Genomic DNA, 57671 nt, shown 5'->3' on the forward strand with positions numbered 1-57671 from the left:
ATGCAAAAAACCAAAATTGCCTTTGCTATCAGCATGTTTGCTTTATTAACCGCTTGCCAAAAACCTGCTGAACAAGCCCCAGCAACCGATACAACTGCAAGTACACCTGCGACCGCACCAGCATCTGCCCCTGTTGCATCAAGCACAGCAAGCTCGGCATCTGCGACAGCAGGTACAGCAGACTTGTCAAAAGAAACCGCAGAATACAAAGCATTTGTTGAAGGTCAAATTGACCAAATGCTGGTGGATACTGAAAAATTCGTGGCTTTCTTAAAAGAAGGCAAACTAGAAGAAGCAAAAGCGATTTACCCACACGCACGTATGTATTTTGAGCGTAGTGAGCCGATTGCCGAGAGTTTTGGCGACCTTGACCCACGCATTGACAACCGTGAAGCCGACCTAGAAAAAGACGAAGTTTGGACAGGGTTTCACACCATTGAAAAAATCTTATGGACGCAAAACACCACCAAAGGCACAGAAGAGTTAGCGGATAAATTAATCGCTGATATTAAAGAGTTGCGTGCAAAAATCCCAACCGCTGACGTTACGCCAGAGTTGATGGTGCAAGGTTCTGTGGACTTGTTAAACGAAGTTTCAACAACCAAAATCACAGGCGAAGAAGAGATTTTTTCAAAAACTGACCTTTACGATTTTAAAGCCAACATTGAAGGTGCGGAAAAGATTTTCCAAATTTTAACACCAAAAATTCAAGAAAAAAATCCAGAATTGGTGAAAGAATTAACCCAAAAATTCGCCGATGTGAATGCTTTACTTGATAAACAAAAAGTGGGTGAAAAAGATTACAAACCTTATGACAAATTGACCCAAGAAGAAATCAAAGCCCTTGCTGAAGCCGTAAACAAACTCGGTGAACCATTGGCACAAATGGGTATTGTTATGCAGTAATGTTAATTAAAATTTAATTTTAATTAAGGTTTTATAATAAATGAAATAAGCATTAATGACAAATTTTTTGTTGTTAATGCTTTTTTTGTTTTAAATTTTGTTAAATTTATTTTCTCTAGGAGAAAACCATGTCAAATCTTACCAATTTAACCAAAAACCGCCGTCAATTTTTACAAAATATGGGTGTTATCGGTGTTGCAGGGGCGACCATTGGTTTAACAGGTTGTGAAAAATCTGCCAATTCATCAACCGCACAAAATCAAAATGGCGGTACAGCCAAAGACTCAAGCCCAAATGTCAATCCAAAACACGCAGGCGATAACGCCAGTTCTACCAAAAACTGCTTTGCCGATTTGCAGTACAAATTTTATGATGAACACCAGTCGGGTATTTTGACCCCTGCTCAACGTCATATTTATTTTTTGGTGGTGGATTTACATACCGAAGATTTAGAAGTAGTTAAACAAATGTTTAAAGATTGGACGGATTATTCTGCCAAATTGATGAAAGGCGAAAATATCAAAGAGTATGACAAAAATCCACACGTTCCGCCAACGGATACAGGCGAGGCGGATAGCCTGTCAGCGTATGGTCTGACTTTGACATTTGGCGTTAGTCCGTCTTTTTTCAAAAAATTGGGGCTTGAGAAAAAACAACCGACTGATTTTAGCGATTTGCCAAACTTTCCACGAGACCAAATTCGTCCAGAGTTGTCAGGTGGTGATATTTGTATCCAAGCCTGTGCCGATGATCCGCAAGTCGCTTTTCATGCGGTGCGACAGCTTGTACGTCAAGCTCGCTCAAACATTACGATGAAATGGAGTCAGTCGGGTTATAACGCTTATAATAGCGGTAGTGAAACGCCTAGAAATTTGTTTGGTTTTAAAGACGGCACAGCGAACAAATCCACGCTTGAAGACCAAGACAAATGGCTATGGGCGGATAGCAAACAGCAACCTTGGCTTGAGGGCGGTACTTATCTGGTCGTTCGTGTGATTCAGATGTTTTTGGAAACGTGGGACAGAACGTCTTTAAGAGGGCAAGAGGACACCTTTGGTCGTCATCGTGATACAGGGGCGAGTATTGGTAAAAAAGGCGAGTTTGATGAGTTTGATGTGCATGAAAAAGATGAAAAAGGCAATTTGGTGATTGCTGAAACCACGCATATGGGGCTTGCAAAACGTACAGGCTTGCAGATTTTACGCCGTTCGTTTTCGTACAGTTCGGGCATTGACCCAAAAACAGGGCAGTTTAATACTGGTCTTTTGTTTATTTCTTTCCAAAAATCGCCCATGCAGTTTAGCGTGATTCAAAACGCTTTTGGCAAGGTGGATAAAATGACGGAGTACACCACGCATATCGGTAGTGGTTTGTTTGTGTGCTTTGGTGGGGTGAAAGAAGGCGAATATTTGGGGCAGAAGTTATTTGAAAGTTAAAAAATAAGGTATTGTTAATTAGAGATATATATCAAGAAAACCGTTCGTGGTGAGCTTGTCGAACCATAACGGTTTTCCTACACTTCGACAAGCTCAGTGCGAACGGAAAACCTTAAAAATATATCTAATTTTAACAATGCCAAAAATAAAAAAGGAAAAATTATGCTCACGTTATTTTCACAATTGACCGACTTAGGCATTACCCAATTTGCTCTGTTTTTAAGCTCGGCTATCGTGTTTATCCTAACGCCCGCTATAGACACAGTTTTTGTCATTAACACCACCTTGTCGCAAGGCAAAAAAGCAGGTATTTTGTCGGTGCTTGGCGTGGCGACAGGCGTTTTGATGCATACATTTTTTGCGTCTATGGGGCTTGTCATGATTTTGGGTGTAAAAGTCGCCATGTCAAAATGAGAAAGTAAGTTATGGAAAAAATAAAATCTTTAATTATCAATGGTTTATTTGTTGGTACGATGTTTGCAAGTTTGCCAACATTTGCCGATACCAATAATACCGCAAGTGCAACCGCTCAAACGGCTAGTACGCAAGCAGTCAGCACGCAAAAGGTGAATTTTAGCCCGATTTTTATTGGCTTATCAGACGTAATGGGTGCGGTAAAAGCAAGCGACAGCGAAAAATCGAAAAATTTGTTAAATAATGTTTATCAAGATTATCAACAATTAACGTTAAAGCCAAGCGAAGATGACACGTTAAAAAAACAAGTGGAAACCGCTTTTCAAACGGCGTTAGCCAATCCGACAAGTGAAAATTTGTCCGCTTTATCAACGGATTTGTACGCTTTTGAAAAAGAGCAAAATCCTGTGGATTACACCGCAAAACGCAAGGTTTTTGCCAAAAAAATCGTCCCTGCGTATGATAAATTTGAACAAGTTTTGCAAATGGCAAACCCAAATAATGTTGAAGAACTTCGCACCGCTTACAACGAATTTAACAAAACTTGGCTCGCCCACGAGCGTGTCGTGCGTAACACAAGCATGGGGCATTACGGCAAAATTGAAACGGCAATGGCGTTAATACGTGTGGCGATTGAAACCACGCCGTTAAACGTGGAGCAAATAAAAACGCAATCAGTGGCGTTAAAACAGGCGATTGACAGCTACAACACAGGCGAAACGGTGGCGGTGGCAAAGGTAGAAGGGGCGACTTTGGCGGGCGGAATTGCTCTGTTAAAAGACGGCTTGGATGCTTTTAAAACAGGAGACAACGCCACAGGGCAAGCCAAATTGGGTGAATTTATCGCCATGTGGACGAGCATTGAGGGCGATGTTTCTACCAGAAATCCACAATTGTACAGCAAAGTGGAGAGCCAAATTCCGATTATCATGGCGACAGGGAGCAAGCCTGAACAACAAGCAAATTTGCAAACAATTATTGATGAATTAGCCAAAATCAACCCAACCGCTCAATATACAGCGATTGATTCTATGCTGATTTTACTGCGTGAGGGCTTGGAGGCGTTGCTGATTGTCATGGCACTTATCACGGCATTAAACGTGGCAAAACAAACTCGTGGCAAAAAATACGTTTATCTGGGTGTATTGACAGGCTTGCTTGCGAGTGTGGCAGGGGCGATTGCCTTGCAACAGCTATTCCCTGCGATGACATCAGGGGCGAACCGTGAAATGCTTGAGGGCGTAGTCGGTATCGTGGCGGTGGTGATGATGATAGGCATTGGGGCGTGGCTACATAGCAAATCATCGGTGAAAAGCTGGAATGCCTACATCAAAAAACACATGGGCGAGGCGATGACGACAGGCAGTTTTATCAGTCTGTTTGGCTTGGCTTTTGTGTCTGTATTTCGTGAAGGGGCGGAGACGATTTTGTTTTATGTCGGTATTTTGCCAAACATTAGTATGGCAAATTTCTTGCTCGGCATTGGCATGGCGTTGGCATTGCTTGCGGTGGTGGCGTTTATTATGTTAAAAACGTCTGTAAAATTGCCGATTCCGCTATTGTTCAAGATTTTGACATGGATTATTTATTTCTTAGGCTTTAAGATTTTGGGCGTGAGTTTGTCCGCCTTGCAATTGACCAATCATTTAAGCCGTACGGTCATTCCAAGTTTGCCTGCGATTGAGTGGGCGGGTTTTTATCCGACGGTGCAGACGATTTCGGCACAAGTGGTGTATTTGCTGGTCGTTGTCGCTATGATTGTGTGGAGTAAAAAGCAGGAAAAGTTAGTGTAAAATTATTTGTAAAAAAATAAAAAAACACTTGCAAACTTCAAAAAAATCCGTATAATATGCCGTCATTGGATCGTTAGCTCAGTTGGTAGAGCAGCGGACTTTTAATCCGTTGGTCCCGCGTTCGAGTCGCGGACGATCCACCATACACAAAAAGTCCTTTATTTTAATAAAGGGCTTTTTTATGTTAAAAAACTTTTACAAAAAAAACCGAATTTAGCAACATTCGGTTTTTTTGATAAGAGCAACTCAAAAATCAATCATCAACTTTTTTGCCTTGCTTGTTGATATAAAAATAATCATCGCCAATTGCCACTTCTGCTTTACCATCTTCAAAAGTATCAGCGTCATCATATTTTAATGGAATAACAACTTTACCGTTTTTATTGACAAAGCCGTATTTGTAAATGTCGTTATCATTTTCATCCTGACCTGTGATTTTGCCAACAATTGCCAAATCGCCTTCAAAATACTCGGCATAGTCATAAATAAACGGTACAATGGTTTTGTTTTTGGTGTCAATCATGCCATATTTGCCATTTTTTTTGGCAGGAATGATTTTGTCATCATAAAACCATTTGGCGGTTTCTTCATAATCAAATGGAATGACGGTTTTGTTATTTTTGTCAATAAAGCCGTATTTGCCATCTTTGGCGACTGATGCCAAGCCTTCGCTAAAACCGAACGCATCATCGTATTGTGGCTCAATGGCAAATTTGCCAGTCGGTGCAAGATAGCCCCATTTTCCATTTTTTTTGGCAACGGCGTAACCTTCGCTAAAGGCATGATTTTCATCGTTGTCGGACACATCAAAAGCGATTTTGCCATCAGGTTTGATAAAATAGGTTTTGTCGCCTTTTTTGACCAAGCCAAAACCTTCGGCAAAGGCATATGCTTCGTTATAGACGGTAGGGATGACCAATTTGCCTTTTTTATCAACATAGCCATAACGCACTTTTTCAGAGTCCTCATTGTCTTTGTATACTACAGATAAGCCGTCTTCAAATTCGCAATCATAGTCAAATTCAATGTCTTTTGGCAGGTTATAGCCGTTTTCTAATTCGCAGGCGAATGCCGAGCCGATACTGGCTGATAGGACGATACTGCTTAACAAAATTTTGGAAAATTTCATGTAATATCCTTACAATTATTGGTAAAAACAAGGCTTTAAAATAAGCGAATTTTTGTCAATTGTCAAGCAAATTGTTAAGCTGTTTGTGATTGTTGTCTCCACAAGCCTTCCAGATTATAAAATTCACGAGCCTGTGGCATCATTACATGAACGACCACCGCCCCCAAATCAATCAACACCCAATCAGACGTGCCTTGACCTTCCACACCGATTGGCAAAAACCCTGCTTGTTTTGCTTCAAAGGCGACATTGTCGGCAACGGCTTTTAGATGACGGTTTGACGTGCCTTCGGCAATGACAATGCGTTCCATGATATCGCTTAATTCGGCAACATCAAGTACGGTGATGTTTTTGGCTTTCATGTCTTCAAGGGCATTATTTACAGTTTCTAAACATTTTGTTAATTGTTCATCATCAAAAATAGGACGAGTTATCGTCATAATATAAATTCCTATTGTGTTAATAAAAAAGAAAAATTTGTTAAATATCTGAATTATCAGAAGTTTTTGGATTTTGTTCCGCATTGACCGTTTCGGCAAGTGAACGATTTTTGACAAAAATTACTTTATGATTGTTATCATTTGGATAACGTTCTTGCAGTTCAAAATAACGGGGATAGGCTCGCAAAAAGTCGCTAAATTTGTTAAAGTTAAATAGCCTTGCATCAAAGTCAGGTTCAACTTTTAAAATATAATTTTTAACAGGGGCGATATTTGCCCAACCTTGGTCGTCCGCCATGCTCGCAATCGCCACACGTACCAGCGTTACCGCCACGTCAATGGGTTTCATTTGGTTTGAACCGCCAAATAACATATCGGCAGAATCATAAAAATCCACCGATTCGGCATTTTTTGTGTCTTCAAAAAATTCCAAATAAGTAAAGCGGTCGCAGGCTTGTACAAAGGGTTTTGGCGTGTTGCTCCGCCCAAATCCGTACACGAGTAAACCTTGCTCACGAATACGCTGGGCAAGCCTTGTAAAATCGCTGTCCGATGATACCAAACAAAAGCCGTCAAATCGCCCTGTATAAAGCAAGTCCATCGCATCAATGATAAGGCTTGCATCGGTGGCATTTTTGCCTGTGGTGTAGTTAAACTGCTGAATCGGCTGAATAGAGTGGCTAAGCAGTACGTTTTTCCAACTGTTTAACTGCGGACGAGTCCAATCGCCATACGCACGGCGAACACTGGCCTTGCCAAGCGTTGCAATCTCAGAAAGCAGTTTGTCAAGATGGGTAACAGACGCATTGTCTGCGTCAATCAGTACCGCAAGTTGTGCTTCTTTACCGTGAAATGTATTTAAATTGATGGGTGCTAACATTTAATATCCAGTCGTTTTAACGGTCAATCACCGCAAAATATGGGTGTATTTTAGCACAAAATCATGATATTAGTTTGATATTTTTTTAAGTTTTATTGAATGTTTATTTGTTAAAAATCTGTGAATTTGCTTTTTTTAAGTCCTTTATTTATAATCATTTTTTTATTTCATACAACGTCAAAAAGCGATTTTTCAGAGTTAAAATGTCAAATCATCAACCAACCATCAACCCTCAAAACCAACATCAGACAAGCGACAATCCCAGTTTTTTGTTAAAACTCACCATCGGGCTGATTGGTTCGTTTGCGTTTTTGCAAGTGTATTCTATCCAAGCGATTTTACCGATTATCATGCAAGATTTTTTGGCAAGTGAAACCCAAGCAGGCATGACCGTTGGGGCAACCGTGCTTGCGATTGCCATCATTTCGCCGTTTATGGGTATGTTGTCTGATGCGATTGGGCGAAAAAATGTGATTTTGGCAGGTCTTGTGGCGTTGGGCGTGCCGACTGTGTTGTTGGGATTTGCCCAAAATTTGACGACTTTGACATTTTTTCGGTTTTTGCAAGGGCTTGCTGTGCCTGCGATTACGGTGGTGTTGATTGCGTATGTGGGTGAAGAGTTTCGTGGTAAAACTGTTGCCAAACTAATGTCTTTTTATGTGTCAGGAACGGTACTTGGCGGTTTTATGGGACGGTTTTTGATGGGGCATTTTGAGCCGTGGATTGGCTGGCGAGCGGGCTATTGGGTGATGGGGGCATTGACCTTGATTGGGGCGACTTTGGTGTGGTGGCAATTGCCAAAATCCAAAAATTTTATTGCCAATCCCAATTTTTCGTCATCTATCGCCATATTAAAGCAACACGCCAAAAATCGCTATGTGGTAACGGCGTGTTTACTCGGCTTTTGTGTGCTATTTTCGTTGGTCGGCTGTTTTACCTTTATCAATTTGCATTTATCCGAATCACCTTATCAATTAAGCAGTGCAGGCTTGGCAAACATTTTTTCGGTATATCTAATCGGTATGGTTATAACACCGATTGCCAGTAATTTGATTGCCCAATTTGGGGCGGCTCGCATGGTGCGAGTGGCGATTGTTTTGTCTATGATTGGCGTGTTAATTACGCTATCTGCACCGCTGTGGCTGATTGTGGTTGGCTTGACGGTGATGTCCAGTGGCGTATTTATCACCCAATCGGCGACCATCACTTATATCGCTGTCAATGTTAAACAAGGGCGTTCGCTTGCGTCTGGACTGTATTATATGTTTTATTATTTGGGCGGAACGGTCGGTGCGTGGGTGTGCGGACTGGCGTATATGCAAGGAAAATGGAAAACAACAGTTTGGACTTTGCTGATTTTGCAAATTTTGGCACTTGCCATTGCGGTATTTGGTATGGTAAAAACCATCAAAAAATTAGGGTGAACATACAGTCAATATCTGGTAGTGCAAGGTGCAGGTCTAAACGCTGTTATGCGGTTTAAAAAATAACAAGTGCGGAGCATGAATGGTAAAAAATAGCCCTGCTCACAGACCAGCAATTGTAAATGTTTCCGATTTATTTTCAACCTCTCGGTGGACATGAGCCTACAAGGTCTGATATTCGCCCTGTATGTTCAAAAAAGGGCTATTTTTGTTAAATTAATCTAACAAATCAACTTGCCAATTAGCGGATTGCAAATATACATTCACTTGGCGTAATTTTACCGAGATATCATCAGCTTGTTTTTGCAAACCGCTAATATCAACGGCTTTTTGCCATTTAATTTCACGAAAGCTGTAACGGTCGCCTTCGGTTTTTGCGTTGTCAATCGCAGATTGTAGTAGGCGATGACGCTCAGTAAGCTCGTCACGCTCGTTTAATACGGTGAGCATGGTTTTGCCATTGTCCAAAACTACCACCGCATTGGTGCGGTGAATACGCCCAATCAACGCATATAATTCGCCAATGATTTGGCTGGATTGGATTAACAGTTCTGTGGGATTTTCGCTTGGTTCATCGCCATCTTGGACTTTGACGTTTTCGCCAATGCGTTGTTTTAAACTGGCAAGTTTTTTTTGTAAATCGGCTCTTAGTAGTAAGGCTTCGGCAAGTTTCATTGTTTATCCTTTTTTAATGTTTTTTTAAATTTTATTTACATAAACCCAAATTTTACTTTTTCGGCTTCTTTTTCTTTAAACGCCACGTTATCCATATTGGTAAGTTCAGCTAAAGAATGTGGTTTATCTACAATAATATCTTTATCAATAGATTTTAGATAAGCATTGGATTTTTCCACCGATAATTCTTTAAACTTATGTTCGGCAATCAAGCGACCTTTACGCAACAACGCACTGTCAATTTTGGAAATATCTGAATTAAAGGTACAGATAAATTGACATTCTAACACATCAGATAACATACCGTCTGCAATATTTAAAATAGACGATACCACATCGGTGTTGGCGTTGTCAATGGTGCGTTCGGCGATGTAGTTTTCGCAGTCTTCTAGCACCAGTACCGAATTTTTGTTGTCCACCAATAACGACATAAATTCTGGATTGGTTAAATACGCAATCATATTGGTCGGCACAAAGACAAATTTTTTGTTTGGCACTTGGCTGGTGAGCCATTTGATGTAGTTGGTTTTGCCAGAGCCTGCCACACCGTGTAGTAGTACCACGCCTTTGTGTTCGTTGGTTAAGCTGTCTTTGATATGTTGATGGACGTTGGCAAATTCGTCATCGTACATGGTTTCAATGTTGATGGGGTGCGGCTTGATACGGTGGGTTTTAAAGGTAAAACCGTGCGTTTCTTTTAACAAAATAGACACTTTGGCTTCGCTTGACACATATTTTTGCAAATATTCATCAAAAACATGACGTACGTTGTCTGGCGATTTTGGATTGGTGGATTCGTAATAGACGCTGACGACTTTTAACAAGCCTGATTCAAAAATATATTCGTCATAGTCATTGGATAAATCTTCACTGGTTAATAAAAAAATCTCATATTTTGGGTGAAAAAAACAGGCTTCACGTTCGTAAAGCCGATTGTTTTTTTGTGAATAGGCAACGGTGTTAAAGTCGGTACAACGTTCAAAGTCTTTTAATTTTTCCTTTAAAATCACCATTTCGGCATCGCCAACATAAATCCCAGGAAACAAATCGTCAAGCAAGGATTCAAAGGGGTTGTATTTGCTGTTATAGCGTTTGACATCATCAACTAATTCAATCGGATAGGGCGAATTGTTGCCATCTGATGTCAAAATTTTGCGTGGGGTATAATATTTTGATTGTAAAATTTTCATAAATTTCCTAAAGGTTTAAGTTTTTAGGCGTTGCACGATTTCTGGCAAATCACCATAAAATGAACCAATGCCAATGCACTTGTAGCCATGATTGGCAAGGGAAATGGTGGACACAGGAAATACAGGCAAATCTTTTAAGCCATATTCACGGTATAATAATCGGGCATAATAGGTTGTTAAAAAGTCATGCCCACCGTCAGATAAATAAATATAAGCATCATTGCCTGCGGTTTCTAAAGTGATTTCCGCCATTCTACGCAAGGTATTGTCCAGTTTTCGCACTTTTTCTTTGGCAACGATAAAACCTTTTTTATCAATTTCCATAATCGGCTTAATGTCAAATAAATTGGCAAAAAAACTGGCAGGTGCGGACAGTTTACCAGCTTTGGTAATATAAGTTAAGTCGCTTAAGGTAAATAAAAATGAGCTGTGGTCTCGGATATAGTCCAATCTGCGAGTGATTTCGGCAAAACTTTTTTCTTGCTTGAACCAACTGTCCGCTTCATAACTCATGGTGGCTTCGGTTAAGTTCAGATTTAATGTATCATAAACAAAAATATTCATTTTACCATCAAAACGCTTACGGCAGGCTTGTACCATGTTATAAGTTTCGCTAAATTTTGATGACAATGTGCAAACAAACAAACTTTGATAACCTTCATTATATAGACTTTCAAACATTTGCATAATTTCAGCTTCCGAAGGTGGCGAAGTTTTTGCCAAGGAGTTGGGCGATGTTTGCATGATTTGGGTAAGTTTAGTGGGATTGATATTTTTGCTGTCCAAAAAATCCACATTGTTAATTTTTACGTGCATGGGCAAAATGTGCATATGATGCGAAAATTTTAAATTTGCCAAACCTGAAGAAGATGTGCTGATAATAGCGTGTTTCATCGTGTACTACTCCTTAAAGAATAAAAAATCAACCACATAAAAATGTAAAAAAATCAAAGAATACAACAAGTTCTGTAGTTTAGCCAAAATCATAACACTATGCAATATATTTTATAGATATTTTATGACTGATGATTTTTCTTTATCGGACAAATAAAGGTTTATCATTGGTTAGATAATTGTTAAAATGGTGGGTTGTTTAAGAACTTGTATTCACAACATTGCACAGTAAACTTTTACAGGTTTTTAATAAATATTTATTTGCTTTTGCATGAAAAATGGCTAAATCTTGCGGCTCGATGTCAAAAACTTGTTTGATAGAATAACTATCAAACTGCGTTTTTTCCTTGAAAAGCTGGCGATTTATTGCATTTTTCATTGCAAAAACGTTGTGAATACAGGTTCTAAAACTATAAAAATGTATAGGATTTTAGTCATGTCAATGCAAAAACAGCCAGTCAAACAAAAAACCATTGTCGTCAAAATCGGCTCATCACTTTTAACTAACAATGGACGTGGGCTTGACCGCACCGCCATTTATGAATGGGCAAAACAAATCGCCAAATTGCAAAATCAAGGGCATAAAATGCTACTGGTGTCGTCTGGAGCAGTTGCCGAAGGTGTGGTACGCATGAACCTTGATGAACGCCCAAAAAAGCTAGAAGCCTTGCAAGCCTGTGCGTCTGTGGGGCAGATGGGTTTGATTGAAACATGGTGGCAAGCGTGCATTGTTTATGGCGTGCAAACATCTCAACTTCTCTTAACCCATGATGATTTGGCAAATCGCAAACGTTATCTGAACACCGCCAACACCTTACAACAGCTTTTGGACTGGCGAGTGTTGCCTGTGATTAACGAAAATGACACGGTGAGCGTGGACGAGATAAAATTTGGCGATAATGACAGTCTTGGGGCGATGGTGGCAAGCATGGTGCAAGCCGATTTGTACGTCATTTTGACCGACCAAGATGGCGTATTTACCGACAATCCACGCACTAATCCTGACGCAACGCTTATCAAGTCTGAGCGAGCAATGGCGGATTATCTCTTTGACATTGCAGGTGATGGCGGAAAACTTGGGCGTGGCGGTATGCTCACCAAAATCCGTGCGGCACGCCTGTCGGCAATGGGTGGCTGTCCGACTGTTATTGTCAATGGTAATTTTGATGATGTCATCACTCGGGTGGTGGCAGGCGAGCCGTTAGGAACGCTTTTGACGACTAATGATGAAGATAAAAAAATCGCCAAAAAACAATGGCTTGCCGCTCATATTCGCATGGCAGGGCGGTTAATCCTTGATGATGGGGCAGTTGATGCGATTGTCAAAAACAACAAAAGTCTGCTCCCTGTTGGCGTGGTGGAAGTGCAGGGCGATTTTGATGAAGGCGATGTGGTGGAATGCCTGGATAAAACTGGCGTGCGTGTGGCGGTGGGGCAGGTGAGTTTTTCATCAAGCATTGCCAAACAAATTGCCAAAAAACACAGCCATGAAGTCGCCCATATTCTAGGCGAAAAAGCGGAACAGGTGATTTTGCATAGGGATTATATGGCGGTGTTGTGATGGTTTTCTTATCATAGCTTTTACAACAATTTTTCTTTATAATACGCCCAATTAATTGATAAAAATAAAAGAGTTTAACCATGACCCAAAACTTCCCAACCCTAAAAAACGACCGATTACTCAAAGCTATTCGCTTTGAACCTGTGGATACCACGCCTGTGTGGATGATGCGACAAGCAGGGCGTTACCTACCAGAATACAAGGCAACACGAGCCGAAGCAGGCGATTTTTTGAGCCTATGCAAAGACACCGACCGAGCCACTGAAGTTACCCTACAGCCGTTTCGCCGATTTGACCTAGATGCCGCCATTTTGTTTAGCGATATTTTGACTGTGCCAGATGCACTGGGCTTGGGCTTGTATTTTGAAACAGGCGAAGGTCCAAAATTCAAAAAAACCGTGCGAACGCTTGCCGATGTGCAAGCCTTGCCAAAGGTAAACATGGCAACCGAGCTTGATTATGTCATGAAAGCGGTAACGAGCATTCGTCATGCATTGGGTGGGCAAGCCCCGTTATTTGGCTTTTCCGGCAGTGCGTGGACGCTTGCCACTTATATGGTGGAAGGTGGAAGTTCCAAAGAATTTCGCCACACCAAAGCCATGATGTACAGCGACCCACAAACCTTGCATTTGCTGTTGGATAAACTTGCCGATGCGGTGATTGATTATTTAATCGCTCAAATTGAAGCAGGGGCGGACTTGGTGCAAGTGTTTGACAGTTGGGGTGGGGCGTTGGCTCATCGTCAATTTGTCGAATTTTCAAGCAATTATAATAAAAAAGTGGTTGCAGGTGTCAAAGCCAAATATCCAAACGTGCCTGTGGTGGTGTTTACTAAAGGCGGTGGTTTGTGGCTTGATGTACAGGCACAAAATGGAGCAGATATGCTTGGGCTAGATTGGACGATGTCTTTGCAAACCGCTCGCCAAGTGCTAAAAGACAACCAAAAACAAGTCGCCTTGCAAGGTAATCTTGACCCTGCAACCTTGTACGCAAGCCCTGGCGACATTCGCAAACACACGCATTTAATGTTAAGTGATGCGTACGCTTTGGGCGATAAAACAGGCTATGTGGCAAATCTTGGGCATGGCATTCAGCAATGGGTGAACCCAGACCACGCCAAAGCCTTTATTGATGCGGTGCATGAGTTTCAACTATAACAGGGAAAAAACATGAAAATTAAAGTTGCAATTGTAGGCGGAACAGGCTACACAGGCGTTGAGTTAATCCGCCTACTAAGCCAACACCCAAACGCCCAAATTGAATACCTAACATCACGCACCGAAGCAGGCAAACGAGTGGAGGAATTTTTTCCAAGTTTGCGTGGCGTGGTAAGGGATTTAGCCTTTACCGATTTGGACGAAAACAACTTGGCAAAATGCGATGTCGTATTTTTTGCCACACCGCATGGCGTTGCCATGAAACACGCCAAATTTTTGACTGAAAATAACACCAAAGTGATTGATTTAGCAGCCGATTTTCGTTTGCAAAGTTTAACTGATTTTGAAAAATGGTATCAATTAGAACACACTTGTTCGGATTTGTTAAAAACTTCGGTTTATGGTTTAGCCGAAATTAACCGAGAAAAAATTGCCAAAGCCGATATTATCGGCAACCCAGGCTGTTATCCAACCACGGCAATTTTGGGACTTGCACCGATTATTCACGCCCAAAACCAAGCCAATCAAGCCTTGATTGACCCTTATATCATCATTGATGCCAAATCGGGGATTTCTGGGGCAGGTCGTCAAGGTAAACTAAATTTAATTTTTAGTGAAACTTCAGAAAATTTTTCAGCATATGGCGTGGCAGGGCATAGACATTTACCAGAAATTGAGCAGGGCGTTAGCGAAATTTTGCAAGGAAAAAACGTGCAAAATCACGAAATCCGCTTTGTTCCGCACCTTGTGCCGATGATTCGTGGTATGTTTAGCACCATTCATTTGCGTTTGACGGACGCAGGGCAAGCCAAAGATTTGCAAAAAATCTATGATGATTTTTATGCCAATGAAGCCTTTATTGACGTGTTGCCAAAAGGCGTGTACCCAGACACTCGCAGTGTGCGTGGTAGCAATCGCTTACGCATTGCGGTGCAAACGTTTGACAATAGTCCAATCGCCACGATTTTGGTGGTGCAAGACAACCTTGTTAAGGGGGCATCAGGTCAGGCGGTACAAAATATGAACATTATGTTTGGGCTTGATGAAACGTTGGGATTAAATGTCGTGCCTGTTTCGCCCTAATTTTTGCCAAAATTTTGCAAAATTGCTTTAAAAAAAGATAAATCAACCAATTAAAATGATAAATAAAGCTGTTTTCGTCGGTATTATTGGTTATAATGCACAGTTAATTTTCATATTGGCTTTGAGTAACTTTATGGTTTCCCCTAACGATAACAACCCTAACGATAATAATAACATTGACAAAATTGCTAAGCCGTCCAAATCTCAATATTTGAGCCAACATACAGCAGGTGTGTTGACTGCTTTTGGCGTGAGCGTGCTGATTGTGGCGATAATCGGACTGATTTTTGGTTTAAAAATTGGCTATAGCCGAGGGTTAAGTCATGCAACGGCACAAATCAAGCAAGCGGCAGATGGTGAAGAGATTTCGGCTCGCAATGTCAAGGCGTTAAAGCTAAAAGTAGATACCTTGCAAAATCAAGTGCAAACGGCTCAACAAGAGCGAGATATTAGCCTTGCTAATTTAGAGGATTTGCGTGATGAAATGGCGAATTTAAGAGTAACTAATTTGCAATTAGAGCAAGGCAATGACTTTTTGACGGAGTCGCTTGCCAAAAAAGGTGGTATGCCGTTACAAGTCATTGCATCAAAAATCGTCCCTTTGCCCGAAAATGCCTATGAATATCGCTTTGATATTGGCATGGTGGATACGAGTAATAGTGCAAAAAATTTGACACCAAAGTTAACTCTGCTTGATGATGTTAATATGGTAGAAGTACCAATTCAACCACGACAGTATGATATCAATGGTGTGGCACGGATTCGTGGGCGTTTTGTGATGCCTAACAACTTTACGCCAAAACAGGTGAAGCTAGAATTATCCGCAGGTGGACAAACTGCTGAAGAGATTTATGATTGGCAATTTGGCAAACCTGTCGCCGATATGCCGTATTCGCTAGAAGAATCGCCAGAGTCCGATAAACGTCCGATTTCGGTGATTGAAGAAGAAGCGAAGAAAAAACAAGACGAAAACGCCCAACGATAATTTGATGTTAATTTTTTAAATATTGTTTAACAGTATATTTATGATAAGTTATGAATGATTTGATTTTATCCACGATTGTTATGTCAATGGAAGATGAAAACGAGTTTGGCGAGGATACGCTATTAGCCGACCCAGAAACCGAAGAAGCGTTAGAAATTCCCAGACGCTATGCGGTGATTTTGTACAATGATGATTATACGCCGATGGATTTTGTGGTGATGGTGTTGCAAAATCACTTTCAATTGCCTTTGGAAAAAGCGATAGATGTGATGTTAAATGTGCATCACGAGGGCTATGGCGTGGCTGGCGTGTTTTCAAAGGATATTGCCGAAACAAAATCTGATGCGGTTAATCAAGAGGCGAGAAATGCAGGTTTCCCTTTATTAACCAAAGCCGAGCCAGTGTAGGTGAGGAATTACTTAATTAATGTAGATAAAAAAAACCAAACAAATTAATGTTTGGGTTTTTTGTTTGATTGAAAATTCAATTATTGTGGGAAAGTAAATGTTTTTGGTGTTGGTAAAACGATACCACCAGAGTTTTGGAAACCCTTATATGTACCATCTGTGGACATACCTCGCAAGGTAATTGTACCATTTGGTGTATAGCTTTCAAATTCAACAACAAAAGTTCGTCTATCTAGCCAGTATGAATTAGTAGGTTCATAACTACCAGTAGTATAATAGTCATCTAGCATATCTGTGTTAAATTTTGCGGTTAGATAGGCAGGTTTACCATTAGATGCAGGGGTGAATTTTAAATCTGTAACAACAGGTACGGTTTTGTTGTTATCTTTTACGACATTAGCCTTATTCGCCCAACCATTTACAACATCAGCGGTAGAACGATATGAAGTTTCATTACCAACGGTAAACGTATTTGGATTAATTATAGTCAGTCTATCACCATCACTATTGGTTGCAGCAAAATTCCAAGTGCCATTGCTAGATTTAGGGTCTGATAAGGTGTGTGTTTCACCACTAATATCTGACAAGACATAAGTAGTACCTCTACAGTCAGCATTGCTAAATAAGACATGTACCAACTTTGTTGTCGTGATTGTATTATTGCTCGTTTTTTCAAATTGCGCAAACCATTGTCTTGATTTGCCACGAGTATCGCTTGGGTCATCATTAGCCATACAAGCACCTTGCCAATAACCAACCATGCTATTCACAGCTTTTTCAACTTCTTGGTTATTCGTTGGTGGTACGACAACATTGTTAAACGCCAATTTTGAAACACGAGTATAAGTCAAACCTTCTGTTGTAAACGTATTGTTATTTACCCAAGTCACGCTACCATAAACGTTTTCTTTTTCGCCTTTGTCATTAGTTTCAACGTCTAAAAAATGGATAACTTGTTGGTTTTTAGCATTGGTTGTTTGGGCGATGACTTGTGGGGTTGATAGCTCTTGGTCTTGGCTACTGTCATCATAACCATCTGTATAACTGCCTGTACAATCCGTATTTTGGTATTTTCTAGTCAGAGCCTTACCAACCAAGACTAATGTATTTGGTGATTTGCCTTTGGCTAATTGGAATACTTCTTGACTGCCTTCATCACAGCTTTGTTGCCAATAACCAACAAAATTATCTGCCAATTTTGACAACTCTGGGGCGTTGCTAACAGTTTGTGATTGAGCAGTTTGAGCAAAATGGTCAATTGCTTTTTTTTCATTTACAACAAATTGATTGGTATTTAATTTTGGTTTTAAAGCTGTTTCAAAAAGCGTATCATTCGTTTCTTGTAATAAAGGCTTAAAGTCAGTTGATACAAAACGCTTAGCAAGGGTTTCATCAATCTGAATACCATTGTCTAACTTGTTATCTTTATCGATACTTTGCAAAAGTTGCAATGTACGGATAGTTTGATTGCGATCAGTCGTCAAATCCGCAGGCGTAATGACCGATTTTGGCATAGTAGAACCAAGTGTCAATTCGCCTAGCTTAAAGCTCACTGCACCAGCACCTACCGTATAAGTAAACTGACCTTTGGCATCGGTTTTTCCGATAGATTTGCCATTTTGGATAACTTCCAATCCTTCAACCGCACTATCCAAAAATGTACCTGTCGCTGTTTTGGGTGTTTTATTACCTGCTTTGTTACTGCTAGAATCACCGCCACACGCAGTTAAAGCCAAAGTTGTCGCCACTGCTAAAGCAGATAGCTTGATAACGTGATTTTTATCCATGATAAACTCCATCTTAAAGTGTTAGGATTTACGTAAAAATGACTTGTCATATGGGCTAGGCGAAACCATTACCCACAAAGTTATGTAAATAAAAGTAACAAAAATGTTAATTCATACCACATAACTTAACAAAATATAAAATTTTGTTGCGTTTATTTTATATCATTATCTGTAAGAACCTCAAGCGTTATTTACACTTTGTTTAAAATAAAACTCCAACCACTCATAAGGAGTAAAGGTTTGAGTTTTGCCAGTAATATCATCTTTTTTAGTTAAAGATGAATGGGGTTTAACGGTATTATAGAAATTAAGAAATCTTGTTAATTCTTGCTTTCTATGTTCACTACCTGTAAATTCACATTGTTCATGCCACATTTCCATGAGCGTACGTATTACTCGTTCTGCTTTACCATTGGTTTGTGGTTTGGCAACTTTGGTGAATTTCTGATTGATGTTGTTATCATAACAGGCTTTGACAAATTCATGGTCTTTTGTGCCTTTATATTCTGTGCCATTGTCAGAATAAATCACCTCAATCGTATAAGGGCAAGGTTTAATAACTTGTTCTGTCAGAAACTTAGCCGCACTAAAAGCTGTTTTGTCTGGCATAATACAAGCATACAGTTCACGAGAATAATCATCAATGGCAACAAACAGATATTCTCTAGGGCTGTTGCTATTTTGTCCTTTGAGCAGTGGTAGGCGTTTTGTATCTACGTGTACCATCTCACCAGGATAGGATTTATTATAACGCTTGGCTTGTTTTTTGAGTTTGTCTTGTATACTCTTTTCAACTTTAGCTAAGCGTTTAATGCCAAATTTCGCTTGTTTAAAGCGATTATTGACACTGGTTTGTGGTTTTAGTAACTTCACTCTAGCAAGTTTCAATACCTTGTAGATTGTTGGTCTTGATACTTTGTATTCTTCAGCAAGTGATGTTACGCTTTGTTTGTTTTGATGATAGGCTATCCAAATAGCTTCTCTTTCAAACGGTAGCAGTCTGGTGTTTTTATGTATGTTCATTTGCAGTATTTTATCCTAAATACTGTAAATAACGCTAGGATATCTTACACATTATCAAAAAAAACAATAATTTTTGTTAAAAATCTGTAAAATTTTACTGCATAATGTTGTGAATACAGGTTCTTACTTTTTTGGCTGACTTGATTTTGTTATATTGAACCTTATTTAAAATAAGACGAAATACAATAAAAAGGAACAATTCGCATGATAAGTCTGCAACTACAAAAAACCTTGCAAAAAGTCGTTACCACCGCCACCAAACAATTTCACGAATATATTACCTTAGAGCATTTATTATTGACTTTGATTGAAGACAATGATTCAGTCATTGAGACGTTGGTCGCTTGCAAAGCCGACCTTGATAAAATGCAAAAAGATTTGACCCAATATATCAACGAAAACACCCCCACCGTTAATAATCCCAACACCCCACCCAAACAAACTCGTGGCTTTGATAGAACGTTGCAACGGGCGATTTTTCATGTTCAAGCCAGTGGTCAAGGCAGAATGGTAGAAGGTTCGGATTTGCTGGTTTCTATGTTTTCTGAATCGGACGCTTATGCGGTATATTTGCTGAAAAAACAAGGCATTACCCGTTTAGAATTGACCCAATATTTATCCCACGCCAACAAGCCCACCACGCCAGAAGATGACGAAGACGACGAACCACGAGGTCGCAACGCTCGCACAAGAATGCGTAAAACGGCACTGGATAGCTATACGGTCAATCTCAATGAAAAAGCCAGACAAGGCAACACCGACCCTTTGATTGGCAGACAATTAGAAATTGAACGTACTGCACAGATTTTGTGTCGCAGACGCAAAAACAATCCGTTATTGGTGGGCGACCCTGGTGTCGGCAAAACGTCGATTGCCGAAGGTTTGGCTTGGCTGATTGTCCATGAAAAAGCCCCAAAACCGCTCCACGGCTGTGAAGTGTATAGCCTTGACATTGGTTCGTTAATCGCTGGGACGAAGTTTCGTGGCGACTTTGAAAAACGTATCAAAGAGTTGCTTGATGAATTAAAACAAAAACCGAACGCTATTTTATTTATTGATGAAATTCACATGATTATTGGGGCTGGCTCGTCCATGAACAGCACGATGGACGTGTCAAACTTGTTAAAACCTGCATTGGCAAGCGGTGAATTGCGTTGTATTGGTTCAACGACATTTGTTGAGTACCGTCAAGTCTTTGAAAAAGACCATGCCTTGACACGCCGTTTTCAAAAAATTGATGTCAATGAACCGAGCATTGACGACACCATCAATATTTTGCGTGGTTTAAAATCGCATTACGAGGACTTTCATCATGTCAGTTATACTGATGAGGCGTTGCAAAGTGCGGTGAATCTGTCAGTCAAGCACATTCACGAGCGTTTTTTGCCTGATAAAGCCATTGATGTGATTGATGAAGCTGGGGCATTTACCCGTTTACAACAAACAGCAGATGACGAAAATCAACAAAATCCTGTGATTGATGTGGTAAATATTGAACAAATCGTGGCAAAAGTTGCCCGTATTCCACAAAAATCTGTCAGTCATGATGACAAAGAAAACTTAAAAAACCTTGAAATTAATCTAAAACATCTTGTGTTTGGACAAGACGAAGCGATTAAAACTTTAGCCGATTCCATCAAACTGTCTCGAGCAGGGTTAAAGCCTGATGACAAGCCGATTGGTTCATTTATGTTTGCAGGACCGACAGGCGTTGGTAAGACCGAAGTGAGCCGTCAGCTTGCTAATTTGTTGGGCATTGAACTGATTCGTTTTGATATGTCAGAATATATGGAAGCCCACACCGCATCACGCTTAATTGGGGCACCACCGGGTTATGTTGGCTTTGACCAAGGCGGACTTTTGACCGAAAAAATCAATCAATTTCCGCATTGTGTCTTATTACTTGATGAAATTGAAAAAGCCCACCCCGATGTGTTTAATTTGTTATTACAAGTCATGGATCATGCGTCTTTGACTGATAATAACGGCAGAACGGCAAGTTTTAAACAGGTGATTTTGATTATGACCACCAATGTCGGAGCGGACAGCATTAGCCGTAACAGTATGGGTTTTACCACACAAGACCACAGCCGTGATAATGGCGAAGCAATGAAGTGGGTGTTTACCCCAGAGTTTCGCAATCGCCTTGATGCAATCATTCATTTTAATCCGTTAAATCAAGAAGTTATCGTTTCTGTTGTGGATAAATTCTTAACAGAATTGCAAGCCCAGCTTGATGATAAACAAGTCATTTTGGAAATCAATGATGAGGTGCGAGAATACCTTGCCAACAAAGGCTATGATAGACTGATGGGGGCAAGACCGATGAACCGACTGATTCAAGACGAGGTCAAAAAACCATTGGCGGAGATGATTTTGTTTGGTGACTTGGAGAATGGCGGAACGGTGGCGGTGACGATGGAAAACAACAGCATTCAGCTAAATGTTACCAAAAAAAATCGCAAAAAAACCAATCCACAAACCGAAACCATTTAACATTATAAAAAAGAGAAAAACCATGACTCAACCAAAAAAACGCATTGCTATTTTAGGGGCGACAGGCTCAATTGGCGATAGCACTTTATCCGTTATCGCCCAAAATTTAGACCGTTATGAAGTCGTGGGGTTGTCTGGTTTTTCTCGTTTGGATAAATTATTAAGCCTTTGCCAAACGTTTTTGCCAAAATTTGTCTGCGTGCCTGATGACAAAGTGGATTTTTTTCATCAGCAATTACAACAGCTTGGCTTACATTGCCAAATTTTAAGCGGAAAAGATGGACTAGACACCTTAGCCAGTCATGATGATGTGGATATGCTCGTGGCTTCCATTGTTGGCTCGCCAGGGCTATCTTCAACCTTATCAGCGGTCAAAGCGGGCAAAACCGTACTACTTGCCAATAAAGAAGCCTTGGTGATGGCAGGAGAGTTGATGATAAATGAAGTTGCCAAATCTGGTGCGACTTTGTTGCCGTTAGACAGCGAACACAATGCGATTTTTCAATGTTTGCCGACCGATATCCAACAAAATCCCACTGCGATTCATGATAAAAAGCACGGCATCAAAAAGTTGTGGCTGACGGCATCTGGCGGTTCGTTTTTGGATAAAACTTTTGAACAAATGCAAAATGCCAGTGTCGCCCAAGCGGTCAAGCACCCAAATTGGTCAATGGGACAAAAAATCTCGGTGGACTCTTCTACTATGATGAACAAAGGGCTAGAGCTGATTGAAGCCAGTTATTTATTCAATATGCCTGTGGTGGACATTGATGTTGTTATGCACCCACAAAGTATTGTTCATTCTATGGTGGAATATGTGGACGGTTCGTTTTTGGCACAGCTAGGTTCGCCTGATATGCGAACACCGATTGCTCATGCGTTGGCGTATCCTGAACGGATAAATAGTGGCGTTGAACGGTTGGATTTATTTAGCCTAAGCAATTTGACTTTTTTAAAACCTGATTTGACAAAATTTAAATGTTTAGCATTGGCGTATCAAGCCATGCAAGCGGGCAGTTATGCGTGTATTGCGTTAAATGCGAGTAATGAAGTGGCGGTGCAAGCGTTTTTAGACGAAAAAATTCGTTTAACGGATATTGCGGATATGAATGAACAAGTGTTAAATCAAATTCAAAGCCAAAAAATTGCTTCATTAGAAGACATTTTAGCAGTTGATAATCAAGCTCGGCAGTTGGCAAGTCGGTTATTACCATGATGACATTTATAAACGTGTGAATTTTGAGAGTTAAGCCTAAAAGGTGATGTATGAGTTTTATCTTAATTGTATTGTCAGCTATCATTGTGCTAGGGCCTTTGGTCGCCTTGCACGAATGGGGGCATTATATCGTGGCTCGGTTATGCGGTGTCAAAGTTTTGACTTATTCCATCGGTTTTGGTCCAAAAATTGTCAGTTGGACAAGTAAAAAAACTGAAATTAATTACGCTATTTCCGCCATTCCACTCGGTGGTTATGTCAAAATGTTGGACGAGCGAGAAGGCAAAGTCGCCGAAAACGAACGCCACCTTGCCTTTAACAATCAACACCCACTCAAAAAAATTGCCATTGTGGCGGCAGGTCCTGTGATGAATTTAATCATTGCTATTGGACTGTTTTGGTTGTTACTCATGACCCCAAGCATACAATTGTCCACAAAAATCGGCTCAATTTTGCCAAATACGCCAGCAAGTGAAACAACTTTGCAAATTGGCGATGAAATCACTGCCATTGATAACAAAGCGGTCAGCAGTTGGCAAACCATCAACTACGCCTTAGCCGATAGAATGGGCGAGACAGGCAAAATTGATGTTACCGTGCAAAACGCCAATGGCACATTTAACCATGCCTTATCCGTCAATCAATTTATGCAAGAAAAAAATGGCAAACCTGTGGACAGCCTAGAAAGTCTCGGTGTATTGCCGTGGCAACCGACCATTGTGCCGATTGTAGGTGATATCAGCCCAAATAGCCCTGCCATGCGACAAGGCTTAAAAACAGAGGATAAAATTTTGTCGGTCAATGACAGGGCGATAAGTGATTGGATAAGTTTTACCAAAATCATTCGTGAAAATCCTGAAAATATGCTCAATGTCAAAGTATTGCGAGATGGTAAAACGGTTGAATTACAAATTATTCCGCAACTTATCAAAGACACGATGGGCTATAAACAAGGACAAATTGGGGCAGGAGTGCAAAAAAGCGAAATCAAAATTCCCCAAGAATACCAAAAAACGGTGGTGTATGAGCCTATTCCAGCATTAGGGCAAGCGGTGTATCGCACGTATGATTTGAGTGCCATGACCCTAAAATCTATGGGAAAAATGCTAACAGGCTTGATTGGTATTGACAACATTTCAGGACCGATTACCATTGCCAAAGTTGCCAATCACAGCTTTAGTATCGGTTGGGAAGCGGTTCTAAACTTTATGGCGATGATTAGTTTAAGCCTTGCGGTGCTAAATTTGTTACCCATTCCTGTGCTTGATGGTGGGCATTTGGTGTATTATGCCATTGAGCTGATTCGTGGCAAACCCTTACCAGAGCAGGTGCAACTTGTTGGTTTAAACATTGGTATGCTGATTATGGGGGCATTTATGCTGTTGGCGATTGGCAATGATATCAGTCGGCTGTTTTGATTTTTTAATACAATTTTATAAAACCAAAAAAACGGCTAGATTTAGCCGTTTTTTTATGTCATACAATCAATCATTTAATTGACGGTTTGGTAAGATATCTTTTATCATATCACGCAGTTGGTGCAATGACACAACGGTGCTTTCCCAGTCTAGGCAACCATCAGTGATAGATTTGCCATATTCAAGTTTTGATAAATCTGCGGTCAAATCTTGGCGACCGCCTTTAAGATGACTTTCTACCATCATACCAATGATTGAGCGGTTGCCATTGACGATTTGTTCACCGATATTGTGAATCACCATCGGTTGCAAATAGGGGTCTTTGTTTGAATTGGCATGGCTAGAATCCACCATGATTTTGCCTGTGACTTTGCCTTTGGCAAGCTCGTTTTCAGCTTGAGCCACAGCGGCTGCATCATAGTTTGGTTTGCCATTTCCGCCACGCAATACCACGTGCGAATAAGGGTTGCCTTTGGATTTGATGATTGACACTTTGCCATCAGCCGACAAGCCCAAAAAGCTGTGTCCAGATTTGACCGCTTGCATGGCGTTGACCGCAACCGTCATACCGCCGTCTGTGCCGTTTTTAAAACCAACAGGGCATGACAAGCCTGATGACATTTCACGGTGGGTTTGGCTTTCGGTGGTTCTTGCACCGATGGCAGACCAACTAATTAAGTCTTGGATATATTGTGGGGTGTTTGGGTCAAGTGCTTCGGTTGCACAAGGCAAGCCTTTTTCGTTTAAATCAATTAACAATTGACGAGCGATTTTTAAGCCTTTGTTAATATCAAAGCTGTCGTTCATGTCTGGGTCGTTGATAAGCCCTTTCCAACCAACGGTAGTACGTGGTTTTTCAAAGTACACACGCATGACAATATAAATACTGTCTTCAATCTCTTTGGCAAGTACGGCAAGTTTATCGGCATATTCGTGGGCGGCTTTGATATCATGGATTGAGCAAGGTCCAATCACCATCAGCAAGCGTTTGTCTTTGCCATCTAAAATATTTTTGATGGTTTCACGTCCTTTTAACACCGTTTGGTAGGCTTTATCCGTCAAAGGTAGCTCAGTTTTTAGCTCGGCTGGGGTTGCCAGTGGCAAAATTGCGTCAAGGTTCACGTTATCAATATCTGCGGTATCAGTTTGGGAAAAAGTAGTCATAGCGTTCACATTTTATCATTGACAATAAAAGTTAAAAAAGAACACTCACTATAAACTAAAAATGTGTTTTTGTCATTAATTGATTGTAAATTGTTGCTTACTTTTAGTTTAATTTAGCATAACCTTATGTTAATATTTTAGCATGAAAGTATAAATCATAAAAGTACTAGAACCTGTTCACAATTAATTCGCAAATCAATTTTTGTGAAATTTTATACACAAACCTATGCTTTTTCTGCTAAAAATAAATGGCTAAATCTTGTTTTTCTTCGTCAAAAACTTGCCTAATAGAATGACTATCAGCCTGTGTTTTTTCCTTGAAAAACCTGCGATTTATCTCATTTTTAGTTAGAAAAATTAATTGTGAACAGGTTCTAACAAAAATTGGTAAAAAATATGACAACACAAACCATCAATTTGGTAAAAACCCAACTGAAACCACTCACCATCGGTATTGTTGCAGGCGAAATTTCTGGCGATGCCTTGGGTGCGGATTTTATGCATCAAATGAACAATTTGCGAGATGATATCACATGGGTCGGCGTGGGCGGTAGCAAAATGCAGGCGTTGGGGCTAAAGTCTATCATTGATATGTCAAGGCTGTCGGTGATGGGCTTGGTGGAAGTGATTTCGCATTTGTCGGATTTGTTCGCCGCCAGAGATGAGATTTTACAAACTTTTTTTGATAAAAAAATTGACATTTTTGTTGGCATTGACGCACCTGATTTTAATTTAAGACTGGGAAAAAAACTCAAACCCACAGGCGTTTTTTGTGTGCAATACGTCAGTCCATCTATTTGGGCGTGGCGAGAAGGGCGGATTCACAATATCAAACAGTCTACTGATTTGGTGCTGTGTCTGTTTCCGTTTGAGTTGGACGTTTACCAAAAACATCATCATCCTGCGGTGTGTGTCGGACACCCATTGTTAAAAACCATTGACAAAAAATTATTGCATACCGATGTGTTAGATTTGCGGTTGAATTTGATTTGGGAAAATCCATATTTGCACCAATTTTTTGCGTCCTTTGGCAAAGGCAAAAAAGACGACATGAGCCATTTAATCGCCGTTATGCCGGGTTCTAGGCGGAGTGAAATTGCCAGTATTTTACCCAATATGTTAGAAAGTATGCACAAATTATTGCTGATGGATAATCAACTTTGTTTTATTATTCCAACGATTAATCAAAATTTTAAAACCATGGTTGAACAATATTTGCAAAATGAACCAAATCAGTTACAAGAACGTGTGGTCGTCTGTTGTGATGAAAATATTGCCAACTTTAGTCAGCAAATTATGGCAATATCAGATTTGATTTTGTTGGCATCAGGCACAGCGACCCTTGAAGCGATGTTGTTAAACCGTCCGATGGTGGTAACTTATACCATGAAACCGTTGACATATTGGCTTGCCAAACGTTTGGTAAAAATTGATTATGTGGCATTGCCCAATATTTTGGCAAACAAGCAAATCGTGCCAGAATTAATCCAAGATGAAGCGACAGCGGATAATATTTGCCGAACGGTACAACAAAATTTGACCCCGCAAAAATATCAACAACAGTTACACGAGTTAAGCCAAACCACACAAACGTTGCGACAGCAGAGCAATGTTAACCCTGCGGTCGCTGTGATAAATGCGTGGTTTGGATTTTAAATGCAATTTTGATTATTTTAACATATTAATAGGGTTAATCGGCGAGCCACGATAGCGGATTTGAAATTCAACGGCAGGCTGATTAACCGCATTGACATGGGCGACTGTGCCGATAGTTTGCCCTGCTTGTACGATTTGTTTTTCTTTGACGGCAAAGTTTGCCAAATGGGCGTAAGCGGTGATGTAGTCATTGTTGTGCTGAATCATCACCAAATTGCCATACTCTGGCAAACCATTGCCCACATAGATTACAGTGCCTGCTTGGCTGGCAGAAACGGCTGAACCACGTGGAGCTGCATACCATACGCCACGAGTGCCAGCCGTTTCATCATAACCACGAATCAAACGACCATTAACAGGTGGCAACCATTTTGTACTACTGGTATAGCTTGGCACGGTGTTAAAGTTTTGTGTGTGAGTGGCAGTTGATGGGGTAGCAACCGTAACAGGGCGAGAGGTCGCACGAGTTTGTACTTGTTGTCTTTGTTGTGTGGCAGTCAATTGCAAGCGTTGCCCGGGGTGAATGGTATAATTGCTGTCCAAGCGGTTTAACATACCGATTTGACGATAATTTAAACCATAACGGTTGGCGATTTTGCTGACTGTATCACCACGTTGAACCGTGTGATACATGGGGATATTGCGGTAATTGGTGCTTGATGTTTTGACTGTTGCAGGTTTTGATGAACAAGCAACTAAAAGCAAACTTGCGGTAACAATACCAGTGGTTAAAGTAAAAGATTTTGACAAAATAGACATAAACATTCCCAAAGATATCAGTTAAAAGGTCAGTTTTTAAAGATTGGCGGTAATTTAACCACAATCACAACAAAAAGTCATGGATAAAACGCAAAATAAAACAGATAAAGCGTGATTTTTGTGAAAATACAACAAAGTGTAACATTACAATAAGAAATTTTGCTAAATTTTATGCAAATAACACATTCATTGTGAAGCGTTTTTTATAAATTTTAACAAAATTTTAGTTTTTTGTTTGCTCAAAAAAATCTCATCAAAGCGATATAAAAACATTACAAATTCACAACATTTCTATTATAATAACTCAATTTTTTTATCACTGGGGCAATCTTTTATTGGGATAACTATGAACGACACAACGCACAACAACGCAGACACAGGCTGGTTTCCAAAATGGCAAAAATACGATGGACATCTTGACCATCATCCTGTTGGTATTCATGAATATTTGCCAATTGACAAAAGTATATTATTGGGCTTGCAACACGCTTTTGCCATGTTTGGGGCAACAGTTTTAGCACCTTTATTAATGGGATTTGATGCCAATTTGGCAATTTTAATGGCAGGCATTAGCACGATTTTGTTTTTCTTTTTGACAGGTGGACGAGTGCCGAGTTATTTAGGCTCAAGTTTTGCCTTTATCGCCCCTGTCATTACTGCCACCGCTTATGCAGGGTCTGGGGCAAATTTAAATTTATCGGTTGCCTTAGGCGGTATCATGGCGTGCGGTGCGATTTATGCGATGATTGGCTTATTGGTGATGAAAACAGGTGTGGCATGGATTGAAAAATTGATGCCACCGATTGTTACAGGGGCGATTGTGATGATTATTGGGCTAAATCTTGCCCCTGTTACCATCAAAGGCGTATCTGGCAATCAGTTTGACAGTTGGGTCGCCTTGATGACGGTGCTGTGTATCAGTGGTGTGGCGGTGTTTGCTCGGGGCATGGTTCGAAGACTTTTGTTGTTAATTGGCTTAGTTTTGGCGTATGTTGCTTATTTTGTGTTAGCCAATGTGATGGGATTTGGTACACCGATTGATTTTGCACCGATTGCCAATGCACCTTTGTTTGGTTTGCCAAATTTTTATCACCCAACGTTTGACATGAATGCCATTATTTTAATCGCCCCTGTAGCGTTTATTTTAGTTGCCGAAAATTTGGGGCATATCAAGGCAGTGGAAGCAATGACAGGTCAAAGCGTGTCGCCTTATATGGGGCGAGCGTTTTTTGCTGATGGGGCGTGTACCATGTTGTCAGCTGGCTGTGGCGGAACTGGCGTTACCACTTATGCCGAAAATATTGGCGTGATGGCGGTAACAAAAGTGTATTCTACCACCATTTTTGTGGTGGCAGGTTTGGTTGCGGTATTATTGGGTTTATCACCAAAATTTGGGGCGATTATTCACAGTATTCCGTCAGCCTTGCTTGGCGGTGCGTCTATTGTGGTGTTTGGTCTTATCACCATTGCAGGTGTCAAAATTTGGCAAGATAACAAAATTGATTTTAGCCAAAATAGCAATCTGATTATCGGTGCGGTAACGCTGATTATGGGGGCAGGAGATTTTAGCTTGCATATTGGACAGTTTAATTTGGGCGGTATTGGCACAGCGACTTTGACCGCCATTGTGTTAAATTTGGTGTTAAATCGTGCTAAATAATCTAAAACCAAAATATAAAGCTATTTTATAAGTTGGGTAGGGCTTGCGATACCCAATAAATGCTTGTTAAATGTTGGGTATCATGCTTTTATAAAAAAGGATTTGCCACTTCGGTAACGTTGGCTTGTTGTTCTTGGGCAATTTGGGCGTGGTCAATCTGACTTGCCCCATTTTTTTGCAAAAAATCCACCATTTCGGCAAATTGTTGTTGCAACTGTTTGGCTAATTCAAGGCTTTGTTTGTCAATGGTAAAACTGGCATTGCCATACATATTGACTTGGTCGCCTTGATTTTCAAAGGTGATTTCACCAACATCGGTGCTGATACTGACAGATTGGCTGTCGTTTTGAAAGGGTGCAAAATTACTCATGATTGTTCCTTATTAATTTTTTTTAAATAAGTTGTTAAAATTTAATGGTCATTTTGTTGGATTTAATTTGATAGTTAAGTGTGGGAAAGCTGTCCACGCCAGTGCGTTCGTATAGCTGTTGCAAACTTAAAATATCCGTTTGTTGACTGGCATCGTTGGGCGTGATAAAGGCAACCGCTTGATTTTGGCTTGGAAAATACACCGCCTTATAAAAATGGCTTGGCACAAGGATACGATTGTTAATTTTGTTGATTCTAGGGCTTAGGTAACTAACCCCTGTAACCACGTAGGCTTGACCGTATTGATTGGTGAGTTCTCTGACCTTTTGTTCAATTTTTACCCAATTTTTTTGGTTATTGTCTGGGTGCTGTGGGGCGATATTGGCAAGGCTAAAACTGTCAAACTGTGAATTTTTGTTTGACATATCGGCATTTGGGGCAAGGTGTCCACGGTCGTAACCTGAATTTCTATAGTCCGCCAACTCACTACGCAACGCTGTTGGCAAGCGTGATTCTGCATGAAAATTATTTTCTCGTGGCAACTGTTTAGCATAGGTCAAACGTTGACGTGTCAAATATTCTGTTACCCAAATCGGCGTGCGAGAAATGCCCGAATACATCACCGCAAAGCCATCAAAACAAAGCGGATAGCTGTCTTTGACAAAGTTGGCAGGCAGGGTCGGCTGTGTGCTTTGCAAAAACTGTTGTTGGCATTGTTCAAAGCCTTTTAGCGTGGTTTGGCTTGGGGTTGTGGTGGATTGGGTTGGGGTTGTTTGGTTGCCACTGCTACCGCCTGTGCAAGCGGTCAAAAAAATTGGCAAACTTAACAGACTAAAAGCAAAAATACGCATGATATTTCTCGTTGTTTTTGTGGGTTTTGGTTGTTGGTTTACATTGAAAACTTTATCAATATTATATATCATGTGTCGAAATTTTTTACAAATTTTTATACGTTTAGGGTATCGCTGTTGTAGGTAAGTCTTGCCATGTTAAAAAAACTTCCGTTATGGATAAAAGTGGGCGGTGGCGTGTTGGCATACAGTGCAGGCTGTGTTAATAGCACGGCTTTGGTGGGGTTTACCCATCTGTCGGCATCGCACGTAACGGGTAATGTGTCTCTTTTTGCCACAGCCATCGCCCACAAAGACATCAAAATGCTGTTGATGGTGTGTGCGGTGTTGTTGTCATTTTTGTTTGGCTCGGTCATTAGTGGCTATGTCGTGGGCAGTACCAATCTTAAAGCAGGACGGCGTTATGGCACAGCTTTGAGCATTGAAGCGGTATTGTTAATTATCAGTTTGATGCTGTTTACCCAACATTCGTTTTTGGGGCATTTTTTTGCGACCATGGCGTGCGGATTGCAAAATTCTATGGTGGCGACTTATCGTGGAGCAGGGATTCGCACCACTCATTTGACAGGGTTAACGTCTGATATGGGGGCATCAATTGGCAACTGGTTGGCTGGGCGTGGTACAGACAAAAAAATGGTCATGTTTCAGGCGATGATTTGGTATTGTTTTTGTGGTGGTGGCGTTACAGGGGCGATTTTGTATGTCAAAATCGGCTATTTGGCGTTGATTTTACCGATTGTGATTGTGATTTCGTCCGCTATGTTATACCATTGGATTTTTTTAAAATGGGAAAAATTTCATCATGAACAACCCAACCTTTAAACGATTTTAAAAATCAACGCTCAGCAATCATACATTGTTTGGGCGTTTGTTTTTTGTTTACCGATGTGATACAAGCCCAGCGACCGTCTTGTTTTTCACTGCTGATACGGTACATAATCAAGGTTTGACCGTTAAGCCAACGGTTGGGAAATTCAATGTTTTCTACAGTGGCTTGGATAATACAAGGACTGGTGGTGGCGATTTTGTCCGATGTTGTCAAAATAGTTAAACGAATATTATGATGATTGGCGTTAAACGGTGTGTTAATTGGGCATTGCCCTGTCGCTTGATAAATACTTTCCACACGGTTTTGCACATTTTGTACGATGTCTAGGGTTTCAAATAATACTTCGTTGGCTTTTTGTTTGGCAAAAATCGGCAAAAACTGCACTTGAATAACCATCAATGCAAAGGCAAAAAAGCCAAACGCCAACCCCATGCCCACAGGGCTGACTTGCCCTTCATAACGCAGATGATTTAATTGGCGTTCCACATCGTTTGGGTACATCTCAATCGCATCGGCAATCTCTCGGCGAGCGGTGCGATAATAATAAGCATCGCACCAACGAGCGACCATAAATGCCCAAAATAACCAAACTGTCATGCCAATACCAAAACGAGTAAACATTTGTAAATTTGTTGGCAAAGAAGTAATAATCAAAAATTCACAAATCACCAAAATAATCGTGATATTGAGATGAATAAATGACCAGCCAGCGACCGAATACACCACGCTGTCCAAATAGCGTTTTCGGTACAACAGCCACGAAAATGTCATAAAAAACCCCGCCCAATGCCATTTTGCCGAAAGCCTACCAGCATTGTCAAAATCTTGAAAACGCTTTAAATAATACGCCTGTGAACGCTTGCCAATAAAAGCTTTGTCGTACATCAAACGCTCAGCATCGGTAAGCTGTGGCTGATAAAAAGGCGGTGGCGAAGTGGTTTCTATAAATAACATGAGTGAATTTCTGGTCGTTTTTAGTGATTTTAATTATGACAGCAATCGCATATAATAGCGTAATTTTTTTAAGATGATTAGATTTTTTTATGAATATACCAAATTTTAACCAAAAAAACCTTGATTTATCAACACAAGTTCAACAATCTATCAAAGATGATATTGAATATGCCAAAATCAAAACCAAAGTGATGAAAGATGAAGTGGCGGACGTGGCGACACACACGCCAGAACATTTACGCAAAATCAATACCTTTATGAAACGAAAAACCCACATGGGCAAAAAAGCCGAAGTGGGGCTGACGGACGATTATGCACGTTATTTTGTGCAAGATTTATCCGAAATTGGCGATATGAATATTGACAAAATTGATAATTTGCGAAATTTATTTGACAATCCGAACAATCCTTTGACCCTTGAAATCGGTTTTGGCATGGGGACAAGTTTGGTAGAAATGGCAACCGCCGAGCCAAATCGCAACTTTGTCGGCATTGAAGTGCATGAAGCTGGCTTGGGTAACTGTGCATTTTTGGCAGGTGAGCAAGGTTTGACAAATTTAAAATTGATTAGTGGCGATGCCATTGAGCTGATGAACCAGTTGCCCGCACAGCATATTGATACGGTGCAGTTGTATTTTCCAGACCCTTGGCAAAAAAAGCGTCATTACAAACGCCGTTTTGTCAGTGGTGAGCGTATGGCGGTGGTGGAGCGAGTGTTGACGACAGGCGGACTGTTTCATTCGGCGACCGATTGGGAGCATTATGCGTTTTGGATGCTGGAAGTGATGGATAGTTTGGCAGGGTTTGACAATGTGGCTGGCAAGGGACAGTTTTTGCCAAGACCTGATTTTCGTCCGATGACCAAGTTTGAAAAACGAGGGATTGATGAAGGGCGAGCGATTTATGATGTTTTGTATAAAAAAATTTCATAAGATTTAAAAGGAAAAATTATGTTTAGTAATCCTGTGTATATCACTTTCGCACTGTATTTGATGATGGTGCTTGGCATTGGTTTTGTGGCGTATTTTGCCACACGCAATTTTGATGATTATATTTTGGGTGGGCGAAGTCTTGGTAGCTTTGTTACGGCAATGTCGGCAGGTGCGTCCGATATGTCAGGCTGGCTGTTGATGGGGCTACCGAGTGCGATTTATTTGAGTGGTTTAAGTCAGTCTTGGATTGCGATTGGGCTGGTGATTGGGGCGTATTTTAACTGGTTGTTGGTCGCTGGGCGTTTGCGAGTGTTTACCGAATTTAACCAGAACGCTTTGACTTTGCCTGAGTATTTTTACCACCGTTTTGGCAGTAATAACAAACTGATGAAAATCGCCACCGCAGCGATTATTTTGTTTTTCTTTACTATTTATTGTGCGGCAGGCGTGGTCGCTGGTGCAAGGCTGTTTGAAAGTTTGTTTACGGATATGGATTATGTAACCGCCTTGTGGCTTGGGGCTGGAGCGACCATTATTTACACCTTTATCGGTGGGTTTTTGGCGGTGAGTTGGACGGATACCATTCAGGCAAGTTTGATGATTTTTGCCTTACTACTTGCCCCTATGATGGTGTATTTAAATCTAGGCGGTATGAACGAAATTCACGGTGCGTTGGCAATCGCAAGCCAAGCCAATGGCATTGAGTATGATAGTCTGCTGTTTGGCACAAGTTTTGTCGGTATTTTGTCGGCGGCGGCGTGGGGCTTGGGCTATTTTGGACAGCCACATATTTTGGCTCGTTTTATGGCGGCAGAAAGCGTCAAATCGCTTAGCAATGCTCGCCGTATTGGCATGACGTGGATGGTGCTGTGCCTTGGCGGTGCAGTGGCGGTCGGTTATTTTGGTTTGGCGTATTTTACCACGCACCCAGACTTAGTCGCCCAAATGAAAGATGCATCAGGTGCGGTCAATAGTGAACGAATTTTTATCGCTTTATCCAAAATTTTGTTTAATCCTTGGATTGTTGGCATTGTATTGTCAGCAATTTTGGCGGCGGTGATGAGTACCTTAAGCTGTCAGTTGCTGGTCTGCTCAAGTGCGATTACCGAAGATTTTTACAAAGGTTTTTTACGTCCCAATGCCAGTCAAAAAGAGTTAGTGTGGATAGGTCGTTTGATGGTGTTATTGATTGCTATCATTGCCATTGTTATCGCTTATAATCCAGATAGCAAGGTGTTAAGCCTTGTGTCAAATGCGTGGGCAGGTTTTGGTGCGGCGTTTGGTCCTGTGTTGATTTTGTCTTTATTTTGGAAAAAAATGACCGCACATGGGGCATTGGCAGGTATGATTGTCGGTGCGATTACCGTTGTCGCTTGGAAACCTTTGACAGGCAGTGAATTGTACGAGATGATTCCGGGCTTTATTTTGGCAATTTTGGCGATTTATGCCGTTTCTATGTTTACCAAAAACAGTGATGACGTGGAAAAACGCTTTATTGAAGCCAATCAAGCCTATAACAATGCCAAATAACCGTTTGAAAATTTTAAAAAAAGGACACGCATGCAACAGTTTTTTATCAAAGCATGGCAAAAACAAGCGATTTGGCTGTGGTTATTTTTGCCGATTGCTTGGCTATATCGATTGGTGATTTGGCTCAATAAAAAACTGTATGAGCATGGGCTTAAGCCAAAATATTATCCAAGCGTGCCTGTTATCGTGATTGGTAACATTACGGTAGGCGGTAGTGGCAAAACGCCTTTTATCATTGCATTGGTGCAATATTTACAACAAAAAGGCATTAAGGTGGGCGTGATTAGCCGTGGTTATGGCGGTGATAGCAGTATCATGCCCACCATTGTATCGCCCACATCAACGCCCAGTCAAGTGGGCGATGAGCCTTGTCTGATTGTGCAGACCACAGGCGTGCCGATGGCGGTCTGCCCCAATCGTGGACAGGCGATTGATTTGTTGTTACAACAGCATGACGTTCAGTTAATTTTGGCGGACGATGGCTTACAACATCATGCCCTAGACCGTGATAAAAACTGGATTGTCGTGGATACCATGCGTGGTTTCAGTAATAAACAATTGTTGCCAGTTGGTTTTTTGCGAGAACCGATTGCTCGGTTAAATCAAGAAGATACTGCCGTCATTTATCATGTTAATGAAAAAACCAAACAGCAGTTTGTTAATAAACCGACCATGCAACTGCAACAACAGCACATTGAGCCATTGTTTTTTAACAAACAAAGTTTTATTTTTTTAACCCCGCAAACTGCCAAGCAAGTCATCGCCATGACAGGCATTGGCTATCCACAGCGATTTTTTGAAAGTTTGGCAGAACTTGGATTTGATGTCATCAAAATGCCAAAAAACGACCATCATCAATTTAGCCTAAGCGATTTTGATAATTTGCCAAATTTGCCAATCGTTGTAACCAGTAAAGATGCAGTAAAATTACGGATTTTGTGCCAACAGCATGAGATTGCCGAACGAATTTGGGTGTTGCCCGTGGTGGCAGTGTTAAACGATAGTGTTTATCAAATTTTGGATACGCAGTTAAGTGAGCTTGGTATTCATGTTAAATCCACTTTGTAAACAAACATAAAAATTTTGCTACATTTTGCTACATAAAACCCATTCACTTCATATTATCATATACAAAAAATGCTAAGTAATTGCATTTATTCAATTTTATAATTTTTCTAATCAAAATTGTAAACTAAAAACGATAATAATAATTACAAGGTGGTTTTGCATTTTTATTGTAAAATTTATTTTAAAAGCGGTTGTCAAAATTCATTATTTAAGTTTGGTTTTTTTATGTCTGTTTATCTAAAAGGCTGGTTGTTGCTCGGTATGGTCGCTTTGACAGCGTGCCAACCTGCGACCAAACCCAAAGATAACGCCCATAAAGACACCACTTCTACCCCAAAACCGCTTGCACAATTATCACAAAACCTTACCCAAAATTTACCAAAATATCATCTGCACATCGCTGCCGCTCCCAATGTCAAATTTGCTTTGCCGATTATCGCCAGTGAGTTTAAAGAAGACAACCCAAATATTGATATCACCTATAGCTTTGCCCCATCTCGGGTGATTTTAAACGATGTCAAAGACTACAGACAGCGATATGATATTGTACTTGCGGACAATCAAGTTGTTCCTTTTGAGATTGCCACCAAGATTCTCAATCAAGCGAGCAAAACCTTTACTTATACGCAAGGCGAGCTGGTCGTATATAGCAAAAAATATGACATGACAAGCAGTCCGACAGCGACTTTTGATGGTCTATTGATGGATAATCAGCCGTTTTCGGTGGTGGTGGGCGATATGGAAAATTTGTCCTACGGCATTGCGACCAAAGAATGGCTTATCAATCAAAATCTATACCCACGCATTGAGCAAAATTTGATAGTAATTGACAATTTTTTACAAAGTGTGGAAATGGTAAATGCTAATCAAGCGGATTTTGCGATTGTCAGTCTAGGACAAGTGCTAAATGACAGCCGTGAATTGACCGTAAAAAGTGCTTCACAGCAACATTCTTATGCTGTTTTGCCAAAAAACAGCTATCCTGCCATTTATCAAGATGGCATCGTGTTAAAACAAAGCGATGCCAGCCAAAAATTTGTGGATTATTTACAATCCACCAAAGCCCAAGAAATTCTGAATGACGCAGGGTTTTTACCGATTTGCCAACAGACCAGTCTGTTACCTGCGTGCAAAGAAAAATCTTGATTTAATGATGATTTAAACAATCACTTGACGGATTTGTTCGGCAAGTTTAGCAAGCTCTTCATGATTGGCAGTTTTGTCTTCATGTTTGCCAATCTCATGCACATGAGTTGGGATTAAATGCACATGATAATGAAACACCGATTGTCCTGCCTGTGCGTTGTTCAGTTGCATTTGTACGATGCCTTCGGTATTTAGTACTTGGCGTTGGGCTTGCATGACCTTTTGGGCGGTGCTAAAAACCGCTTGCAGATAATCGGCAGGCATATCGGAGAGTTCCACCGCTTCGCATTTTGGAATTACCAACGCATGACCTGTCGCCATCGGCATGATGTCCATAAACGACAAGGTTTTGTCGTCTTCATAAATTTTGTGGCAAGGAATTTCGCCACGAATGATTTTTGCAAAAATATTTTGATTATCGTAAGCCATTGTTTTTCCTTATTTTTTATCAAATAAATCTAAAACCGTTTCATTAATAATAAACTGCCGAATATCGGTCAGCATGGTAACATCATAATTATGCACAAAGGCAACGCTCAAATCTCGGCTTGGGTCGCACCACGCCATAGAGCCGTTGTAGCCTGTATGCCCAAAGGCATTATCTGCGTCTTGGCACACGCTAAATACCCGATGATAGCCCAGTCGCCAATTCATCACCGCAGGCATAACACGGTCGTATTGGGCGTTTTGAATGGCGGTAAATTTGTCAAACCAATGTTCATCAATTAGCCGAACACCGTCAATCTCACCAGCATTGGCAAGCATGGCATAAATTTTTGCCATCGCAAAACTGCTTGCGACCACATTGGCGGCAGGGATTTGTGATTTTAGGGTATCGGTTTGATAATAATCAAATTCTCGGCTTTGTTTTGGTACAAGGGACGCTTTATAATCCGCCATGTCAATTTTGCGAATATTAAAATAAAGTTGGTTAATTGCTTGCGTGGTTAATGGCTTGTCAGTGTTTTTATTGACTAATTTTTGCCAACAAGCATAACACGGCAAACTTTGATAAAAAGCCAACGTTTGTTCGCTGTCATTGACTAATACAGGTTTGGTGCGAGTGCTTAAATTTACAACTCGTTCTGGCACGGCGATTTTGTTTAATTTTTCTAAATTCAATTTAAAATAAACTTCACCAACGATACCAAGCGGTTCGCACAAATAATTGTCTAATGCCTGTTGCAAGGTCATGTTGGTAACTTGCTCAATCAGACCGCCCAACACCCAGCCTGAAACCAACGCACTGTAAGCGACAAATTTGTCATTGTTTTCGTTGTCTTGTTCATCAAATGCCAATTTTTTTGGGCTGACCGCCATTTTGGCGACTTTGTTGAGCATGTTTTGCCAATCTTGCACATCTTTGGCATTATCGGTTACGCTCGTGATGTCAAACAACCCTGCTTCATGGCTTAACACATCAGCAAGGGTAATATTTTGTTTACTATTTTGAGAAAAATCTGTCCAATATTTACCAATCGGTTCATCATAATTTAACAGACCGTTGGACACCAAAATATGAATTAACGTTACCAAAACGCCTTTGCCTGTGGAATAGTTGAGCGATAAGGTATGATTGTTCCAGTTAGTTTCGTCAGCGATATGCGTTTTGCCAAAATTAAGCTCGCTTACAGGTTTGCCATGATGAAAAATGGTTAAACTACAGCCACCACTTGCTTGGTTTAGGTCAAATTGATTGACAATAGACTGTAGTTGTTGATTGATTGCTTGATAATCCATGTATTGATAATCCATGTAATTGTTACTTTCCTAAAGCTTTAAACATTAATCTGTAATTTTGTGTGCCGTCAAATCTTCAATATGCCCCAATACGTGCGGTTTTGGCGTATTGACATCATACACACCGAAGGTAATATTTTTTTCGCTGTTGTCATATTTGGCAATAAATTCCACTTCAGAGGGCAAAAATACAGGCAATTTAAAATCTACATCACAACGAAACGCCTTTGACAAATCGTCCAACTGTGCCAAACATTTGGCTTTTGTCCACATACCGTGAGCGATGGCTTTGGGAAAACCAAAGGCTTTGGCGGAAAGTGGGTGCAAATGAATCAGATTAAAATCGCCTGAAACAAAGGCATAACGGCGACCGATATCTTCGCTGATTTCCCAAAATTGGTGCATATCGTTTTCGTCTAAGGTCGGTTTTGGCGTGATTTCAGTTGGTTTTTTGGCGGTTTTTGGCTTTTTTTGACGTGATAAATAAGTAGATGTACCTTCCCAAACCAGTTCATCATTTTCATAAACATGGGTGACAAAATCAAACTGCTTGCCTTTGTCGTGGTCTTGCAAATTGTCAAATTTGACCGTCATTTTAAACGTACCTGTGTCTTGGATACGGCGGTACTGCACGACACGGTTATGAATATGCACCAAGCCCAACATGGCAAACGGAAACGGCTCTTTTACCATCATATTCATCTGTAAACTTTGCGACAGCACGGCAAAATAGGTCGGTGGTACAAAACTATTATTGGCAAATCCACAAATCTTGCGATAATCGGTCAAATTATCATGGTCAATCACCAAACTATCCACGCTATAAGTGGCGGACGGTAGTTGACTTTTATCAAGTTTGTCATGGTCATTTATCGGTAGTAAACTTTTGATAATGTTGGCGTAGGTGGTGTGTGGCTTTGGTAATTGATTAAAATGTTGGTCTGACATAGATTTCCCTATAAACATAATGGCTTTCAAACTTGCCTATTATAATCCATATTGCACTTGCGAACATACAAAAATAATAGAAAAAATGTTATTTTTTTGAAAAAAAAGCGATTTTTAATTTTTTTAAACAAAAACGAAAAACAAAAAGGACACTGATTGTATCCTTTTTATTAAATCAAATTTAGATATTTTTTAAAAATTACTGCTCAACAAACGCTCTTTCTACCACATAATCACCTGTACCGCCCATGCGTGGTGAACATTTTAAGCCAAAATCGTCTAAAATTTCGGCAACGTCTTTATTCATTGACGGACTACCGCACAGCATGGCTCGGTCGTTTTCTGGGTTAATCGGTGGCAAGCCAATATCTTCAAATAATTTGCCTGATTTCATCAAATCGGTCATACGCCCTTGATTGCGGAACGGCTCACGAGTTACAGTTGGATAATAAATCAATTTATCTTTGACAAATTCGCCCAAAAGTTCATCTTCAAACAACTCTTTTTCAAACATTTCACGATAACCAAGCTCGCTGACATAACGCACGCCATGTACCAAAATCACTTTGTCAAATTTTTCGTACACTTCTGGGTCACGAGCCAATGACAAAAACGGTGCAAGCCCTGTGCCTGTCGCAAGCATATACAAATGTTTGGCATTTGGGTTTAAATCGTCCAAAACAAGCGTACCTGTCGGTTTTTTGCTAACGAGCAATTTTTCACCGACTTGAATGTGTTGCAAAATAGAAGTCAACGGGCCGTCTTGCACTTTGATAGAATAAAATTCTAACTCTTCGTCATAGTTTGGGCTTGCGATAGAGTAGGCACGCATGAGCGGTTTGCCGTCTACTTCTAGTCCAATCATGGCAAATTCACCATTACGAAAACGCAAGCCATCGTTGCGAGTGGTTTTAATGGTAAACAAAGTTTCATTCCAATGATGAACATAAGTTACCGTTTCTTCATAAAATTTTGCTAAAATTTTTGCACGAGCATCGTTATTTTCTGACATAAGTTTACCTTTCTTGTCGTTTTTAAAGTTTTTTAAATAAAAATGGGAAAATGATTGGTTGAAATCAAAAGTTTGTATATCATACCAAATTTTTGTCAAAAAAAGGTAGTTTTGCTATAAAAAAATGGCATAATATTAGAACTTGTATTCATAACATCACGCATTAAAAATTCAAATTTGTATAAGAAAGCCCATTTATGCCAAATATTACCGCAACTTTTCCCATTATCGGCTATGTGCGTTCGCCACTTCGTCAAAAATTTGGCATTCCACGTCAACCCAATTTGGTCGCTGTGCCGTCTGTGATTGAGTTTTTGCCACCGTTTAACAATCCGCAAGCCTTTGATGGTATTGAAGATTTTAGCCATTTGTGGATTTTGTGGCAATTTCATCAAAATCGCATTGCCGATAACGAACATTTTTCCGCTCAAATCCGCCCGCCACGTCTAGGCGGTAACGAAAAAATTGGCGTTTTTGCCAGTCGCAGTATGTACCGACCGAGCAATATTGGGCTGTCGGTGGTGGCGTTGGATTATTTTGACCCAAAAACAGGGCAACTGCACATCATCGGTGGCGATATGTTAGATGGCACGCCTGTGCTAGATGTCAAGCCATACATCGCTTATAGCGATAGCATAGCGACTGCCAATAGCGGTTTTGCACCGCAAAAACCTGCGACCAAAACCGTGATTATCAGCGAATTTGTTTACACAAAATTTGAACAATTTATCCATCAAAATAGCCTAAGCAAAAAAGATATTGCCATCATTGAGCAATTGATTGCCCAAGACCCACGCCCAGCATATCGGCAAGTGTTGGACAATCGGCAATTTGTTATGCAATATAAAGATGTTGATATCACTTTTTTGCAAACCGATAATCAAACTTTGTCCATTATTAATGTGGTAAAAGTTGAAAATTGAGCGTTTTTTTGAAAATCCTTAAGTTTTTTGGGGAATATTGCTGAAATCTTGCCACAATGCGAAATTTTTCACAAAAAACAAGCGATTTTATCCAAAATTTTTAAGGTTTTTTTTGTCAAAATTCGGTATCATATGCCAAATTGATTTTTTAGCAAAGGTAATGTTAAATTCTATGAACAACATAACATTTACAAATCGCACTTTCAAAAAATTGGTGTTAGCAATTTGTGCGACAGCGTTTGCCATGTCGGTAACGGTTTCTGCTGTGGCGGCTGATGATACAAACACCATTGCCATTGATATGTCGGAATTGTCAACTACCAAAGAAGAAGTCGCTGTTTTACAAGTGCTGTCAGAGATTTGTCCACCCATGTTGAACAAAAAACAACAACAAGGCTTTGCAACGGCTTATAATGTTGAACTAAAAAATTTAATGCCGACCATCACCGACCCACGCATGGCGGTGCAGTATTTATCTACGCAACAAGATTATAAACAAATTTTGGAAGAAACTCGCCAATGGACGTTGGGTTTTTCTAATGCCGATAACAAACAAGTGTGTCAAGAGTTGGCAGATTCTGCAATTTAATGACGTATCATTGCATAAAACCCTGATTAATTTGGTTAATTAGGGTTTTGTTTTATGTTATTAAATATTTGCGAAATGTTACAATTATTTGATAAATATTGAATTTTTGGCTTTTTGTTTGTTGGTGGTTTTGGTAAGATAGCATTTTTTTAGGTATGAAAAGGGTAAGGTTTATGTACGCATTGAAATCTCGTCAATCATTAAAAATGGCGACAGTCATAGTAGCTTCTATGTTGAGTGTGTCAGCGTTTGCAGTGGCACAGCCAGAGCTGGATAACAATAGCTATATTTTGATGGATTATGATACAGGGATAATTCTCGCCCAAAAAAATGCCGACCAACCGTTTCCACCTGCGTCATTAACCAAAATGATGACCAGTTATATCATTGAGCAACGCCTATTAACAGGCAAATTACAAGAAAATGAACCTGTCAAAATGACCGAAGAAGCGTGGTGTCGTGGCAGTAGTGTGGAATCTTGTATGTATGTGCCTGTTAATACGACTGCAAGTGCGTTGGATATGTTAAAAGGCATTATCATTCAGTCGGGTAATGACGCTGCTAAAGCGATGGCACAACATATCGCAGGTAGCGAGCCTGCCTTTGCAGAGCTGATGAACCAAGAAGCCAAAAAAATTGGCATGACCAATACCCACTTTGTCAATGCGACAGGTTTGCCAGACAAAGGACATCAAGCATCTGCCAAAGATTTGGCACATCTTGCCAAAGCAATTATTCAAAATAGCAATAAATACTACCCATTATATTCTCAAAAAGAATTTACCTATCACAATATCAAACAAGGCAATCGCAACGCCTTGTTATATACCGACCCAACGGTGGACGGTTTAAAAACAGGTCATACCAATGAAGCAGGTTATTGTCTGGTCGCGTCTAGCAAACGCCAAGATATGCGTTTGATTTCGGTGATTATGGGTACAAAGTCTGAAAAAGAACGTGCCAACCAATCCCGAGAGCTGTTAGACTGGGGATTTGGGCATTTTACAACCAAAGTTGTCGCCCCTGCTGGACAAGCCCAAGGCGAAATTCCTGTGTCGTATGGCAAAGTGAATAATGTCGCAGTCAAAACTGCCAGTAATTTACAGGTTTTAACCGAAAAAATCAATCAAGACAAAATCACCACCGTTGTTAATATGCCAAAAACCGTCAAAGCCCCCATTCAACAAGGGCAAGAAGTCGGTACATTAGTTGCGATGTTAAACGGTCAACAAGTCGCATCTGTGCCGTTGGTTGCTGATGTGGCGGTGGAACAAGCAGGGATTTTTAAACGCATTTGGCAATATATTACCAGTTTGTTTTAATTCATCAATTAAAATATTGTGTTTTTGTAGGGGCTTATTGCATAAGCCCTTTTTTATCATATATGATAAATACGATTAACTGACCTTTTTAACAAGCTGGGTTTCGCTTAGTTTTTGGTTATATTCATTTACCAAAACGTCTTGTTTGGTTTCGTTAAGCTGTTCGGCTAGACGTGGAAAAATAAACGCTTCTTCATGTCGCATATGGCTGTCTAACTGATCAACCAACTCACGAATCAGTCCAGCACGTCTGCTATCTTGTGGTGTGAGTAGTGAAATATCTTCTACAAACTGTTCAAAATAATGATGTTCGTCAACGGCATATTGTAAGGCTTTTTCGCTAAAAGATTCATTGGCAGAATCGCCACGGTGCATGACCTTAAATGCAATGTATTCTTCGGCTTTTTCATGGGCAAAAAACTGTTGCCAAAGCGATTGAAATATTGTTTCTATGTCTGTTTCATTATTACTATTTATCAGTTGTTGTCCTAGGCTGCGAATATTTTCGTGGCTTTTTTGTAACGCTTCAATTAGTTTTGTCATAACATCACCTTTATTCATGTTGTCCTACATTAGCACCTATCACCATAATGCTAGCAGTTTTTTCTTACCTATAGGGCTTATGCATTTTTATTATTTCAATTTTTAAAATAAGACGCTAGATCGCTGCATACGCAGGGGTGACGGAAACCTAGAAATATTCGTCATTCCTGCGAAGGCAGGAATCCAATGTCTTTTGCGTAAGTCCTAACCTATTATTTTACACGATTATTGTTGGATTGTTTATGGCAAATTGCCCAAGACTGATGAATGGGCTTTTTAATGTCATAATCAAAACCAATCGTTTGTGAAGTTAATTCTATCACCGAATATCGCTCGCTTATCTGTTTATCAAGCTCAAATTTGGTAAAATTGTTAGAAAAATACAAAATACCGTCCGCTGTCAAACGGTTCATTGCTCGGTTAATCAGTGCCGTATGGTCTCGCTGTACGTCAAATGTCCCATGAAATTTTTTGGAATTAGAAAAAGTCGGTGGGTCAATAAAAATCACATCGTACTGCTCGGTATTATTTTTTATCCAATCAAACACATCATGAGCGATAAATTGATAATTTGGCAAATCTGGCAAACCATTTAACGCAAAATTTTTACGCCCCCAATCCAAATAATTTTGTGATAAATCCACACTGGTAACCGATTTTGCACCACCAAGCCCTGCATGAACGCTTGCCGTACAAGTGTAGGCAAACAGATTTAACACGTTTTTGCCACGAGAATTTTCCGCTATCATTTTGCGAATACTGCGGTGGTCAAGGAACAAACCTGTGTCCAAATAATCGCTAAAATTCACCAAAAAAAATGCACGTTGATTTTGGGCGGTCGGCTCGCTCACCACATAAAACTTACCTGTGTTGCCTTTTTTCTCGTATTGCTCATTGCCTGACTGTCTGGCACGAGTTTTGATAAACACTTGTTCACGATTGGCTTGCAACACTTCACGAATGCCAAGCAAGGCTAAATTAAAGCGTTTTTTGGCGGTTTCTGGTGGAATGGATTTTGGAGCCGCATATTCTTGTACATGAACAAAATTGCCGTAAATATCTACCGCTACTTTAAAATCTGGTAAATCCGCATCGTACACACGCAGATTGGTAACTTGTTGTTTTTTCGCCAATTTTTTTAGATTGGCAAGATTTTTTTGTAAACGATTGACAAAATCTTGCCCTTCTTCCACGTTAATTTCTCGTTTTTCAAAACGTTCAATCAAGTTTAATTCATGATTTTTGTTGAGTAATCCATAACGGAAATATACGGTAATCGCACCGTTATGGCAACGCAACGTTTTTGGCTCAAGAATGGCTAAAGTATCGGCTTGTTCAACTTTTGCCGACAAAACGCCTAAAGTAATTGGTGCTTGACTATTAGCAAATAAATGTTGTAATTTTTTACCAAGTCCTTGATACAATGGCTTAATCAATTCTTCTTCGCCAAGTCGCTCACCGTATGGCGGATTGGTGATAATCAGCGGATTTTTCCACGCATTGACTTGTTTTTCTACCGCAAGATTGAGCGTTGCCAATGAACGTTGTTGCAAGGTAATTTTGTTAATAATCGGTGTTAGCCCTGCCGCCATTAGGTTTTTGTGGGTCGCTCGCACCGCTTTTGCATCCATGTCAAAACCAAAAACGGCAGGCATTTCACCGTTTGCCATGCGTTGAATTTTGTCGTGAAAACGGCTTTGTGCGTCCGTTACCATATTTTGCCAAAGCGTGTCATCATGATGTTGCCACGCATAAAAACCGAACTGATTGTCCGCTTTATCAAGCCCAACGGCATAGTCCGCTTTCATCAGCAAGGCTTCAATCAGTAACGTGCCAGAGCCACACATCGGGTCAATAATCACGTCAAAATCTTTTTGATGAAAATCCACGCTGTAAAGTAGTGCAGAGGCAAGGCTTTCCTTAAGTGGTGCGTCCGTCATGGCGACACGGTAGCCACGTCTGTGTAGCGAAGTGCCTGATAAATCAAGGTATAGCTCGGCTTGCTTGTCATTTACCGTTGCAAAAATATGAAAATCTGGATTTTTGTCCACATTTGGGCGACTGCCGATTTTTTCGTTAAATTGGTCAGCAATCGCATCTTTGACACGGAGCATGGTAAATTGTTGGTTCGCTTGTACACGTTTATCAAGACTTAGACGAATGGCAAACGTTTGTTCAACGTTAAACAAATTTGTCCAGTTTACACTTTTGGCAAAAGTGTATAATTGTTCGGCAATATCATATTCTGTGTTAATATTTTTTTTGCCAAGTGGTAACAGTACACGAGATGCAACCCTTGACCATAGGCAGATTTGATAAATTTGAGCAAGCGTTAAATCAGCGGTCAAACGTCCTGTTTGTTTGATGTCGGTGTGAATGTTAAAGCTGTTTAATTCGGTTTGTAGCGGAATTTCTAAACCGTTAGCACAGGTGATAATGATAGGAAAATTAGAATTTTGTTGAGTTGTCATAGCGTTTGCCAAATTGGATAAAATAAAATTAATCGGTTATTTTATCACAATTTTCAGTTTTTTAGCATGAAATGATGTTATTTGGCAATTTCAGCGGTAAGAATGCGTGGGCTATCGTCATTTTTTTGTAACACCAATTGCATATGCGGATACGGTGTCAAAATCCCTTCATTATCAAGGGCTTGTTTAATCTGTTCTCGCATGATTTCTTTAATCACAGGCATACGAGCAACATGGGGCGGATTGACCCAAAACCGCACGATAAAATGTACGCCAAAATCGCCAATCTTGTCCACCGTTGCTGTTGGAGCAGGGCGATGAACGATTTCTTTGGTGTATTCTAACACTCGCAAAATCGCATCACGGGCTTGCTCAATTTCTGCCTCCAACGCAATGCGAACTTCAATGTCAAAGCGAATCAGACTTTTTGATGTTAAATTCACCACTTCCGCTGATGCGACCGTTGAATTTGGAAAAATCACCGTGATATTGTCCCTTGTCAAAATCTGTGTAGTGCGTAACGCAATCTGCACCACTTTGCCCTCTTGACCGTTGATATTGACCCAATCGCCTACCTGAAACGACTGCTCAATCAAAATGGTAATCCCAGCGATAAAATTCGCCAACGTGGACTGAGCGGCAAAACCCACTGCAATCCCTGCAATACCAAGACCTGCTACCACTGACACAATGTCAAAACCAAACTGTGCCATCACGCTTGCTATCCACAAAATAATAATCAACATGGATAACAAATTGTGCAACAACTGCTCAATGGACGCATTTAAGCCATAATTTTGGAGCATTTTTTCCATCAAATAGCCCAAATTATACCAAATCAAATAAAACAGCACCGACCAAATGCCTGCTTTGGCGGTGGCTTTCACCGTTTCTGGCTCAAAATCCAATTGGCTCATAATCGCAAGCAAACTGGTAAACAGCCATAATATACGAGCGGTGAGCATAAACGAATTGCGAAATTTGCTTTCAATTTTACCAAAACGGCTGTGTTTGATAATATACAAGGTCAGCCAATACATAAAACCCAAAATCACAAGCAAAATTAATATCTTAACGCCAACCTCTGCCATATTGGCAAAATAATACGACCAATTGACGACTTCGTCTTCTAACGAACCGCCAATCGCTTGGTAAAAATCCAAGTACAAATCGTTATAAATTTGCTCAAAAAATTTTTTTACATTTTTCATGAAAATTGCCAAATCTGGTGAAATGGATTAGGACTGTTGTAACAAGTCAAACAGTTTTTGCACATGACCTTTTGCCCTTACGTTGCGTAATTCATGCTGTAGTTTAGCATTTTTGTCAAAAACAAAGGTAGAACGCACGACACCAAGACTGGTTTTGCCGTATAATTTCTTTTCGCCAATCACACCAAAATATTGGCACAATGTTTCATCGCTATCGCTGATTAAGGCAAAATTGATGGCTTTGTTAATAATAAACTTTTGATGGCTTTTGACGCTATCACGAGATACGCCAATGATGTGATAGCCCAATTTGGCAAAAGCGTCTTTGTGTTCGCTAAAGTCTTGGGCTTGTACGCTACAACCTGCGGTGTTATCTTTTGGATAAAAATAAACAATCAATCCGATATCGTTTTTGGCGATGTAATCGGTTAAAATAAGTGTTTTGGTTGTCAAATTGTCAATATTGGTGTTGGTTACGGTTGGATTTTGGACGGCGGTTAGGGCAAAGTTTGGCAGTGTGATAGACATGGCGTATTTTCCTGAAAATTTACGATATTATACCGTTTTGATGCCCTGATTTGTCAATAAAACTTCGCAAATTTTTTATTGCATTATTTTTACAAAAAATTTAAAAAACATAAAAAGGTTATTTATGAAACTTGTTTGTCAAACGTGTACGCAGTTTTTACCAAAAACCGCTATGATGTGTCCAAATTGTGGTAGTCGGCATTTGTTTCCAGAAAATCAGTCGCCTGTGGCAGGGACGGATATGTCAGCAATGTTGGACGATGTGGGGGCAAAAGTTGAGCCATATCAAAATACGACAAATGTCGAACAAGTGGCGAATGAACCACAAGTTTATCAAGAAAAGGTTTATCAAGATAGCATTTCTCAAGAAAACCTTTCGCAAGAGCCTGTTTATCAAGAGCCTATTTATCAAGAGCCAGTTTCTCCAACACCCATTTTTGAACAATCAACTTATGATGTTGTAGGACAATCGGCTTTACCACCGACTTGTTATACCCATAAGCGAGCCAATCAAATGCAGTATACAGGCGTGTTTAAGCGGGGTTTTGCGTGGGTGATTGATTTGGTATTGGTGGCGGTGGTGTTGGGTCTTGGCTATCAATTTTTGTTGCCAGATTTGTTAAAAATGGCAGGCATGACGGCACTCAATGAGCCGACTTTGGCGGTGATTGCGTTGAATGTGTATGTGGTTTATATGGCGATGTTTACTTGTATGGCTCGTCAAGGCACGATTGGTAAAATGATAATGGGGCTTTGGGTGTTTGATACGGACGGTCATCGGATTGGGTTTTTTCATGCAGTTTTGCGTGAGATTTTTAAGGTGTTGTTGTTGCCGTTGTTTTTTGTGGGGTGGTTTACTGCTCGTAAACAAAATTTGGCGGATTTGATTACCCAAACGGTGGTTTTGTATGACCCAAGCTAATAGTTTGTTCTAAAAGGAAAAAATAATGCGTTATAACTTAGATTTTATCAGTGATGATGATATTTTTAATCATGTCAAAAACACGATTGAAAAATATCGTTCTATTATCGGTTTAAAAGAATTTCAAAAAAATATCATTGACCCCATCAAATTAACCTGTGATGCTAAAATTTATCAACAATCTTTGGAAGATATTATTGAAGTAGAAGTCATTCGCCAGTTGGATAAGTCCAATAACAATCACATCGGATATTTTCACCAAAATTTATTTCAGTATATTGACGGTTGGGAAGTGCCAAAACAGGGCTTGAAACTGCTTCTTGAAATCTAACCAAATCCATCTTAGAATATCCAAATGAACAAATTAATTAGTATCAACGAAGCATCAAAACAACTTGGCGTATCTATCTCAACATTACGTAGATGGGGCAAAAGTGGCATGCTTGTTGCCCAAAGAACGCCAAAAGGACACAGACGTTACGATAAGTACTAGAATGACCCTAATACGTGGACACATCATCGCCCTAGACCCAACGAATAAACAAGCAACCTACTTTGCAAAGGCTTGCGGTGTGGCTCGTCTTGCCTATAACTGGGCGTTAGATAATTGGCAAAAACAATACCAAGCCGATAAAACTTATCGTGATGAATGCTTGAAAAATGGCATAGAAATTGACAAAAACCAGCTTAACCAGCCTAGTCAAGGCAAATTAAGAAAACAACTTAACGCCATAAAACGTGAAAAATTCCCCTTTATGCTCGAAGTAACCAAATGTAGCCCACAACTTGCCATCATGCAACTAGGAGACGCATTCAAACGCTTTTTTAAAGGTGAAAGCAAATACCCACAATTTCGCAAAAAAGGCGTAAATGACAGATTTAGCTTATCCAACGACCAACTTAGAATAGACAGCAAACGCATAAAAATCCCTAATTTAGGCTGGGTTAAAATGCGTGAAAACTTGCGTTTACAAGGCAAAATCCTATCCGCCAAAATCTTTAAACAAGGCGAAAAATGGTTTGTATCGGTTGCCGTTGAATTACAAGACATCATCAAACCACAACCCAAAACAGACAAACAAGTTGGTATTGATTTAGGAATAACAGACCTTGCCACCTTGTCAAATGGTGAAAAAATCCAAGCACCAAAACCATTAAAAAACAAACTCAAACAACTAAGACGATTGAATAAAAGTTTATCAAGAAAACAAAAAGGCTCTAAAAACCGTGAAAAGGCAAAAACCAAGCTATCACGGCTACACTTTAAAATCAGCAATATCAGAAAAGACTTTTTGCACAAACTGACCACTCATTTGGTAAAAAGATTTGATACCATTTGCCTTGAAAACCTAAATGTAAAAGGCATGGTAAAGAATAAAAAACTTAGCCGTGCGATTAATGATTTAGGTTTTTACGAATTTAAAAGGCAACTGATTTATAAAGCGAACCAATGGGGCAAGACCATTAAAGAGTTAGACCGCTTTTATCCATCAAGTAAAACCTGTTCATGTTGTGGCTTTATCATGGATAAAGCAGATTTAACGTTAGCAATGAGAAATTGGGCTTGCCCGAACTGTCAAACACTCCACGACAGAGACATTAATGCTGCGATGAATATTTTAAATCATGCAACTAAGGTTTTAACAATCTAATATTTTTGGCGGTGAGTTCCACCGTGTCAGCCTATGGAGTTGATGTAAGTCTTAAGTCAAATGACAAGAGCAAACAACGTTGAAGTAGGAAGAAAACGCTAAATTTGCTCTTGTGTAGATTTAGGTAGGTTTTTCGGAACGGCAGTCGTTGTATCAGGCTTTGGCAAAATTTGATGAAAATCAGTTAAAAATCCGAGCCAGTCGTGCTAAGACTTATTTAAATAGTGCCAAACGTGGTAAAGCTTTGCTTAACAAGGCATTAGAAACCCAATAATAAACAAAATTTAATTAATAACTTGTTGTATAAGTTCGTCCGAGAACATCATGCCAAAAATTTTTAGCAAAATTAATGTTAATAAAACAGCCAGCCCAACCATTAAAATCATCAATCAAGCGGTGATATTAGCCATCGTTTGGTTACTGCTTATTATTGGATTTTTGTTGGCAAATTATGGCAATCAACCCAAACTACAACGCTACCAACTAGAAATGGCAAGCCATACCACAGGCGTTGAAAAATTAAACTTGCTAAAAAATCACTGTGGCGACAAAGTCAGCCAAACTATCTACGACTACCGCAACGACCCAAATTTTACCATTGACAAAGCCTGTACCATTCTCACCGACAGCACCCAACGCCAAACCTTGCAACAACAAAGCCTTGCACAACTTAACAACATTCAAACGCAACTAAAAACCGCTTGGCAAGCCCAAAAACGCTCGCAACGCCAAACCGACCTTGTCAAAAACGAAACAGGCATTCAACTCGGAGCGGACAAACTCACCGACCGCAAAAGTTGGCTAAATCTCAACGACAACGGACAACTTGACAGCATTCACAAACTTTTGGCGATTAACACCGCCAATTTTAACGAAAACACCAAACAAAACTGGGCGATTTCGCTCATGGCGGTCGCTGATGGTAATCGTGGTTTTGTCTATAGCCAGTTGTTCGCCAGTCAGCCTGATATTGCCAAAACGCTGAACCAGTCGGCTCGCGATATTGCGTTGATTTATGAAGCCAATCGCAACCAACAAAAAGCCGAACAAGCGGATAAACTTTTGCCATTTTTTGGCTCAATCACTCATTTTGGCATGATGACGCAGTTGTTTATTTGGTCGTGGTTGGCATTTTTGTTGTTACATTTGCCGACTATTTTGCAGACAAGTTTTGGTAAAAATACACTCTTAAGCCACCCTGTGTCGCTGATAGGTTGGGCGATGATGGCGTGGGGCGTGGTGATTGCTGTTGTCAGTCATTTTGTGATTTTATCCATGCAAATAGGCGTAATTATCGCCTGTGTGGGGCTGTTTTGGCTGTTGTTGTGTCTATTTTCACCCATCAAAAAAGCGTTGGCAAAACATACAGATAACCGAGAGTTATTGGCTTCGGTTTGGACGTATCCATTATTTGTCGGCTTTGTGGTGTTTGGTTTGTTGATTTTGTTTGATTTAAGCACACGCAGTTATTTGCCGTTACGCTATGTATTTTTGAACCATTTTAAAGATGTGTTTTGGTGTTTTGTGTTTGTAAGCCTTAGCCGTCCATTGGCGTTGTTGAGCAGTTTTTTGTTAAAAAAATTGATTGCAAACAATGTGTTACAAGTATTTTGGGCGAATGATAATTTTGCCAAAAAATTGTCTTATGTTTGGCTTACATTTTTGGCAACCGCCTTTTTATCGCTTGCGGTTGTCATGCACAACGACCCTGCCAAAGTATCCGAATTGGCAAAACTGTGGCTCATCGTATTTTTGGCGGTATTTTTGGCAATCAATCAACGCCAATTAATCAGCCAATTATTTTTAAAATCTAAAAAAATGACAGTTTTGTTGGCATTTGCGTTGCTTTTACCGATTTTGGCATTGTTAATCGCTGGTGAAAAAGGCACGATTCTGGTATTTTTGTTTGGTTTTACTTTTTTGGTGGGCGTTGCCTTGTCCAACAAAATTTTTCAAATGGGCGGGCGTGGGGCGGTCATTGGCGTGTTGTCCAGTACGGCGATTTTGTTAATGGTGATGATGTTGTTGGTGAATTTAAGCGGTTTTGACGACCGCACCGCCGAGCGTGTCAGTTCGTGGATAAATCCGTTTATCGCCACCAACGACCAAATGGCGATTTTGCATTGGTTTCGTGAGAGCGTGCCGATATTGGGCTATGGTTTTGGTGATATTCCGTGGTGCGGTTATCAACTGACTGGCTGTCAAGGCGTGCCGATGCAGATGCAGTCGGATTATACGATTACGTCTGTGATGGCGGTGGTCGGGGTGTTTCCTGCGGTGGCGGTGATGGCGGTGTATTTTGGGTGGCTTGCGTGGATTGCTCGTCAGCAGATGGCGTTTGCCAATGAGCAGATGAAAAGTCGTTTGTTATCAAGTGGTTATTTTTTGTTGGCGTGGGTGATTTTGTTGTGGGTGGTTTTGACAGTGTTTCAGGCGTTGGTAACGATTTCGGGAAATTTGGGAATGTTGCCTTTGACGGGAGTTACCTTGCCGTTTTTGAGTTATGGGACGAGTAATTTGTGGTTTAATACCATTATGTTAAGTTTGGCGTTGTTTCAACCGAAATTGATGTTGGATAAAGGCAATTAAATGATAAAAGGCAAAACAATGTTAAAATCTAAAAACTTTAATAAATTACCGAGTATTGATAAAAACTATACATTTAAGAACTTTAGCAATAAAATTTAAACTTGCTATAAATCGCTAACGGCTTTTGCTAAAATATCTCTAATCAATAAATTTACTCAACATCTCAATAGGATAAAAATATGTTAAATATTAATATGTTCCAAGATAAACAAATTACTATTCCTAATACTGTCTTGCAATCTACTCATATTTCACCCAACGATGATTTAGAAATTCAATATCAAGAAAGCGTTATTATGCTCGTCCGTCAAACGGTTAAACCAAGCAAAAAATCACTGTTAGATTTTGCAGGTATTACACAAGGCTTGTATGGTAATACAACCGAAGAACGCCAAAAATATATGAATGAAGATTAGAATATTAAAAGGCTCAAAATGACCGACAACCAAAAAAACTTTAGAGTATCACAAGCCCTATACCGTACCATTTTAACCAACTTAAACGTCATTTTGGTGATATTTTTGCTTGGGCTTATCGCTTGGCTCGTCTGGTATCTATCGCCACTTACCACCGACAACAATACCTACAACGCCAAAAACTACGAATCTGCCCTAACCGTTGTCGTGGATAACTTTGTCAAAGCCGAAACCGCCAACCAAATCGCCCAAACTCAATCAAACGCCCAAAATTTAGACAATAAACTGTTTAACACTTGCGATTTTGCCAAACAAAAAACCCAACAAAACTATACCAAAAAAATCAGCCAAATTAACGAGCAACTCACCACCTTATTTAAACAAAAACAACTGGCTAGCCATTACCAAATCAACACCACAGGGCTATGGCAACAAGCCTGCGAACAACAAATCAGCGAAAAATCATTCAACTTTGCCCTAACCACGCTAAACAATCGCCAAAAACTGCAACAATTACAATGGCTTGAGCAACTGCCAAACCGCAAAAATAGCACCGATACCAGTCTGGTACGCTTGCCAAATAACTGGTTGACCCAAACAAATCCTTGGTACGGTTTGTCAGGTTGTGTGTATCTCAAAACACCGAAAACCGCCACCAATCAAACAGGTTATCTGTACGTGGACAACAATGCGACCAGTGATGAAAATATTAATAATGGGCTAATGCAACTGTGCAATCACCCAGATTTAATCCCAAAAAATGCCAATATTGACAACGCCGATTTTGCCAACACCCAAAACCAAACCAAAAATCAAGCCAATCAAAACCAACTAGAACAACTGGTAAACGCCCAAACATGGCTCAAACTGCTACAAAAACGCCAAGCAACCAGTCCAGAACAACTCATTCAACCAACTATTCAAGGGCAAAATCAAGGTCAAAATCAAATTGCCTTACCGCAAAACCTTGCCATGATGTATAGCGGACTTGCCAACATTCATGCCAAATATTTTGACAAACAACTGATTGATGCTTATCAAAATTATCAACAAAATCATGACCAGCGTAACTGGTGGCAAAAACTGACCGCACCACCGATTAACGCCATTGAACTTGACGGTTCGGATATCAAAATCGGCTATAATATGTCGCTTACCTTTGACCCTGCTATTCAAGCTCAAGCACAAAACGTGGCGGACTGCTTTACCAATAGCCCCAACGCTAGTCTTGATTGCAACACTTTGCTGTCAAATAATCTGCAAATGGTCGCCAGTCAAATGTACGAAAATGCATTGGTTCGCAGTGTCGGCATTGCGGTGATTGATGTCAAAACCCAAGGCGTACTTGCGTTAGCCAGTAGCGACTCAAGCTGTTATCGCCTTGATAATGGCGACACCCGTATTAAAGCAAATAATTGTCCAACGCTTTGGCAAAAAGATTGGAGCAAACAAAATCTTAACAATCATGCCCTGTATCAAAGCGTTTACCCAGGCTCAATCGTCAAAACCGTGCAAGCATTGGGGCTAGTGCGAGCCAATCCACGTTTTAAAAATCAAGGCTCTGCCGAATTTCGTTATTTAAAACAAGTGATGGCAAGTTCATCAACCGAGCGAGTGGCGAATTTTTTATTTTGCCAAAATACCACCAGTCAAATGACGTTATCAAGGGATAAAAATGGCATTTGCCAAGGGATTCCCGCCTTTAAAAAAGCCAGTGATGATATGGGCTGGAGTGCTAACTGTCTAACGGACGAAACACAATGCGGTTTTAAAGATTTGTTATTTGGCAAAAATTATGACAGCGACCCCATGCTTCAAAGTCGCTATTTTTCTGGCGTGCTTTTGACCGATGGCAAAAACGACTACACCCCAAAACAGCTACAGTTTAGCAAAACCCAAGTCGCAAACTGTGTCAAAGCCAATGGCGGTCGCATGAGCGGGGCGTGTCGCCAAGGCGGTGATGAGCTAAATAGCGTGATGAACCAAGTATTTGGGGCGGGCAATGCCAAAACGTCCGTGCTAGGGGCGAGCGATATGTTTGCCAATCTGTTGATTGCTGACAATGGCGACAAACAGCGTCGTGGTGTGCATATCATTGATGATTTGTGGGGCGTGCATCAAATTCCACTACGCCCAAAAGCATGGCGTGGTGATGCGGTGGGGCAGACCGATGATTTGGGGCTGTTGCCTGTGCGGATTAGCCAGTCGGACGCAAGGGCGACTTTGAGCTTGTTATCAGGCACATTGCTTGCAGGCACTGGCTTAAGTGGTCACAACGGTACAGCTTACACAGCGTGTACACAAGCGATTGGCAGCTGTGCATGGACGGCTGGCAAGGTGGTCGGTAAGACAGGCACACCAGGCTTTAATTTTCCGATTGTCAAAAATGGCAACAGCGTTTATACGCCCAATGTTACGGTGAATATGGTGGCGAACGCTTGTAACCGTGTGGACGGCAAAATCAATGCCAATATTTGCCATACGCGTCCTTATAAGTGGTTTGTGTATGGATTAAAAGATAAAAATGGGCAATGGGATAAAGCGGTGGCGGTGTTGGTTGAGCGGAATTTTGCCAAAAATGGTTTGGTTGATGACCCAAAAGACGGCATTAATAGAGCGGTGCAAGCAGGAATGATTTTGGCAAAACAAATGTATGATTAATTTTACAAGCCTTGATTTAAAATCATACCAAAATAGATTATAATGACCCAACCATTCACAAAACACGATTTTAGAACCTGTATTCATAACGTTTTTGCAATGAAAAATGCGATAAATCGCCAGCTTTTCAAGGAAAAAACGCAGACTGATAGTCATTCTATCAGACAAGTTTTTGACGAAGAAAAGCAAGATTTAGCCATTTTTCATGCAAAAGCAAATAAATATTTAGTGAAAAACCTGTAAGATTTTATGGCGTAATGTTGTGAATACAGGTTCTTAACAAACGGAAAAAAACAATATGCAATCGCCAATTAACCTAAGCAGTTTGCCAAATAACCTATCAGACATTGAATTTGACGACAGTCTGGACGACTTTGACGAAGACAGTCATTTTGAACAAATAGACACAGATAACATCATCGTGCATGATAATATGCTAGACGCTGACGAACTGGTTCAACTCAACCACGAATTTGACGAAGCCATTCAATCACTCAAAACCATTCGTGATTTTATCCGTTTTTGTATCAGCAAATTGCGTGAGCATGACGTGGTGGTCGCCCAAGGCACAACAGACGTATTTGCCGAAGCAGGCGCGATTGTGTTACACACCTTGTCATTACAATGGTCGGCTGATGAGCAGATTTTGGATTGTCGTTTGACCGACAGCGAAAAAACCGAAGTTTTGACCCTCTTACAACGCCGTATCGTGGAGCGAAAACCGCTTAGTTATCTGATTAATTTGGCGTATTTTTGCGAATTGCCGTTTTATGTTGATGAGCGAGTGTTAATCCCACGTTCACCTATCAATGAACTGATTCGTCAGCAGTTTTATCCGTATTTTGAAAGCAATGATTTGGTTCAAAAATTGAGTGGTAGCAAAAAAGACCCACAATTTTTTGAACATGGTCT

General features: G+C 40.3%; 53 protein-coding genes and 1 tRNA gene (1 of these 54 running past the window's edge). 33 read left to right on the top strand and 21 right to left on the bottom strand.

Annotated features, from left to right (window positions below; genetic code table 11):
* From efeO to ACGTJS_RS09430, 5 genes are all read left to right on the top strand, one after another.
* A complete protein-coding gene (gene efeO / locus ACGTJS_RS09410; protein WP_315043652.1) occupies positions 1-906 on the top strand; it encodes an iron uptake system protein EfeO in 906 nt (301 codons plus the stop codon).
* 128 nt (positions 907-1034) lie between these two features.
* Positions 1035-2342 carry an iron uptake transporter deferrochelatase/peroxidase subunit gene (gene efeB, locus ACGTJS_RS09415; protein ID WP_315043654.1) on the top strand — a complete coding sequence of 436 codons (1308 nt, stop codon included), beginning with the start codon at positions 1035-1037 and terminating at the stop codon, positions 2340-2342.
* A gap of 162 nt (positions 2343-2504) precedes the next feature.
* Positions 2505-2756, top strand: coding sequence for a hypothetical protein (locus ACGTJS_RS09420; RefSeq protein ID WP_410471868.1), 252 nt, complete (start codon positions 2505-2507; stop codon positions 2754-2756).
* An 11-nt stretch (positions 2757-2767) separates the two neighbouring features.
* On the top strand, positions 2768-4549 hold the full coding sequence (locus ACGTJS_RS09425) for an FTR1 family protein (RefSeq protein WP_315043657.1): 1782 nt from the start codon (positions 2768-2770) through the stop codon (positions 4547-4549).
* A 67-nt stretch (positions 4550-4616) separates the two neighbouring features.
* Positions 4617-4692 (top strand) — tRNA-Lys (locus ACGTJS_RS09430).
* A 110-nt stretch (positions 4693-4802) separates the two neighbouring features.
* On the opposite strand, the gene ACGTJS_RS09435 is transcribed toward ACGTJS_RS09430, so the two are convergent.
* From ACGTJS_RS09435 to ACGTJS_RS09445, 3 genes are all read right to left on the bottom strand, one after another.
* Complete coding sequence (locus ACGTJS_RS09435) at positions 4803-5678, bottom strand: WG repeat-containing protein (protein ID WP_410471869.1); 876 nt, start codon at positions 5676-5678, stop codon at positions 4803-4805.
* Positions 5679-5752: 74 nt separating this feature from the next.
* Complete coding sequence (gene rsfS / locus ACGTJS_RS09440) at positions 5753-6118, bottom strand: ribosome silencing factor (protein ID WP_315041349.1); 366 nt, start codon at positions 6116-6118, stop codon at positions 5753-5755.
* A 40-nt stretch (positions 6119-6158) separates the two neighbouring features.
* Positions 6159-6998 (bottom strand): NYN domain-containing protein, encoded by an 840-nt coding sequence (locus ACGTJS_RS09445; RefSeq protein WP_410471870.1) that lies wholly within the window; start codon positions 6996-6998, stop codon positions 6159-6161.
* 203 nt (positions 6999-7201) lie between these two features.
* Here ACGTJS_RS09445 and ACGTJS_RS09450 point away from each other — a divergent pair, with 203 nt between their 5' ends.
* A complete protein-coding gene (locus ACGTJS_RS09450; protein WP_410471871.1) occupies positions 7202-8422 on the top strand; it encodes an MFS transporter in 1221 nt (406 codons plus the stop codon).
* A gap of 216 nt (positions 8423-8638) precedes the next feature.
* Here the strand turns inward: ACGTJS_RS09450 and ACGTJS_RS09455 are convergent, their stop codons facing one another.
* Genes ACGTJS_RS09455 through ACGTJS_RS09465 form a run of 3 tightly spaced genes read right to left on the bottom strand, consistent with a single transcriptional unit; the run spans position 8639 to position 11181 of the window.
* Entirely contained in the window at positions 8639-9097 is a 459-nt protein-coding gene (locus ACGTJS_RS09455) for a DIP1984 family protein (protein ID WP_410471872.1), read from the bottom strand.
* A 35-nt stretch (positions 9098-9132) separates the two neighbouring features.
* Positions 9133-10287 (bottom strand): AAA family ATPase, encoded by a 1155-nt coding sequence (locus ACGTJS_RS09460; RefSeq protein WP_315041355.1) that lies wholly within the window; start codon positions 10285-10287, stop codon positions 9133-9135.
* A 15-nt stretch (positions 10288-10302) separates the two neighbouring features.
* Entirely contained in the window at positions 10303-11181 is an 879-nt protein-coding gene (locus ACGTJS_RS09465; protein ID WP_315041357.1) for a DegV family protein, read from the bottom strand.
* 418 nt (positions 11182-11599) lie between these two features.
* On the opposite strand from ACGTJS_RS09465, the gene proB reads away from it, so the two are divergent.
* The 5 genes from proB (at position 11600) to ACGTJS_RS09490 (ending at position 16374) form a co-directional block, all read left to right on the top strand.
* Positions 11600-12742 (top strand): glutamate 5-kinase, encoded by a 1143-nt coding sequence (gene proB, locus ACGTJS_RS09470; RefSeq protein WP_315041407.1) that lies wholly within the window; start codon positions 11600-11602, stop codon positions 12740-12742.
* Between the two features lie 80 nt (positions 12743-12822).
* Entirely contained in the window at positions 12823-13899 is a 1077-nt protein-coding gene (hemE, locus tag ACGTJS_RS09475) for a uroporphyrinogen decarboxylase (RefSeq protein ID WP_315041359.1), read from the top strand.
* A 12-nt stretch (positions 13900-13911) separates the two neighbouring features.
* Positions 13912-14982 (top strand): N-acetyl-gamma-glutamyl-phosphate reductase, encoded by a 1071-nt coding sequence (gene argC, locus ACGTJS_RS09480; RefSeq protein WP_410471873.1) that lies wholly within the window; start codon positions 13912-13914, stop codon positions 14980-14982.
* A gap of 133 nt (positions 14983-15115) precedes the next feature.
* Positions 15116-15967 carry a hypothetical protein gene (locus ACGTJS_RS09485; RefSeq protein ID WP_410471874.1) on the top strand — a complete coding sequence of 284 codons (852 nt, stop codon included), beginning with the start codon at positions 15116-15118 and terminating at the stop codon, positions 15965-15967.
* A 50-nt stretch (positions 15968-16017) separates the two neighbouring features.
* Complete coding sequence (locus ACGTJS_RS09490) at positions 16018-16374, top strand: ATP-dependent Clp protease adaptor ClpS (RefSeq protein ID WP_410471875.1); 357 nt, start codon at positions 16018-16020, stop codon at positions 16372-16374.
* 80 nt (positions 16375-16454) lie between these two features.
* Here the strand turns inward: ACGTJS_RS09490 and ACGTJS_RS09495 are convergent, their stop codons facing one another.
* Positions 16455-18161 (bottom strand): hypothetical protein, encoded by a 1707-nt coding sequence (locus ACGTJS_RS09495; protein WP_410471876.1) that lies wholly within the window; start codon positions 18159-18161, stop codon positions 16455-16457.
* A gap of 180 nt (positions 18162-18341) precedes the next feature.
* A complete protein-coding gene (locus tag ACGTJS_RS09500) occupies positions 18342-19184 on the bottom strand; it encodes an integrase core domain-containing protein (protein WP_410471877.1) in 843 nt (280 codons plus the stop codon).
* 204 nt (positions 19185-19388) lie between these two features.
* On the opposite strand from ACGTJS_RS09500, the gene clpA reads away from it, so the two are divergent.
* The 3 genes from clpA to rseP are packed head-to-tail and all read left to right on the top strand — an operon-like array spanning position 19389 to position 24314.
* Entirely contained in the window at positions 19389-21680 is a 2292-nt protein-coding gene (gene clpA / locus ACGTJS_RS09505) for an ATP-dependent Clp protease ATP-binding subunit ClpA (protein ID WP_410471878.1), read from the top strand.
* Positions 21681-21702: 22 nt separating this feature from the next.
* On the top strand, positions 21703-22896 hold the full coding sequence (gene ispC / locus ACGTJS_RS09510) for a 1-deoxy-D-xylulose-5-phosphate reductoisomerase (protein WP_410471879.1): 1194 nt from the start codon (positions 21703-21705) through the stop codon (positions 22894-22896).
* Positions 22897-22946: 50 nt separating this feature from the next.
* Complete coding sequence (gene rseP, locus ACGTJS_RS09515; protein ID WP_410471880.1) at positions 22947-24314, top strand: RIP metalloprotease RseP; 1368 nt, start codon at positions 22947-22949, stop codon at positions 24312-24314.
* A gap of 66 nt (positions 24315-24380) precedes the next feature.
* On the opposite strand, the gene ACGTJS_RS09520 is transcribed toward rseP, so the two are convergent.
* Positions 24381-25478, bottom strand: coding sequence for a 3-deoxy-7-phosphoheptulonate synthase (locus ACGTJS_RS09520; protein WP_410471881.1), 1098 nt, complete (start codon positions 25476-25478; stop codon positions 24381-24383).
* 396 nt (positions 25479-25874) lie between these two features.
* Between ACGTJS_RS09520 and ACGTJS_RS09525 the strand changes: the two genes are divergently transcribed.
* Positions 25875-27134: a lipid-A-disaccharide synthase gene (locus ACGTJS_RS09525; protein WP_410471882.1), complete on the top strand. Its 1260-nt coding sequence runs from the start codon at positions 25875-25877 to the stop codon at positions 27132-27134.
* Between the two features lie 12 nt (positions 27135-27146).
* Here ACGTJS_RS09525 and ACGTJS_RS09530 read toward each other — a convergent pair whose 3' ends face one another.
* Positions 27147-27893 carry a peptidoglycan DD-metalloendopeptidase family protein gene (locus tag ACGTJS_RS09530; protein WP_410471883.1) on the bottom strand — a complete coding sequence of 249 codons (747 nt, stop codon included), beginning with the start codon at positions 27891-27893 and terminating at the stop codon, positions 27147-27149.
* A gap of 346 nt (positions 27894-28239) precedes the next feature.
* On the opposite strand from ACGTJS_RS09530, the gene ACGTJS_RS09535 reads away from it, so the two are divergent.
* Positions 28240-29553 carry a solute carrier family 23 protein gene (locus ACGTJS_RS09535; protein WP_410471884.1) on the top strand — a complete coding sequence of 438 codons (1314 nt, stop codon included), beginning with the start codon at positions 28240-28242 and terminating at the stop codon, positions 29551-29553.
* Between the two features lie 88 nt (positions 29554-29641).
* Here the strand turns inward: ACGTJS_RS09535 and ACGTJS_RS09540 are convergent, their stop codons facing one another.
* Entirely contained in the window at positions 29642-29923 is a 282-nt protein-coding gene (locus ACGTJS_RS09540; RefSeq protein WP_410471885.1) for a hypothetical protein, read from the bottom strand.
* Between the two features lie 34 nt (positions 29924-29957).
* Positions 29958-30773 (bottom strand): DNA/RNA non-specific endonuclease, encoded by an 816-nt coding sequence (locus tag ACGTJS_RS09545; RefSeq protein WP_410471886.1) that lies wholly within the window; start codon positions 30771-30773, stop codon positions 29958-29960.
* 135 nt (positions 30774-30908) lie between these two features.
* On the opposite strand from ACGTJS_RS09545, the gene ACGTJS_RS09550 reads away from it, so the two are divergent.
* The gene (locus tag ACGTJS_RS09550) at positions 30909-31595 is read left to right on the top strand and encodes a YoaK family protein (protein WP_410471887.1); all 687 of its coding nucleotides are present in this window, start codon (positions 30909-30911) and stop codon (positions 31593-31595) included.
* A gap of 13 nt (positions 31596-31608) precedes the next feature.
* Here ACGTJS_RS09550 and ACGTJS_RS09555 read toward each other — a convergent pair whose 3' ends face one another.
* Positions 31609-32556 (bottom strand): DUF2628 domain-containing protein, encoded by a 948-nt coding sequence (locus ACGTJS_RS09555; protein ID WP_410471888.1) that lies wholly within the window; start codon positions 32554-32556, stop codon positions 31609-31611.
* 191 nt (positions 32557-32747) lie between these two features.
* Here ACGTJS_RS09555 and trmB point away from each other — a divergent pair, with 191 nt between their 5' ends.
* From trmB to modA, 4 genes are all read left to right on the top strand, one after another.
* Complete coding sequence (gene trmB, locus ACGTJS_RS09560) at positions 32748-33488, top strand: tRNA (guanosine(46)-N7)-methyltransferase TrmB (RefSeq protein WP_410473254.1); 741 nt, start codon at positions 32748-32750, stop codon at positions 33486-33488.
* An 18-nt stretch (positions 33489-33506) separates the two neighbouring features.
* A complete protein-coding gene (putP, locus tag ACGTJS_RS09565; protein ID WP_410471889.1) occupies positions 33507-35018 on the top strand; it encodes a sodium/proline symporter PutP in 1512 nt (503 codons plus the stop codon).
* Between the two features lie 30 nt (positions 35019-35048).
* Entirely contained in the window at positions 35049-36086 is a 1038-nt protein-coding gene (gene lpxK, locus ACGTJS_RS09570) for a tetraacyldisaccharide 4'-kinase (protein ID WP_410471890.1), read from the top strand.
* Positions 36087-36311: 225 nt separating this feature from the next.
* The gene (modA, locus tag ACGTJS_RS09575) at positions 36312-37232 is read left to right on the top strand and encodes a molybdate ABC transporter substrate-binding protein (protein ID WP_410471891.1); all 921 of its coding nucleotides are present in this window, start codon (positions 36312-36314) and stop codon (positions 37230-37232) included.
* A gap of 12 nt (positions 37233-37244) precedes the next feature.
* Here the strand turns inward: modA and ACGTJS_RS09580 are convergent, their stop codons facing one another.
* From ACGTJS_RS09580 to ACGTJS_RS09595, 4 genes are all read right to left on the bottom strand, one after another.
* Complete coding sequence (locus ACGTJS_RS09580) at positions 37245-37661, bottom strand: HIT family protein (protein ID WP_315041389.1); 417 nt, start codon at positions 37659-37661, stop codon at positions 37245-37247.
* 9 nt (positions 37662-37670) lie between these two features.
* Entirely contained in the window at positions 37671-38987 is a 1317-nt protein-coding gene (locus ACGTJS_RS09585; protein WP_410471892.1) for a serine hydrolase domain-containing protein, read from the bottom strand.
* 30 nt (positions 38988-39017) lie between these two features.
* Positions 39018-39920 (bottom strand): MaoC/PaaZ C-terminal domain-containing protein, encoded by a 903-nt coding sequence (locus tag ACGTJS_RS09590; RefSeq protein ID WP_315041393.1) that lies wholly within the window; start codon positions 39918-39920, stop codon positions 39018-39020.
* Positions 39921-40119: 199 nt separating this feature from the next.
* Positions 40120-40932: a ferredoxin--NADP reductase gene (locus ACGTJS_RS09595; RefSeq protein WP_410471893.1), complete on the bottom strand. Its 813-nt coding sequence runs from the start codon at positions 40930-40932 to the stop codon at positions 40120-40122.
* A gap of 197 nt (positions 40933-41129) precedes the next feature.
* On the opposite strand from ACGTJS_RS09595, the gene tsaA reads away from it, so the two are divergent.
* From tsaA to ACGTJS_RS09610, 3 genes are all read left to right on the top strand, one after another.
* Positions 41130-41855, top strand: a complete 726-nt coding sequence (gene tsaA / locus ACGTJS_RS09600; RefSeq protein ID WP_410471894.1) for a tRNA (N6-threonylcarbamoyladenosine(37)-N6)-methyltransferase TrmO — start codon at positions 41130-41132, stop codon at positions 41853-41855.
* A gap of 172 nt (positions 41856-42027) precedes the next feature.
* Positions 42028-42444 carry an MCR_0457 family protein gene (locus ACGTJS_RS09605; RefSeq protein WP_410471895.1) on the top strand — a complete coding sequence of 139 codons (417 nt, stop codon included), beginning with the start codon at positions 42028-42030 and terminating at the stop codon, positions 42442-42444.
* Between the two features lie 173 nt (positions 42445-42617).
* On the top strand, positions 42618-43766 hold the full coding sequence (locus tag ACGTJS_RS09610) for a D-alanyl-D-alanine carboxypeptidase family protein (protein ID WP_410471896.1): 1149 nt from the start codon (positions 42618-42620) through the stop codon (positions 43764-43766).
* 75 nt (positions 43767-43841) lie between these two features.
* On the opposite strand, the gene ACGTJS_RS09615 is transcribed toward ACGTJS_RS09610, so the two are convergent.
* The 4 genes from ACGTJS_RS09615 to ACGTJS_RS09630 all read right to left on the bottom strand — a co-directional run bounded on the left by ACGTJS_RS09615 (position 43842) and on the right by ACGTJS_RS09630 (position 48519).
* Positions 43842-44309, bottom strand: a complete 468-nt coding sequence (locus tag ACGTJS_RS09615) for a hemerythrin domain-containing protein (protein WP_410471897.1) — start codon at positions 44307-44309, stop codon at positions 43842-43844.
* A 212-nt stretch (positions 44310-44521) separates the two neighbouring features.
* Positions 44522-46780 (bottom strand): bifunctional 23S rRNA (guanine(2069)-N(7))-methyltransferase RlmK/23S rRNA (guanine(2445)-N(2))-methyltransferase RlmL, encoded by a 2259-nt coding sequence (gene rlmKL / locus ACGTJS_RS09620; protein ID WP_410471898.1) that lies wholly within the window; start codon positions 46778-46780, stop codon positions 44522-44524.
* A gap of 77 nt (positions 46781-46857) precedes the next feature.
* Complete coding sequence (locus ACGTJS_RS09625; protein WP_410471899.1) at positions 46858-47991, bottom strand: mechanosensitive ion channel family protein; 1134 nt, start codon at positions 47989-47991, stop codon at positions 46858-46860.
* Between the two features lie 27 nt (positions 47992-48018).
* A complete protein-coding gene (locus tag ACGTJS_RS09630; RefSeq protein WP_410471900.1) occupies positions 48019-48519 on the bottom strand; it encodes a peroxiredoxin in 501 nt (166 codons plus the stop codon).
* Between the two features lie 124 nt (positions 48520-48643).
* Here ACGTJS_RS09630 and ACGTJS_RS09635 point away from each other — a divergent pair, with 124 nt between their 5' ends.
* From ACGTJS_RS09635 to ACGTJS_RS09675, 9 genes are all read left to right on the top strand, one after another.
* Positions 48644-49441, top strand: coding sequence for an RDD family protein (locus ACGTJS_RS09635; RefSeq protein WP_410471901.1), 798 nt, complete (start codon positions 48644-48646; stop codon positions 49439-49441).
* 25 nt (positions 49442-49466) lie between these two features.
* The gene (locus ACGTJS_RS09640) at positions 49467-49772 is read left to right on the top strand and encodes an Eco47II family restriction endonuclease (RefSeq protein ID WP_410471902.1); all 306 of its coding nucleotides are present in this window, start codon (positions 49467-49469) and stop codon (positions 49770-49772) included.
* Between the two features lie 24 nt (positions 49773-49796).
* Complete coding sequence (locus tag ACGTJS_RS09645; protein ID WP_410471903.1) at positions 49797-49934, top strand: MerR family transcriptional regulator; 138 nt, start codon at positions 49797-49799, stop codon at positions 49932-49934.
* A gap of 1 nt (position 49935) precedes the next feature.
* The gene (locus ACGTJS_RS09650) at positions 49936-51093 is read left to right on the top strand and encodes an RNA-guided endonuclease InsQ/TnpB family protein (RefSeq protein ID WP_410471904.1); all 1158 of its coding nucleotides are present in this window, start codon (positions 49936-49938) and stop codon (positions 51091-51093) included.
* A gap of 324 nt (positions 51094-51417) precedes the next feature.
* Positions 51418-53682: an FtsW/RodA/SpoVE family cell cycle protein gene (locus tag ACGTJS_RS09655; RefSeq protein ID WP_410471905.1), complete on the top strand. Its 2265-nt coding sequence runs from the start codon at positions 51418-51420 to the stop codon at positions 53680-53682.
* 179 nt (positions 53683-53861) lie between these two features.
* The gene (locus ACGTJS_RS09660; protein ID WP_410471906.1) at positions 53862-54098 is read left to right on the top strand and encodes a hypothetical protein; all 237 of its coding nucleotides are present in this window, start codon (positions 53862-53864) and stop codon (positions 54096-54098) included.
* Between the two features lie 18 nt (positions 54099-54116).
* Positions 54117-56759: a hypothetical protein gene (locus ACGTJS_RS09665; RefSeq protein WP_410471907.1), complete on the top strand. Its 2643-nt coding sequence runs from the start codon at positions 54117-54119 to the stop codon at positions 56757-56759.
* A 42-nt stretch (positions 56760-56801) separates the two neighbouring features.
* Positions 56802-57002 (top strand): hypothetical protein, encoded by a 201-nt coding sequence (locus ACGTJS_RS09670; RefSeq protein WP_410471908.1) that lies wholly within the window; start codon positions 56802-56804, stop codon positions 57000-57002.
* Between the two features lie 190 nt (positions 57003-57192).
* Positions 57193-57671: the beginning of a HemK family protein methyltransferase gene (locus ACGTJS_RS09675; protein WP_410473255.1), read on the top strand. It continues 580 nt past the right edge of the window; only the first 479 of its 1059 coding nucleotides appear in the window; the start codon lies at positions 57193-57195; the stop codon falls past the right edge of the window.

This window comes from Faucicola mancuniensis (genome assembly GCF_046523945.1).
GTDB classification, from domain to species: domain Bacteria; phylum Pseudomonadota; class Gammaproteobacteria; order Pseudomonadales; family Moraxellaceae; genus Faucicola; species Faucicola mancuniensis.

Excerpts from the sequence above, each read along its gene's own strand:
- efeO (WP_315043652.1), top strand. The coding sequence starts at position 1 with ATGCAAAAAACCAAAATTGCCTTTGCTATCAGCATGTTTGCTTTATTA.
- efeB (WP_315043654.1), top strand. The coding sequence starts at position 1,035 with ATGTCAAATCTTACCAATTTAACCAAAAACCGCCGTCAATTTTTACAA.
- ACGTJS_RS09420 (WP_410471868.1), top strand. The coding sequence starts at position 2,505 with ATGCTCACGTTATTTTCACAATTGACCGACTTAGGCATTACCCAATTT.
- ACGTJS_RS09425 (WP_315043657.1), top strand. The coding sequence starts at position 2,768 with ATGGAAAAAATAAAATCTTTAATTATCAATGGTTTATTTGTTGGTACG.
- ACGTJS_RS09435 (WP_410471869.1), bottom strand. The coding sequence starts at position 5,678 with ATGAAATTTTCCAAAATTTTGTTAAGCAGTATCGTCCTATCAGCCAGT.
- rsfS (WP_315041349.1), bottom strand. The coding sequence starts at position 6,118 with ATGACGATAACTCGTCCTATTTTTGATGATGAACAATTAACAAAATGT.
- ACGTJS_RS09445 (WP_410471870.1), bottom strand. The coding sequence starts at position 6,998 with ATGTTAGCACCCATCAATTTAAATACATTTCACGGTAAAGAAGCACAA.
- ACGTJS_RS09450 (WP_410471871.1), top strand. The coding sequence starts at position 7,202 with ATGTCAAATCATCAACCAACCATCAACCCTCAAAACCAACATCAGACA.
- ACGTJS_RS09455 (WP_410471872.1), bottom strand. The coding sequence starts at position 9,097 with ATGAAACTTGCCGAAGCCTTACTACTAAGAGCCGATTTACAAAAAAAA.
- ACGTJS_RS09460 (WP_315041355.1), bottom strand. The coding sequence starts at position 10,287 with ATGAAAATTTTACAATCAAAATATTATACCCCACGCAAAATTTTGACA.
- ACGTJS_RS09465 (WP_315041357.1), bottom strand. The coding sequence starts at position 11,181 with ATGAAACACGCTATTATCAGCACATCTTCTTCAGGTTTGGCAAATTTA.
- proB (WP_315041407.1), top strand. The coding sequence starts at position 11,600 with ATGTATAGGATTTTAGTCATGTCAATGCAAAAACAGCCAGTCAAACAA.
- hemE (WP_315041359.1), top strand. The coding sequence starts at position 12,823 with ATGACCCAAAACTTCCCAACCCTAAAAAACGACCGATTACTCAAAGCT.
- argC (WP_410471873.1), top strand. The coding sequence starts at position 13,912 with ATGAAAATTAAAGTTGCAATTGTAGGCGGAACAGGCTACACAGGCGTT.
- ACGTJS_RS09485 (WP_410471874.1), top strand. The coding sequence starts at position 15,116 with ATGGTTTCCCCTAACGATAACAACCCTAACGATAATAATAACATTGAC.
- ACGTJS_RS09490 (WP_410471875.1), top strand. The coding sequence starts at position 16,018 with ATGAATGATTTGATTTTATCCACGATTGTTATGTCAATGGAAGATGAA.
- ACGTJS_RS09495 (WP_410471876.1), bottom strand. The coding sequence starts at position 18,161 with ATGGATAAAAATCACGTTATCAAGCTATCTGCTTTAGCAGTGGCGACA.
- ACGTJS_RS09500 (WP_410471877.1), bottom strand. The coding sequence starts at position 19,184 with ATGAACATACATAAAAACACCAGACTGCTACCGTTTGAAAGAGAAGCT.
- clpA (WP_410471878.1), top strand. The coding sequence starts at position 19,389 with ATGATAAGTCTGCAACTACAAAAAACCTTGCAAAAAGTCGTTACCACC.
- ispC (WP_410471879.1), top strand. The coding sequence starts at position 21,703 with ATGACTCAACCAAAAAAACGCATTGCTATTTTAGGGGCGACAGGCTCA.
- rseP (WP_410471880.1), top strand. The coding sequence starts at position 22,947 with ATGAGTTTTATCTTAATTGTATTGTCAGCTATCATTGTGCTAGGGCCT.
- ACGTJS_RS09520 (WP_410471881.1), bottom strand. The coding sequence starts at position 25,478 with ATGACTACTTTTTCCCAAACTGATACCGCAGATATTGATAACGTGAAC.
- ACGTJS_RS09525 (WP_410471882.1), top strand. The coding sequence starts at position 25,875 with ATGACAACACAAACCATCAATTTGGTAAAAACCCAACTGAAACCACTC.
- ACGTJS_RS09530 (WP_410471883.1), bottom strand. The coding sequence starts at position 27,893 with ATGTCTATTTTGTCAAAATCTTTTACTTTAACCACTGGTATTGTTACC.
- ACGTJS_RS09535 (WP_410471884.1), top strand. The coding sequence starts at position 28,240 with ATGAACGACACAACGCACAACAACGCAGACACAGGCTGGTTTCCAAAA.
- ACGTJS_RS09540 (WP_410471885.1), bottom strand. The coding sequence starts at position 29,923 with ATGAGTAATTTTGCACCCTTTCAAAACGACAGCCAATCTGTCAGTATC.
- ACGTJS_RS09545 (WP_410471886.1), bottom strand. The coding sequence starts at position 30,773 with ATGCGTATTTTTGCTTTTAGTCTGTTAAGTTTGCCAATTTTTTTGACC.
- ACGTJS_RS09550 (WP_410471887.1), top strand. The coding sequence starts at position 30,909 with ATGTTAAAAAAACTTCCGTTATGGATAAAAGTGGGCGGTGGCGTGTTG.
- ACGTJS_RS09555 (WP_410471888.1), bottom strand. The coding sequence starts at position 32,556 with ATGTTATTTATAGAAACCACTTCGCCACCGCCTTTTTATCAGCCACAG.
- trmB (WP_410473254.1), top strand. The coding sequence starts at position 32,748 with ATGAAAGATGAAGTGGCGGACGTGGCGACACACACGCCAGAACATTTA.
- putP (WP_410471889.1), top strand. The coding sequence starts at position 33,507 with ATGTTTAGTAATCCTGTGTATATCACTTTCGCACTGTATTTGATGATG.
- lpxK (WP_410471890.1), top strand. The coding sequence starts at position 35,049 with ATGCAACAGTTTTTTATCAAAGCATGGCAAAAACAAGCGATTTGGCTG.
- modA (WP_410471891.1), top strand. The coding sequence starts at position 36,312 with ATGTCTGTTTATCTAAAAGGCTGGTTGTTGCTCGGTATGGTCGCTTTG.
- ACGTJS_RS09580 (WP_315041389.1), bottom strand. The coding sequence starts at position 37,661 with ATGGCTTACGATAATCAAAATATTTTTGCAAAAATCATTCGTGGCGAA.
- ACGTJS_RS09585 (WP_410471892.1), bottom strand. The coding sequence starts at position 38,987 with ATGGATTATCAATACATGGATTATCAAGCAATCAATCAACAACTACAG.
- ACGTJS_RS09590 (WP_315041393.1), bottom strand. The coding sequence starts at position 39,920 with ATGTCAGACCAACATTTTAATCAATTACCAAAGCCACACACCACCTAC.
- ACGTJS_RS09595 (WP_410471893.1), bottom strand. The coding sequence starts at position 40,932 with ATGTCAGAAAATAACGATGCTCGTGCAAAAATTTTAGCAAAATTTTAT.
- tsaA (WP_410471894.1), top strand. The coding sequence starts at position 41,130 with ATGCCAAATATTACCGCAACTTTTCCCATTATCGGCTATGTGCGTTCG.
- ACGTJS_RS09605 (WP_410471895.1), top strand. The coding sequence starts at position 42,028 with ATGAACAACATAACATTTACAAATCGCACTTTCAAAAAATTGGTGTTA.
- ACGTJS_RS09610 (WP_410471896.1), top strand. The coding sequence starts at position 42,618 with ATGTACGCATTGAAATCTCGTCAATCATTAAAAATGGCGACAGTCATA.
- ACGTJS_RS09615 (WP_410471897.1), bottom strand. The coding sequence starts at position 44,309 with ATGACAAAACTAATTGAAGCGTTACAAAAAAGCCACGAAAATATTCGC.
- rlmKL (WP_410471898.1), bottom strand. The coding sequence starts at position 46,780 with ATGACAACTCAACAAAATTCTAATTTTCCTATCATTATCACCTGTGCT.
- ACGTJS_RS09625 (WP_410471899.1), bottom strand. The coding sequence starts at position 47,991 with ATGAAAAATGTAAAAAAATTTTTTGAGCAAATTTATAACGATTTGTAC.
- ACGTJS_RS09630 (WP_410471900.1), bottom strand. The coding sequence starts at position 48,519 with ATGTCTATCACACTGCCAAACTTTGCCCTAACCGCCGTCCAAAATCCA.
- ACGTJS_RS09635 (WP_410471901.1), top strand. The coding sequence starts at position 48,644 with ATGAAACTTGTTTGTCAAACGTGTACGCAGTTTTTACCAAAAACCGCT.
- ACGTJS_RS09640 (WP_410471902.1), top strand. The coding sequence starts at position 49,467 with ATGCGTTATAACTTAGATTTTATCAGTGATGATGATATTTTTAATCAT.
- ACGTJS_RS09645 (WP_410471903.1), top strand. The coding sequence starts at position 49,797 with ATGAACAAATTAATTAGTATCAACGAAGCATCAAAACAACTTGGCGTA.
- ACGTJS_RS09650 (WP_410471904.1), top strand. The coding sequence starts at position 49,936 with ATGACCCTAATACGTGGACACATCATCGCCCTAGACCCAACGAATAAA.
- ACGTJS_RS09655 (WP_410471905.1), top strand. The coding sequence starts at position 51,418 with ATGCCAAAAATTTTTAGCAAAATTAATGTTAATAAAACAGCCAGCCCA.
- ACGTJS_RS09660 (WP_410471906.1), top strand. The coding sequence starts at position 53,862 with ATGTTAAATATTAATATGTTCCAAGATAAACAAATTACTATTCCTAAT.
- ACGTJS_RS09665 (WP_410471907.1), top strand. The coding sequence starts at position 54,117 with ATGACCGACAACCAAAAAAACTTTAGAGTATCACAAGCCCTATACCGT.
- ACGTJS_RS09670 (WP_410471908.1), top strand. The coding sequence starts at position 56,802 with ATGACCCAACCATTCACAAAACACGATTTTAGAACCTGTATTCATAAC.